Genomic DNA, 57492 nt, shown 5'->3' with positions numbered 1-57492 from the left:
CGCCCTTGCCGATGCCGAGCGACTTGAAGGCGTTGGCGAGCTGACTGACACGCGCGTGGAGCTGCCGGTAGGTGATGACCTCGTGCTGCTCGGGGTCGTCGCCTTCCCAGATGATCGCCGGCTGATCGCCGCGGGTCGCAAGATGGCGATCGAGGCAGTTCTCGGCGACGTTGAGTTCGCCATCCTCGAACCAGCGGATATCGACATCGTGTGACGCGAAGGAAGTGTTCTTGATTCGGCTCGGCTGACGCGACCAGTCGAGACTCTGGGCCTGTTCACGCCAGAAACCCTCGGGGTCCTCGATCGACTGGCGATAGAGCGTTTCGTACCGCTCGCGATCGATCCTGGCATTCGCCGACACCCGCTCGTCGACGGGGTATACGCGCGTCAGTTCGCTCATTGAAGCCTACCCTCGTTCTCGGTTTCGATGTCCGGGTCGGATGAAAGCCCAACCGACTCAATGTGATAGCGGTTCATCAGGTATCTCACCAGCATATAACGCCGGTGTCGGTATGACCCTATTAGACCTTTGTCGCAAACACCGTCATGCGTTCGGCACAGCGGGCGTATCGGCTGCAACGACCCGCTCGAAACGCAGCCGAGAACCGCAGCGTCGGCAGGCGTAGCGCGAGCCACGTCTGGCCATCGCGTGACGCCGGGCGGTGAAGCGATGCGGCGTTTCGCAGTCACATCGGTAGAGATAGGGCTGAGGACTCGCCCGAGAGACGTCGAGACGGTGGGTGACGTGCGGTGTCAGGCCGTAAAGTCCACGCATGACGCCTTTCCACTCGCGGCCGTGGGGACGCGCACGCGCGCCGTTCTCGAGGTGAAAGACCAGCCAGTGCGCCATCTCGTGGGGGACGATCTCATCAAAGAAGACGTGGCGATTGTCGGTGAGCAGTACGGCGTTGAACCGCAATCCGCCCCGGCCGTAATGCGCCTGGCCGGCACTACGCCCCTTGAGATCGAACCAGACGCGGGGCCGCGGCAGCGCGGGATGAATCTCGCATGCCAGCCGCCAGGCGTCGTCGGCTCGCTCGCACAGGCGTGCCCGAAGAGACGTGGCGTCGAGGGCATCGAGCTCGGCGGCGTTGCTCGGGGATAGCGCAGGCGTCAAACCACGTTCAGACATGAAACTCCCGACGAGGTGGCGAAGGCCAGGGACAGGCAGCGATCGCGGGCGCGGCGCCCGCTCGGGGAGTGGTAGAATGCCGCCGAGTGGAACCGACGTCCAGCTCGACGTCGACACTCTCCCGTCCCAGCCAACCGCCATGAACGGAGTTCTTCATGTCCGACAGCCAAGAGTCCGGCACGCCAGACGAAGCCATCGATAGCCGGCCGCCGCTGGATGACGACGCGCTAGCGCGACTCGACGAGTCGCTGTCGCCGGAGACACTGGGCGAAGACGCGCCGGACGTGATCACCGCTCACGGTTTTCTGGTCGCCCTCGCCGTGGCGCCCAACCCGATCCCGGCGAAGCGCTGGGTACCGGAGCTCTTCGACGGTGAACCCGCGTTCGACAGCGACGCCGAGCGCGACGAGATACTGGCGCTGCTGGAAGCGCTCAAGGTCAACGCCGGGGACATTCTCGAGCGCGGCAACTGGGTCGAGCTACCCTTCGACACCGAGCTCGACGAGACAGGCGACACCGCCGCGGCCATCGAGGACTGGTGTGCAGGCTTCATGCTCGGCGTCTTTCTCGACGAATCGGCCTGGTTCGCGCAGGACGAAGCCCACGTCGCCGCGCTGCTGTTGCCGTTCATGGCGCTCTCCGGACTTTTCGACGACGAACCGGAGATGAGCGAGATGGTCGACGATGACGCCCAGTTCACGACTCTCGCCGGGCAACTCCCGGAGCTGACGCTGGATCTTTACCTGCATTTTCGCATTCCCCCGGAACCCCCGAAGCCGGCCACGAAGGGCTCGCCCAAGCGCAATTCGCGTCGCGGTGGGCGCGGCAAACGCTGAGGCTCTGCCTCGACTCGCTACTTGAGTCGCGTGGCCCAGGCGTTGAGCGTTCCGAAGACCCACTCCCGTAACCGCTGATGCCAGGGCCGCTGCGCCCAGGCATGGGCGTCGATACGCTCACTGGTGGCGAAATTGCGTTCGAACAGCGCCGCCACCTCGTCGGCGAAAGCCGGGTCGTCGATCTCCTGATTGGCTTCCAGATTCCACTGCAGGCTCCAGTGATCGAAGTTGCAGGAACCCAGCGACACCCAGTCGTCGGCGACGCTGAACTTGGCATGAATGAAACTGGGCTGAAATTCGTAGATCGCGACACCCGCCCGCAGCAGCCGAGTGTAGAAGCGCTGGCCGGCGTAGCGCACGCCGGGGTGGTCGTGACGACCGCCCGCCAGCAGCAGACGAACATCGACGCCGCGTCGGGCGGCACGAGCGAGCTGGCGTCGCAGGCTCAGCGTCGGTACGAAATAGGGCGTACAGAGCCAGAGCCTCTTGTCGGCACTGCCGATGCGCCCATGCAGCGAATGACGAATCGCTTGATAGCGATGCCCCCGCCCCGAGATGACGCGCCCGCGCACCGTTGCCTCGCGCGTTACCGAACTCTCCGGCAGCGCCGTTCGCAGGCGAGGCGCCAGCCGCTCTCGCGGACGTCCGCCCCGGGTCAGCGATGAGTCCCACACCTGCACGAAAAGCCGCATCCAGTCGGTGACCACCGGTCCATGAATGCGGACGGCGACCTCGTACCACGCCTCGATGAACTCATCGACGATACCGAAACCGCCGGTGAAGGCGACCTCGCCATCGGCGATGACCAGCTTTCGATGATCGCGCATCAGGTTACCGCCGAGACGCGACACGGCCAGCGGGTTGAAAAAGCGGAGCTCGACGCCCCCTGCCACCAGCCGCTGCCGGTCCGACTGCGTAAGCCCCATACTGCCCACGCCGTCGAGCATCAGCTTGACCTCCACGCCGCGCGCAGCAGCACCCGTGAGCGCAGTGATAAAACGCTCGGCGAGTTCGCCGGACTCCATCAGATAGAGCTCGATCCACAAGAACCGGCGCGACTGATCGATCGCCTCGTGCATTGCCGGCCAGAAGCGTTTCCCCTCCGGCAGCAGGTCGAACCGGTTGCCTGTTTTCCACGTCGCGCCCATCGCACCCCCTCGCTCATCGAGGCTGCGATTGACGCACGTTTGCCACCCCAGGGGAAGTGCGCTTCATCGGGGCCTTGCAATGCCGCTATACTCGTGTTTTTACAAGGGATATCCGTTCATGGCGAAAGCGCGTACCCAGCCTCGATTCGGCTATCGGCTTGTCAATCGGGCGCTCCAGGGATGGCTCGAGTTTCGCCTCGTCGAGCCCGAGAGGCCCGATATCGATCACGAGCTGCCGACGATCTACGTCATGCCTCGTGCGGCGTTGAGCGATGAGGCCGCCGTCGCGCAGCTCACCGAGCGACTCGGCCTGCCAAGCGCTTCGAACCCAGTCATGATCGGCGACACGGCGCTACCCGGGTGTATCGCGCTTCCCCGCTCCCGGCGACTGGGTCAGACCCGGGCGACCCGATGCTTCGAGCCGCTACTGGAGGCGCTCTCCCGACACCCGGAACTCGATGTACAGCTGGTCCCCGTGAGCGTCTTCTGGAGCCGCGCACCGGCCAAGGAGTTCGGCTTCTGGAAGATGCTCGCCGCCGATGACTGGGCCTGGAGCGGACGACTGCGCCGGTTGCTATCGGTCGTCGTCAACGGACGACAGCTGGAAGCTCACTGGGGTCAGCCGATCCGGCTTCGCGCGCTGGTCGACGATACGCCGGCAGCGCTGCTGCCACGCAAGATCGCCCGCGTACTGCGGGTGCATTTTCGTCGGATTCGTACGCGCGTACTCGGGCCGGATCTCTCCCATCGCCGGACGCTGGTCCGCGGCGTCGTCAGCAGTCGCGCCGTACAGCGAACGCTTCAGGAAACGGCGCAGGCCAACGCTACCTCTCTGGAGCAGGAGCGACGGCGCGCCGAACGCTACGCGCGCGAGATCGCGTCGAACATGTCCTATCCGGTGCTGCGCTTCTGCTATCAGCTACTCAAGCGGCTCTGGAATCGGCTGTACGACGGCGTCGACGTTCACGGTCTGGAGGCCGTGAAAGCGATCGCCGGCGACAAGACACTCGTCTACGTTCCCTGTCATCGCAGTCACATCGACTATCTACTGCTCTCCTACGTGCTCTATCGCGAGGGACTGATGCCGCCGCACGTGGCGGCCGGGCGCAATCTCGACATGCCGCTGATCGGGCCGCTGCTACGGCGCGGTGGGGCCTTTTTCCTGCGTCGCAGCTTCAAGGAGAACCGACTCTACGCCAGCGTATTCAACGAATATCTGCATCGGCTGGTCGAAGGTGGCCATCCCGTCGAGTACTTCATCGAAGGCGGTCGATCCCGTACGGGTCGGATGATGTCGCCTCGCCCCGGGATGCTGGCGATGACGCTGCGCTCCTACCTGCGAGATCCGGTCCGAGACGTCGCCTTCGTGCCGATTCATATCGGCTACGAGAAGGTGCTCGAGAGTAACGCCTATCTACGTGAACTGCGGGGCGAGGCCAAGAAGAAGGAGTCGCCGCTGGCCTTGCTGCACGCGCTGCGCCATCTGCGAAAGCCTCATGGTCGAGTGACCGTGAGCGTAGGAGAGCCGCTCTCGCTGAGAGCTTTCCTCGATGCTCACGCTCCCGGCTGGGAAGCCCAACGCCAGCAGCACCGACCTCCCTGGCTCAACGACGTGGTCCCGACGCTTGGCGAAACGCTGGCCCAGCGTATCAACGCGGCCGCGAGTCTCAACGCCGTTTCACTGGTGGCGATGGCGCTACTGGCGACGCCGCACCACACCATCGAATGCGATCTGCTCAGCGAGCACATCGAGCTGCTGGTGCGACTACAGCAGGCGGTGCCGGCGAGCGATCGTCTGACGTTGCCAATCGGCGAGCCGAATGCGTGGATCACGCATGCCATCGAGCTTGGCTTCGTGACACGTCAACCACAGGCGCTGGGAGAACTGATTACGGCGTCGCCGGAACAGGCGACGCTACTGACGTGGTATCGCAACGGCGCGCTGCACCTGTTCACGCATTTCGGCCTGGTTGCCTTCGCCTTTCGCAATAACGCGGTCTTCACGCTGGAGACGTTGGAGCCAACGCTTACACCCGCTTGGCCGCTACTCGCCCGCGAACTGCACTTCCCGCCGCCCGAGTGCCCTGCCGACTCCCTACGGCGAACGCTCGCCGCGCTGACAGCGGCCGAACTTCTCGAATCTCACGACGGGGAATGGCATCGCCAGCCGGGGCACTGGCAGTCGAGCGAGCATCTTCGCCTGCTCGGCCAGCTGGTCCAGCCCACGCTCGAGCGCGCCTACCTGCTGGTGGCGATCCTGCTTCGCCATCCCAACGGGACGCTCACCCGGGATTCGCTCGAAGCCCACGGCCGGCACCTCGCCGAACGACTCACCCTGCTGGCAGGACTCGACGCGCCGGAGTTCTTCGACAAGCGTCTGTTCAGCGACATTCTTGACACGCTGATGTCTCGAGGCTGGCTGACGATCGAGCACGAGTGTCTCCACTACGCCGAGGCGCTACCTCGAGCCCAGGCCCGCAGCCGCGCGCTCTTCGACCCCGAGCTTCGCCATCGAATCGTCCGCCTCGCCGAACGTTGATCAGCCCCGTTTTCGGTTCCGGCTCGCTCCCGGTCTCGTAAAGCACACTCTCGCGACCGGGTTTCGGTCATTCACGTTGCGGTAAGCCGATCCGTGCCACCGGTAGGCAAACGCTCTGGCGACGACGGGGCCGTCGACGAGTCCCTTCAATATGCGGTCCCGCGAGCCGACCGCCTCGATTCGTTCAACGTTTCAATGAGTCGCAGGCCCGATGAAATCTTTGCTGGTTTTTCGGGCACCCACGAAAAAGCCGGCCCCGAGGGGCCGGCTTCGTTCGATGGAGCGGTCGAGACCACTCGGATCGTGTCAGCTTAGAAGCTGTAAACGGCACCGACGGCAACGCCGTCGCCCTGGTCATTCTGACGGTCACGCAGCGCACCTTCGATGAAGGTGTACATCGCCGGAGAGATGTTATAAGTCACACCACCAACGATTTCGTTAGCGGAGTCATCACCGTTGAGGAAGTTGGAGCCGTCTTCCACGTCGATGTACTGGTAAGCACCGTAGATGTCGCCAGCGAAGTTGTCGGCGAAGGCGTAGCCGTAACGGGCACCAAGCGCGTAGAAGTCAGCGTCGGAATCACCCTGTTCGCTGTCGTAACGCTCGGCCTTGGCCGCGATACGCAGCGTATCGATGGTGTACTGAGCGGTCAGACCGTACTGGTCGCCGGACTCGTAGTTGTCGCCGTTGGCGAACTCACCGTCGTAGTTATCGAGGTCGTCGTAGACGGCCGCGATGGAGAAGGCGCCAACTGCGTACTTCAGACCGCCGTAGAAAGAGGCATTGCTGTCGTCACGCTGGATATCACCGTCGTCGGCGTCTTCCTTATCACCCTTGTACTGGGTACCCACGGCGAACTGAAGGCCATTCCAGACCGGAGACATGTACTGGAACTTGTCGCCTTCACGGTCGTTGGTACCGTAAAGCGTATCCTGATCTTCGGTGAATGGCTTCAGGGCTGCAGCACTGGAGTCGCTGACGTCGAAGTATTCGTTGTTGGAGATCGGATCCTGGACCCAGTCGTCGATCAGCGGATCCCAGGAACCGAGACGCGCATCACCGAAGTTGCCTTTCAGGCCCAGGTAAGCCTGGTCACCGCTGTTCAGACCACCGTTGGCCTTCTCTTCGTCGGCGTCGTGCTCGAACTCGGCCTTGAAGTAGCCGGTCAGGCCCGGGTTGATGACGTGCAGACCGGAGAACCCGACGGTCGAACCGTTGTCGAAGACGTCGTCTTCGGCATTGCCGTCGTCGTTGTTGATGGAGCGATAAGCGATCTGGATGTTGCCGTAGATGTCGAGCTGCGTGCCGTCCTGGTTATAGACAGTCGCCGCCTGAGCCGCAGCGGAGGCGCCCAGGGCACCAGCAATAGCAGTCGCTAAGAGCGTCTTTTTCATCGCGATAGGTTCCTTTACTAGCTTTCTGTTCGATCGTGTCTGCAGATGCAGTCGGCTTCGGCACCTTCAACCAGCATCGTCACGCGAACGAATGACGGCTGTGGAACTCTGAAGCCTTGTTATTGTCCAATGCTCGCCGGAAAACCATATACCGGGGATTCAGCGAACGCAACAAGAAAAAAACACTGTTTTCGTTGCCTGCGTATCGCCCGCCAATCGTCTTGACACAGACCTTGAAACGGCCCTCAAGGACGATACGTGGATCGCCACGTTACCTCTACTGCGTTTCATTTCAATGACATACGACAGGACGCTCGCGCACACTGCGGAGCTCCCCGGGGACTGGATCTCTTCACGACGCAAGTAAAACGGCGCCGTGAGCGATCAGCATCCCCTGCCAAGGTATGATGTCATTCAGGAGGGCGATTGACCGTGCTTGGCTAGCAGCTCACCGATTTTACGATCCAGGCTGTCCGCTCGCCGCTCGCTCTGACGCGCCTTTTGCTTTTTCTGTAGCGCCTCGAGCTGGCGCTTGGCATGTTTGGCCTCTTCCTGCGTCACGATATCACTATCGGCACCGTCGAGATCGACACGCTTGGTGCCCTCTCGTACCGATTTGAGGTAGCGCGGCAGATGGACGTAGCATGCCAATGCTCGCCGCACGAGCTTTTCCGGCCAAGGTTCTCTTTCGCAAAGATCGAGATGGATGCCGGTCTTCAACGGCCGGGTATGTCCCTTGAAAAAGGTTTGCGGATAGCGCTGATGCCACTGGGCTAAAAGCGCCTGTGGCGAGAGCGAATCCCCTTCGGGTTCGGGCGTGTCAGGCTCGGCGGGGCCCGTCTCGACCCTCTCCGACCTCTCGGCCTCGCCCGGCGCCGCCCCATCGCTCAGCGCCTCCCGGACATCGCCCCGACTCTCCGCGGACGACGTTGCCGCGTGCGCTTCCGGCTGCGGTACACCTTCCGGCTTCACAACGTTTGGCGAGGTGAACCGCTGCAGCGGTGTCGGCCGCGGCACTTCTTCCTCGTGGGTTTCATGCCGGGTTTTGGGCCGCCGAAACGCCAGACTCCCCAAGCCTCTCGCCCGGCTGCCGCCATCCGGGTCTTCGGGATGGGCGTTGCCGCTGATCAAACTCGGGTCGAGCTCGGCGAGCGCCAGTAGACGCTCCTTGAGCGCAAGATTCTCAGCTTCCAGTGCCCGCGCGCGATCACGCTCGGCTGCCAGCGCTGCCTGACTCGCTTCGACCTGATGCTCGATCGCGGCCAGTAGTGCCTGTGTTCGATCCGTCAACACGACCCGCTCCTCTCGAATTTACGGTTCGTCACTCATCTCCGGCGAATGCTGCCCGCGAGGTTGGACGATTGTGCCGGACCCAGCGGCGCGGCGGTACTCAACGAAGGCATAGCCCGGCTGACCGGGCTCGGCGTTACCCGCGATGCGCTCGACCTCTCGCCAGTCGTCGGGATCGATCGCCGGGAAGTGCGCGTCGCCTTCTATCTCCACGTCGACCTCGGTCAAGTAGAGGCGATCGGCAAGGGGCAGCGCCATCGCGTAGATTTCGCCGCCGCCCATGACCATGATCTCATCCGCGCCGTCGATCAAGGCCTGGGCATCGGCGAGTTCGAGCGCGGCCTCGAGTGAATGGCAGACGCGAATGCCGGCGTCTTGGACCCGGGGAGCTTGCGCGTAGGTCTCGTCACGCGTGACGACGATGTTGAGCCGTCCCGGCAGCGCTCGGCCAATGGACTCGAACGTCTTGCGTCCCATCACCAACGACTTGCTCTGCGTCTTGCGCTTGAAATGCTTGAGATCCTCGGGGAGATACCATGGCAGACGATTGCCGACGCCAATGGTGCGATTGCGCGACAGCGCCGCAATCATGGCGATCGGCGTGTCGCAGACGCGTAGGGAAGTCGATGAAGTCATACCGCGATCGGCGCCTTGATACCCGGATGGGATTGGTAGTCCTCGATCTCGATGTCCTCGAAGCGGAAATCGAACAGATCCTCGACCGCCGGATTCAACCGCAGCCGCGGTAGCGGCATCGGCTCACGCGAGAGCTGCAGCTTGGCCTGCTCGAGGTGATTGGCATAGAGATGCGCATCACCCAGCGTATGCACGAAATCCCCCGGCTCGAGCCCGCAGACCTGCGCCACCATATGGGTCAGCAGCGCGTAGCTTGCGATATTGAACGGCACGCCCAGGAAGATATCCGCACTGCGCTGATAGAGCTGGCAGGAGAGTTTGCCGTCGGCGACGTAGAACTGGAACAGCGCGTGGCACGGTGGCAGCGCCATCTCGTCGACCAGCGCCGGGTTCCACGCCGAGACGATATGGCGGCGGGAGTCGGGGTTGCGGCGAATCTGATCGACGACGGCTGCGATCTGATCGATCGACTCGCCATTGGGCGCCGGCCAGCTGCGCCACTGATAGCCGTAGACCGGGCCGAGTTCGCCGTTCTCGTCCGCCCATTCGTCCCAGATGCTGACGCCGTGATCGTGAAGATAGGCGACGTTGGTATCGCCGCGCAGAAACCACAAAAGCTCGTGAATGATCGAGCGCAGGTGCAGCTTCTTGGTGGTGACCAGAGGGAATCCCTGAGCCAGATCGAAACGCATCTGGTGACCGAAGACGCTCAAGGTACCGGTGCCGGTGCGGTCGGCTTTGGCGATGCCGCTGTCCAGCACACGCTGCATCAAGTCGAGATAGGGCCGCATGGGCACACTCCTGAAATGTCTGGGCGCCCTCGTCGGCGACGAGGGACGCATAGTGTCTTGCCGATAGTATCGCGTCTGAAATCAGGCTGCTGGCGCACCGCGAGCATCGTCGACGCCGTTACGCCGCGACCAGACGATGAGCGCCGCGCCGGCGAGGATCATCGGCAGCGACAGGAGCTGACCCATGGTCAACCAGTCGAAGGCGATGAAGCCGAGCTGCGGATCCGGTCGGCGAAAGAATTCCGAAATGAAGCGAAACACGCCGTAGCAGACGAGGAAGAGCCCGGAAATGAAGCCGCGCCGACGCGGCGTGAGGGAGGCCAGCCACAGTATCGTGAACAGCACCACGCCCTCGAGAAAGCACTGATAGAGCGATGACGGGTGTCGCCCCTGCTCGCCCATGCCGGGAAAGACCAGCGCCCAGGGTACGTCGGTCACCCGACCGGGCAGTTCGTGATTGATGAAGTTGCCGATACGACCGGCGCCGAGTCCGATCGGGACCAGCGGCGCGATGAAATCCGTGAGCTGAAAGAACGCCAGCCGATGCTTGCGTGCGAACAGCAGTGCCGCCAGCAGCACACCGAGCAGGCCGCCGTGGAAGCTCATCCCGCCGTCCCAGAGCTCGAATATCCACAGCGGATTGTCGAAGAATCGGTCGAGGCCATAGAACAGCGCGTAGCCGATTCGCCCGCCGAGCACCACGCCGAGCGCGCCGTAGAAGAGCATGTCGCCGATGTCGTCGGGCTTCAGGCCCAAGCGGTCGGCACGCTTGCGTCCCAGCCACCAGGCACCGATGAAACCGACCACGTACATCAGCCCGTACCAGTGAACCTGAAGCGGCCCCAGTGACACCGCGACCGGGTCGATATCGGGGTAGGCCAGCATGCTCTCTCCTTGACGACAGATGATCCGGATCGGGCGGGTCGAAGGTCAGCCGATGACCAGCTTGACGCCTACCACGATCAGCAGGAGGGCAAAGATACGTCGCAGGGTCCTGGCAGGCAATGCGTGGGCGACCTTCACGCCCACCCGCGCCATGGGCACGCTGGCGATGGCGAGCCCGAGAAACGCCGGCCACATCACGTAACCGGTGGCCCCGGGCGGAAGCCCGTCGTGTCCCCACCCTACCGCGACGTTGGTCAGCGTACCGATCAGGGCGATCGGCATGCCGATCGCCGACGACGTCCCCACCGCTTCGGTCATGCGGCTGGTGAAGCGGGAAAGCCACGGTACCGACATGACCCCGCCCCCCACGCCGAAGAGTGTCGAGACACCCCCGATCACGCTGCCCGCGAGCACCATCGGCAGACGTCGCGGCTCTCGGCCCTGAGTCGCCGGCGGACGCGACAGGAGCATCTTCAACGCCATCGCGATCGCGAAGACACCGAACAGCCGCGTCAACGCTGCCCCCGGCAGCAGCGAGGCCAGCACCACGCCGAGGATACCGCCCGTCAACAGCCCCGGGATCATCAGCATCAGCCAGTCGCGGCGCACGCTTCCCCGTTGCCAGTGTCCCCAGACCGACGACGCCCCCGTCGCGACGATGGTCGCAAGCGACGTCCCGACGGCCAGGTGCGCCACGATCGCCGTATCGATCCCCTGCAGCACGAAGGTGAAGACCAGTGCCGGCACGATCACGATGCCGCCGCCGATCCCGAAAATACCGGCGAGCAGTCCGGCCAGCGCGCCCACGAGCAGATAGATGGCCAGCGAGATCAGCATTGCGATCCCCAGTGGACAGAGCGGGAGACATCGGCACCGAAAGCCGATGAGGCAGTAGACATGGTCGTCGGTCCTTGCGAGTCGAGAACGGCGGTAGCCGATAGCGTGCTCATGGTACGCTCAGGGCCCCCCGCTGTCATGGCGCCAGCGCCCCACCCCGCGAGGCCCCCATGTGCCTGATCGTCTTCGACTGGCAGCCCAATGCTGCGGTACCGCTCAAGGTCGCCGCCAACCGCGACGAGGTCTATGCGCGCCCGGCCCTGCCCCTGCATCGCTGGCCCGATGCGATGATCATCGGCGGTCGCGACGGCGAGCGCGGCGGCACCTGGCTTGCCGCCGCCCCTGGAGGCCGCTTCGCCGCGCTGACCAATGTCCGCGAGCCGGCGGGGCTGGCGCCGCTCTCGCCGCCGAGTCGCGGCGAGCTGGTGCGCGCCGCGCTCGAAAGCGATGACCTCGAGACCTGGCTGCAGACGCTCAGGCACGGCGCCGCCGAGGCCTACGCCGGCTTCAACCTGCTCGCGCTGCGCGCCGGCACGCTCTGGCATCTGCATCACGGTCGTCGCGGGACTCGACTCTCGCGCGTCGAGCCGGGCTGCCACGCGCTCTCCAACGCGACGCTCGACACCCCCTGGCCCAAGGTCGCCCAGGCACTGAGCACGGCCAGACGGGCCAGCGGCGAGCGCGTGGCCACGACGAATGGCGTCGATGAAGCGGTGGCCGTCGAGGGTTGGCACGCCGCTATGCGCACCGCCCTGCAGAATCCTCGAATCGCCGCCGACGCAATGCTGCCGGCAACCGGCGTCGACCCTGCGCTCGAGCGGTTCCTCTCTCCCGCCTTCATTCGCGGCAAGCACTACGGTACCCGCGCGCTGACGCTGGCCGCGGTCCGTATCAGCGGTGAGACGACGCTCGAGGAGACGTCGTTCGGTCCCTGGGGCAGGATCGCTCGAGAGAGCGTGACGCTGACGACCGCTGCCGTCTGACGGGAGCCGGTGAGGTCTGGACCGCGCCTGTCGCGAGCCCCGGTCGCGTGGCGCTAGTCCTGCGGTGGCAGCAAGTGGCCAATCTGCCAGTCGGAAAGACGTTGGCGCAGGTGCGCCCGCACTACCGCAGCAGTCGGTAACGTCAGCGTTTCGCCGACGAGTTCGCGCGCTTCCTCGAGCGGCACCCGGCGGATTGCTGCCCGCACCCGGGACAGGCTCGGCGCGTTCATCGACAGCGCATCGAAACCCATGCCCATCAGCAACAGTGCGCCGGCCGGGTCACCGGCCAATTCGCCGCAGACGGAGGTCGGAATCCCCAGCGCCCGGCTCTCCTCGGCGAGACGGGCAAGCGCGCTCAGTACTGCCGGATGACAGGCGTCGTAGAGGCTCGCGACACGCGCGTTGTTGCGATCAACGGCGAGCAGGTACTGCGTCAGGTCGTTGCTGCCGACGGAGAAGAAATCGACCCGCTCGGCCAGCGCCGAGAGCTGATAGAGCGTGGCGGGCACCTCGATCATCACGCCGACCTGCGGCAACGCGACGTCGATGCCATCCTCCGCCAGCTCCTCGCGGGCGCGTGCCAGTAGCCGCAGCGCCGTATCGACCTCGTCGATGCTGGTGATCATCGGCAGCAGCAGGCGCAGATTGTCGAGCCCGCGGGAGGCGAGCAGCATCGCGCGCAGCTGCACCATCAGCACTTCGGGATGGTCGAGCGTGACGCGAATGCCACGCCAGCCGAGAAACGGGTTGGCTTCGTTGATCGGGAAGTACGGCAGATCCTTGTCGCCGCCGATGTCCAGCGTCCGCATGACCACCGGCAGCGGCGCGAAGCTCGCCAGCTGCTCCTGATAGAGCCGGGTCTGCTCCTGCTCGCTGGGGAAGCGCTCGTTCATCATGAACGGCACCTCCGTGCGGTAGAGTCCGACCCCGCTGACCCGCTGCTTGAGCTGCGCCACGGCGTCGACGATCAGGCCAGTATTGACCAGCAGCGGCATGACGTGGCCGTCCGGCGTCTCGCTGGGCAGGTGCTGCTCGTGCTCGAGCACATCGGAGAGCGCTTTTTCTTCACGGATGAGTCGCGCGTAGCGCTTGGTCAGCTGCGGCTCCGGCCGCACGAACAGCGTTCCCCGGTGGCCGTCGAGAATCGCCTTGGCGCCGTTGATCCGCGGCAGCGGCAGATCGACCATGCCGAGCACGGTGGGGATTCCCATCGCCCGGGCGAGGATCGCCACGTGCGAATTGCTCGAGCCACGCACCGAAACCAGCGCCGCCAGACGCTCCTTGGGCAGCTCGCCGAGCATCGCGGCACTGATCTCGTCGCCGACCAGAATCGTGTTCTCGGGGTAGCGCGCCGGCTTGCGCGCGTTGTCCTCCTGCAGGTGCGCGAGAACGCGCCGACCGAGATCGCGTACGTCCGCCGCACGCTCGCGCAGGTAGCCGTCGTCGACGCGTTCGAGATATTGCGTATGGCGGCGTACCACGTCGGCCAGTGCCCCCGGCGCCCACTGCCCCTCGCGAATGCGCTTTTCGACTTCGTTACCCAGCGCTGCATCACCCAACATCTGCTGATAGACGTCGAAGAGCGCCAGCTCCTGCGCCGAGATCCGACTCGCCAGCCGCGCACCGGCGTCGCGGATCTCTTCGCGTACGCGGGCGATGGCGGTGTGGAGATGCGCGACCTCGGCCTCGGTATCGGTAGGAATCAGATCGGGTACGCCGTCGAGATCCGCCGGCGGTGCGATGACCACGACCTCGCCGATGGCCATGCCAGGAGACGCTGCCACGCCGGAGAACATCGCCTGACCGTCGGGCTGGGCCCGGCGATTGAGCGTCCCCGAGACGATCGCGTGCGCGAGCACGCCGGCGAGCTGAGCCGCCATGGTGACGAGAAACGCCTCGTCGCCCTCATCGAAGCGCCGCTTCTCCTGCTGCTGGACGACGAGCACGCCGAGCATCCGGCGCTGATGAATGATGGGCACCCCGAGAAAGCTCGAAAAGCGCTCTTCGCCGGTTTCCTCGAAGTAGCGAAACTGCGGATGCGCCGGCGCATCCTCGAGATTGAGCGGCTCCTCGCGCCGCCCGACCAGCCCGACCAGCCCTTCACCGAGTTCGAGTGCCACGACACCGACCGCCTGGGTCCGCAGGCCGATCGTATCCATCAGCACGAGTCGATCGCGCTCCCGGTCGAACAGGTAGATGGAGCAGACGTCGGTACGCATCGCCTTGCGAATGCGGCGCACCATGGTCGCAAGCGCCGCGTCCAGACTGCGCGCGCCGTTGACTTCCTGAACGATGCGACGAAGGGTATCGAGCATGGGCGTTGTTCTTTTGGCGGGTTTTTGTGAGCGGGCCCGAAGGTTGTCCCGCGTGACTCTCCCGAACCGCTGGCCGGACGCCGGGTTCCATGGGCGCACTGGTCGAAGCGCGAGTGGATCGATCGCATCTCGCGGAGTGGGCCGGCCGGCGATCCTCACCGGCCGGTTGAACCACCGGTCTGTCGCACCGTCGGAAGGGTCGGGTCGCCGACCTAGCGCCTCACCGACTTATCGCGTCATCTCCTCGAGCGACAGGCGGTGGAAATCCGGCGCCAGCTCGCGTAGCGCGCGCCGATAGACCTCGCGCTTGAACGAGACCACCTGACCCAGAGGATACCAGTAACTCACCCACCGCCAGCCGTCGAATTCCGGCTTCGGCGTACTGTCGACGCAGACACGACTGTCGTGGCAGCGAATTTTCAAGAGAAACCATTTCTGCTTCTGGCCGATGCAGACCGGTTTCGAATGCGTTCGTACCATGCGTCTGGGGAGACGGTAACGCAGCCATCCTCGCGTGCAGGCCACGACATCGACATCACCGGATGTCAGCCCGATCTCTTCCTCGAGTTCCCGGAAGAGAGCCTGCTGCGGTGATTCGCAGGCCTTGATCCCTCCTTGCGGAAATTGCCACGCTTGTTGTCCCGCCCGACGCGCCCAGAGCAGTTGGCCGTCACAGTTGGCAATGATGATGCCAACGTTCGGCCGAAAGCCGTCGCCGTCTATCACGGAGTTCACCTTAACTCAATCATCGTTGGGAGCATTCTTCCACAAAGCGCGAAAGGGCATCAATAAGCCCTCTAACGCTTCGCGAATCAGTCCACTATCGATGCTTGCACCAACGTGGGCAAGGTAGCGCGAGTTTGCGATACTCACCGACCGCTCGACGACGGCGTCGATTGCCGATCAAAAACGCGCGCCGCACCTTGGCAACGAACCGTCGATGACGACCCATCGACAACGATACACCGACAGCAGGGAGCCCACCTTGAGCCTGGCGATCTTCGATCTCGACAACACCCTCTTGAGCTGCGACAGCGATCACGCCTGGGGCGAGTTTCTCGTCGAGCAGGGCGCCGTCGACGCCGAAGCCTATCGGCGCGCCAACGACGCGTTCCTTAGCGACTACCGTGAAGGCAGGCTCGATCTCGAAGCCTATCTGGCAATGGCGCTGAAACCGCTGACCGAGCACGGCGACGAGCAGTTGAAGGCCTGGCATCAGCAGTTCATGGCGAGCCGCATCGAGCCGCATATCCTCGCGCGAGGCGAAGAGCTGCTGGCCTGGCACCGTCGACGCGGCGATTTCCTGCTCATTGTGACCGCGACCAACCGCTTCATTACCGGGCCGATCGCCGAGCGACTGGGGGTCGACGATCTCATCGCCGTCGAGATCGAGCGCAAGAATGGGCGCTACACCGGCAAACTCGAGGGCGTGCCGAGCTACCGCGAGGGCAAGGTCACCCGGATCAACGCTTGGCTGGAGGCGCAGCCGCGGCTCACGCTGGACGACGCCTGGTTCTACAGCGACTCCATCAACGACCGCTTCTTGCTCGAAGAAGTCCCCAACCCGGTGGCCGTGGATCCCGACGACCAACTCCGCGCGCTCGCCGTCGAACGGGAGTGGCGAGTCGTCTCACTGCGAGACTGAGCGCAGGGGAGCTTGGCCTCTCTAGCGACGAAGACCGCTAGCGGCAGGGAAACCGGTGAATCAGTGGCGAGGACGCCGGCGTGATGACGACGGATCGGCAAAGGCGCGGCAACCATCGGCTCCGCCACGGCGCTTCGACCCTCACACTAGCGCCCGGGCAGCCGCATCGCGCCGGTATCAGGGAACGTCGCGATCGACGACGGTTGGCGTTTCCATAGGGGCATGAATGGCGTGAACGCGCTCGATCAGTTGCTCTTCGAGCACGAAACGCTCACTCAGTGCGTCGCTCAGGCGACCGAGCCAGGTCGGCAGCCGCTCCCGATGACGCTGGCAGTCGGCGGACGTGGCGTAGTCCGCCTCGAAATCCAGCGCCATGCGCGTGGAGGTCTCGACCCGCGCGAGCAAGCGGTCGGCGACCTCGAGCGCCTTGGCATCCTCGAACGCTTTCGCTTCTTCGCGAAGCTGCGGGTAGATCTCGAAATGGCCGGCGCTGACGTAGTCCATCAGCGCCTCGCTCAACGCGTCGATCCGCCGCTTGGAGACCGTGTCGATGTCCGCCTCGCAGGCATCGGTGAGGGTGACGAACCGCACCAGCAGGTCGTGACGCTGTTCGAGCCAGCGATCGATCAGCGTATGCACCCCGCCCCATCGCTCCTGCGCCGTTCGGCAGTGTTCGAGCATCGTTCTCTTCCTCTCTTCGGGGGCGACAGCGCCCGGGTCGAATGCGGTGACTCAGCCGGCAGGGCGAGTCGACGCCCGGTCTCGGCGAAGTCGCGTTACCAGCATCGTCAATGGAATCAGCGCCAGTATCGCAAAGCCGGCGAGCGTCCACTGCGGCAGCGTCACGCCGAGAAAGATGCCGTGAACCTCGGCGCACTCGCCGGATCCCGAAAGGACTCGCGAGAACACATCCCACAGCGGCATCACATCGACCATGTAGTCTAATCCCGGACCGCAGCTCGGGACACTATCCGGAGGCAGGGTCTGCAACCAGACGTGGCGACCGGCCACGCCGATGCCGGCAAACACCGCCATCAGCGCCAGTACGGCGTAGACGATGCCGCCCCAGCGCTTGGGGCCGTGCAACATGGCGATCAAGAAGATCAATCCTGCTGCCATGACCGCCACTCGCTGGAAGATGCACAGCGGGCAGGGTTCGAGCCCCAGTCCGTACTGAAGAAAGAGCGCCACCGCCATCATGGCGACGCAGAACGCCAGCCCGAGAAGACTCCACTGACGCACGCTCGCCTGCGCCACACACTGCTTGATTTGCATCGCTTGTCACCGTTGGACCGGACGCGCGCCGGCATGCATGAACGACGCCCCCGCCAGCGACGGGCGCGCCGCACTTGAGAGTCACGCGGCCGGCCGCGGTTCCCGAGCCCGGGCAAAATAGTCGCGCAGGAACTGGGCGAAATCCGTCTGGTCTTCGGCCTCGATGTCGCGCTGCTGGCGATGCGAGGTCTCCACCAGCTCGTCGAACAGCGTCTCGCGGGCGCTATCCATGGCGGTCTCTCGCCACTGCACCGCCTGCGCCTTCGCCAGGTCCGTGATCCAGTCCGTCCACTCCCCCCCGTGCGCCTCGAGCGCGCGCAGCACCTGCGCCGAGGGCGTGGTTTCGGGATCGTCGAGGCGCTTGGCGAGAGAGTCGATCGCGGCAACGTGCAGGGTATCGCCCTCGATCGCGTCGAGCAGCTCCGCGACACCGCGCATCCCCTCGACGATCTCGTGGCCACGTTCGGCCAGCGGCACCTGACGCTCGCCGACCTGGAGCTTCAGCGACGGGTCGCGGCCGCGTTCGACCACCAGCCGGCGGTTGTCGTCGAGACGGTCGCACTCCTCGTCGGGAATCCACGGGCTTTCGGAGAGCAGACACCAGAGCAGGAAGGTATCGATGAAACGCATCTGCGGCTCGTCGATGCCCAGCGGCAGGAAGGGATTGAGGTCGAGACAGCGCACCTCGATGTACTCGACGCCCCGCGCTTCCAACGCCTGGGTCGGCGTCTCGTCATGCCGCGCCACGCGCTTGGGACGGATATCGCTGTAGTACTCGTTCTCGATCTGCAGAATGTTGGCGCTGAGCTGCTGCCAGCCACCGTCGGTCTCGACACCGATACGCCGATAGTCCGGCCACTCGGTGGAGATGGCGTGACGCAGCGTGCCGACGTAGTTGGAGAGCGAGTTGAAGCAGATCTTGAGCTGCGACTGCACCTTGTTCTGGTAGCCGAGATCCGACATCCGCAGGCTGGTGGCGTAGGGCGCGTAGAGCGTGTCGCCGCTCTCTCCCCAGCGCTCGAGCTTGTCGCTGCGCTCGTCCGGCCCTTTCTCGCCGAAGAAGCTGCGATCCACCGTCGGCGAAGCGCCGAAGAGATACAGCAGCAGCCAGCTGTTGCGGCGGAAGTTGCGGATCAGGTCGAAGTAGCGTGCCGAGCGGTAGGACTTGAGCGACTCTCCTTCGCGCCCTTCCAGCGACTGCAGCAGCGGCCAGATATCCTCCGGCAGGGAGACGTTGTAATGGATACCGGCAATGGACTGCATGATGCGCCCGTAACGCACGTCCAGCCCATGACGGTAGACCCGCTTCATCGTGCCCACGTTGGAATCGCCGTAGTCGGCGATGGGAATGCTGTCGTTGCCCGCGAGACGCGACGGCATGCTCGCCGGCCAGATCCATTCGCCATCGAGATGGCGATAGCTGAACCGCATCAGGTCGTCGAGAAAGCCGAGCGCGTCGGCAGGGCGACAATAGACCGGCGTGATGTACTCGAGCAGCGCTTCGGAGTAGTCGGTCGTGATGTGGGGGTGCGTCAGCTTGGCGCCGAGAGTGTGCGGATGCGGCGTCGAGACGATACGCCCGCCGTCGTCGACCCGTAGACCTTCCTTCTCGATGCCCCGCCGCAGACGACCCAGCAATCCGTTGCGGGCCGGCGTCATCAGCCGACCGACGTTCGTGGCGAGTTGATCAGACACGCTCAACACCTTATTCCATGGGGAGAGGCGACGCTCTCCCGTTGTCCGTGCAGCGACGCCGCGCGAATGCCAGTAAGCGTCGCGCTGCCCCGTTGTGAGCAAAGCTTCATTATGGAGTCAGCGATGGCGCTTTCAAGGCTAACGATCATCGCCCGTCGCTCGCCGCGCCTCGATGCGGGCCTCGAAGTCCCGACGCGACGCTTCACGACCCTTTGCGCGCCTTGAGAAGCGCCGCGCCCAGCGCGCCGACCGGCTGGCTGTCGCTCTTGGCATTGCCTCGGCTGCGTTCGCGCTTGGGTTGCCCGCGCCCTCCCTTGCGATCCTGCTCGGCGGGGCGTCGCGACGCCTTCTCACCCGGCTCGTCGCTCAGGCGCATCGACAGTCCGATACGCTGGCGGGCGACGTCGACCTCCATCACTTTCACCTTGACGATATCCCCCGCTTTCACCACCTGCCGCGGGTCTTCGACGAACGTCTCCGCCAGCGCCGAGATGTGCACCAGACCGTCCTGATGGACGCCGACGTCGACGAAGGCGCCGAAGTGGGTCACGTTGGTGACCGCCCCTTCGAGCACCATGCCGGGCTCGAGGTCGGCGATCTTCTCCACGCCGTCGCGGAATTCGGCGGCCTTGAACGCCGGACGCGGATCGCGCCCGGGCTTGTCCAGCTCCCCCAGGATGTCGATCACCGTCGGCGCACCGAAGTGCTCGTCGACGTAGTCTGTGGGCTTCAGCGACTTGAGCGTTTGGCTATCGCCGATCAGCTCGCCCAGCGCACGGCCGTTGCGCTCGGCGATACGGGCGACCAGCGGGTACGCCTCCGGATGGACGGCGCTGGCATCGAGCGGGTTGGTGCCGCCCATGATGCGCAGGAAACCGGCGCACTGCTCGAACGTCTTCGGTCCCAGCCGGGCGACCTCGAGCAGCTCGCGTCGGCTGGTGAAGGCGCCGTCGCGGTCGCGCCGTGCCACGATGTTCTCGGCGATCATCGAACTCAGCCCGGAGACGCGAGAGAGCAGCGCGCTGGAGGCGGTGTTGAGATCGACGCCCACGGCGTTGACGCAGTCCTCGATCACTGCCTCCAGGCTACGCGAGAGCTTGAGCTGGGAGACGTCGTGCTGATACTGGCCGACGCCGATCGACTTGGGATCGATCTTGACCAGCTCCGCCAGCGGGTCCTGCAGCCGTCGCGCGATCGAGACGGCGCCGCGAATGGAGACGTCCAGATCCGGAAACTCCTTCGCTGCAAGCTCCGAGGCAGAATAGACCGAGGCGCCCGCCTCGCTGACCATCACTTTGGCGACGCGATGCGACTCGACCCCGGCGATCAGTTCGGCGGCGAGGCGATCCGTCTCGCGACTGGCAGTACCGTTGCCCACCGCCACGAGCGTTACCTGGTGGCGCTCGACGAGGGCGCTCAGCGTCTCGAGCGAGTCCTTCCAGCGATTCTGCGGTGCGTGAGGATAGATGGTGGCGTGATCGAGCAGCCGACCGGTCGCATCGACCACCGCTACCTTGCAGCCGGTGCGCAGCCCCGGATCGAGCCCCAGCGTCGCCTGCGGTCCGGCGGGCGCGGCGAGCAGCAGATCCTTCAGGTTGGCGGCGAAGACGTCGATCGCCTCCTGCTCGGCGCGCTCGCGCAGCCGCCCCATCAGCTCGGTCTCCAGATGCGTGTAGAGCTTGACCCGCCAGGTCCAGCGCACCACCTCTTTCAACCAGCGCGAGGCCGGCGCCTCGCTATCCAGCGCGATACCCGCATGACGCGCGATTGCGACCTCCGCGGGATGGATCGGCGCGTCATCCTCGCCGGCCATCGCCAGCGTTAAGGACAGAACGCCCTCGTTGCGCCCGCGGAACATCGCCAGCGCCCGGTGCGACGGCGTCCTGGCGAGGCGTTCGTCGTGCTCGAAGTAGTCCGAGAACTTCGCGCCCTCCTGCGCCTTGCCCTTGACCAGACGCGCCCGAAGTTCGCCCTCTTCCCAGAGCCGCTCGCGCAGGCGACCGACCAGCTCGGCGGACTCGCTCAAACGCTCCATGAGGATCTGCTTGGCGCCGTCGAGCGCGGCCTTGGCGTCCTCGAGGCCGTTCGCGTGCCCCGTCGCGGCGTCGGTGAACGCTGACGCCTCGGCCTCGGGGTCGCGCGTCGGGTCGTCGAGCAGCCGCGTCGCCAGCGGTTCGAGACCGGCTTCGCGAGCGATCTGCGCCTTGGTGCGGCGCTTCTTGCGGTAGGGGAGGTAGAGATCCTCGAGACGCTGCTTGGTCGCCGCGGCGACGAGCTCGCCGCGTAGCGCCTCGGTGAGCTGACCCTGCTCGGCGATCGTCTCGAGAATCGTGCTCCGCCGCTCCTCCATTTCCCGCAGGTAGCGTAGACGCTCTTCGAGGGTGCGCAGCTGGCCATCGTCGAGGCCGCCGGTCGCCTCCTTGCGGTAGCGCGCCACGAACGGCACGGTGGCACCGCCGTCCAGCAATTCGACGGCAGCGGCGACCTGGGCGGTCCGAGCGCCGAGTTCGTCGGCAATCAGCGAGATGATGGTGTGTTGCGCCGCGGTGACGGCATCAGAAGCAGAGGATGACATAGAGGGCATGGCGACCATCGTGAGAGACAAGATCGCGCCACGTTAGCACAGCCCCCGCCCTGCTCCCATGCCGGCCGTTGCGCGACCGCCGGCCCGACGATCGCCCCTCACAACGCAGCGCGGGGAGAGCCGAAGCCCTCCCCGCGTCGATATATGCCATTCGCCCGGCACGAGCCACTCGCCGAACACGAGACGACATCAGCGTCGGCCGGCGAACCTCACTGCCGCTGCGGGCCGGCGGCGATGATCGCGTCGTCCACGCCGTCGAACTTGGCGAAGTTGTCGGTGAACTGCTGAATCAGCGCGTTTCGCTGCGTCTGGTACGCCTCGCCGTCGTCCCAGGCCTCGCGCGGGTCGAGCAGTTTGCCATCGACGCCTTCCACCGCCACCGGCACGTCGAGGTTGAGCCCCTCGATGCGGCGTGTCTCGATGTCGGCGAGATCGCCCTCCTGGATCGCGCGGATGATCGCCCGCGTGGTGGGAATGCTGAAACGACTGCCGCCTTTACCGTAGGCTCCGCCGCTCCAGCCGGTATTGACGAGATAGACGCGCGAGCCGAAGGCTTCGATGCGCTTGATCAGAAGCTCGGCGTACTCGTGCGCCGGGCGCGGGAAGAACGGCGCCCCGAAGCAGGTCGAGAAGGTCGCGGAGAGCGTGCTGGTCGAGCCCATCTCGGTAGAGCCGACCTTCGCGGTGTAGCCGGAGAGAAAGTGATATGCCGCGGCCTCCTTGGAGAGCACCGAGACCGGCGGCAGCACGCCGCTCATGTCGCAGGTCAGGAAGATGATCGCGTTGGGCTCGCCGGCCCGGTTCTCCTCGACGCGTTTCTCGACGAACTCCAGCGGATAGCCCGCACGGCCGTTCTGGGTGAGGCTGTCGTCGCCGTAATCCGGCTGGCGCTCGGCGTCGAGCACCACGTTCTCCAGCACCGTACCGAAGCGAATCGCGTCCCAGATGATCGGCTCGTTCTTGCGCGAGAGATCGATGGTCTTGGCGTAGCAGCCGCCCTCGAAGTTGAATACCGTGCCCTCGCCCCAGCCGTGCTCGTCGTCACCGATCAGGTAGCGATCCGGGTCGGCGGAGAGCGTGGTCTTGCCGGTGCCGGAGAGCCCGAAGAAGAGCGTGGTTTCGCCGTCTTCGCCGACGTTGGCGCTGCAGTGCATCGGCAGCACGTCTTTCTCGGGCAGCAGGAAGTTCTGTACCGAGAACATCGCCTTTTTCATCTCGCCGGCATAGCGCATGCCCGCCACCAGCACCTTGCGCCGGGCGAAGTTGATCATGACGGTGCATTCGGAGCGCGTCCCGTCGCGCTCCGGCTCGCAGACGAAACCCGGAGCGCTCAGAACGCTCCATTCGCTCTTGCCCTTGGGGTTGTAGCCTTCCGGGCGCACGAACAGATTGCGCCCGTAGAGGTTGTGCCAGGCAAGCTCGGTGACCAGACGCGTCGGCAGGTAGTGCTCCGGGTCCGCGCCCACGTGCAGATCGGACACGAAGGTCTCGCCACCGGCGAGGTAGTCTTCGACGCGTTCCCAGAGCGCGTCGAAGACGTCCGGGGAGATCGGGCGGTTGACCTGTCCCCAGTCGATGAGATCCGACGTCGATGGCTCGTCGACGATGAAACGATCCAGCGTCGAGCGACCGGTGCGCGCGCCGGTCTCCACCGCCAGCGCACCGTTGGCGGCCAGTACGCCTTCGTTGCGTGCCAAGGCATACTCGACCAGTTCGGCCGTGGTCAGGTCGGTGTGCGCTTTCGCCGAGCGGGCATCAACGGCAGCCGAAGCGGTGGCTTGCGTGGTCATCATCTCGTCCTGGGCTCGAAGGCCTCTGTTCGTGTCGTTTCACAGCGTCGCTGCCCGCCGCGAACACGACGCCGTGCGCTGGGACCGGCAACTTCGACGTGTGGCGGGCAAAAAGGATCGCCATTATGGCAAAAAGCGTCCGGGGCGCAAACGCCGGCCGCCCCGCGCGGCGGTGGCCGACATCGAAGTATTAAACGCCGCTCAGTGCACGGTAGGAGACGGTGCCTGGGGAGATTCGATGATCGCTTCGATGTCGGTGGCGCTGAAGTGATAACGGGTATGACAAAAATGGCACTGCGTATCCACGGCCTGCTGCTGTTCGAGAATGCTGCGCAGCTCCTCGGCACCCAGCGTATGGAGCGCATCGGCGAAGCGTTCTCGCGAGCAGTTGCAGCCGAATGCGAGCGCCTTGGGTTCGAAGACCCGGGTCGTCTCCTCGTGGAACAGCCGATAGAGCATGTCCTCGGCGGCGACCGTGCAGAGCTCTTCGTCGGTGATCGTCGAGGCCAGCTGGGTCAGCCGGTTCCAGGCGTCGGGGTCGAGGTTGGCGGCATCGTCGGGAAGCTGCTGGAGCAGTAGTCCCGCACTCCGCTCGCTGTCCGCGCTCAGCCAAAGGCGTGTCGCCAGCTGCTCGGACTGGGCGAAATACGCCTCCAGACAGCCGGCGAGGCTTTCGTGTTCGACCGCCACGATCCCCTGATAGCGCTTGCCCTCCTTGGGATCGAGGGTGATCACGATCTGGCCGTCGCCGATGAGCTGACGCAGGTTGGCGTTGTCGGCGAACACCTGGGACTCGTCGAAGCGCGCGATCGCGCGTAGTTCGCCGCCGGGGTTCGATTCCGCCATGAGCACGTCGACGCCCTGCTTGCCGCGCACTTCGAGGCTCACGGTGCCGTCGAGCTTCACCGTTTCGGTCAGCAGCGCCACGGCGCTGAGCAGCTCGCCGAGCTGCAGGCGAATCGGTTCCGGATAGTCGTGGCGTGCGAGCACCTCGGCGTAGGCCTGCTCCAGCTGGACGATCTCGCCGCGCACGTTGGTATCGTCGAAGAGAAAACGTTGAATCTGGTCGTTCATGGATCGGTCTCGTCGACCGACGGCACGTGGTATCGCCGCCGATCTTCTGGAAAAGGGAAATTGGTCGCGTCGCCTGGACGCTGGACCTAAGTCAATCGTCGCTCGGGTTACGCTGAAACCGCTGGATATCGCGGCGCTGGCGCTTGTCGGGTCGCTTGATCGGCGGGCGCATCGCCTCGTTGGCCAGCTTGCGATTGTGAGCTTCGCGCTCGCGTCGGGCGATGCTGTCGGGAGTTTCGGCGTAGAGCCTCTGCGCTTCGGGGGCGCCGCGGCGCTGATCGGATAGCTCGAGCACTTCGACCACCGCATTGTCCCAGCCCTGCGGCACCTCGATCAGCGCGCCGACCTCGACGTTTCGGCTCACCTTCACACGATTGCCGTTGTAGCGGACCTTGCCGCCTTCGATCGCTTTCTTGGCCAGCTGGCGCGTCTTGAAAAAGCGTGCCGCCCAGAGCCATTTGTCGATACGTACGGTTTCACTCATGGTCTGTCACCTCGACCGCCAACAATGGGGGCGGCGGCGCGCCGCTTCAACCCGAATCGGTCGGCCCGTCGCCCCCCGAGCATCGCCTTTTGCGCGCCGGCGTGGCTGAATTGGGAGTATCGAATCCCTTCTCCCCGTACCCGGAGTTCATCATGGCCCCGACCGACCGTTCCGACCCGCTCGCAAGACCCAGCGTGCTCGCCCGACGCGACGTCGCCGAGAGCCGCCTGTTCGCCATCGAGGAGATCGAACTGCGCTTCGCCAACGGCGCCGAGCGCACCTTCGAGCGATTGAAAGGCAAGGGACACGGCGCCGTGATGCTCGTCGCCATGCCGGACCCGGACCACGTGCTGCTGATCCGCGAATACGCCGCCGGCCTCGACGACTACGCCCTGACGCTGCCCAAGGGACTGGTCGACCCCGGGGAGGACATCGTCACCGCCGCCAATCGCGAGCTGATGGAAGAGTGCGGTTTCGGAGCACGCCGCCTCGAGCCGCTGGTGGAGCTGACCCTCTCGCCCAACACCATGGATCATCGGATGCAGGTGATGCTCGCAAGCGATCTCTACCCGCAGCGCCTGACGGGCGACGAACCGGAGCCGCTGATCGTGGAGACGCACGCCATCGACGATATCGTCGGCCTGCTGGGGCGCGACGACTTTCACGAGGCCAGAACGATCGCCGCCCTATTCATCGCTCGGGAGACGCTGCGCCGTGAGCGCGACGGCGAAAGTTGGTGGTGACCCCAAGCGCGACGCCCTGGCTACCACGGCGCGGCGAATGCCCGTAGCGGCGCGGCGAATGCCCGTAACGGCGCGGCGAATGTCGGTAACGGCGCGGCGAATGTCGGTAACGGGCTCGTTGAAGCGACCAAAAAAATCGCCCCGCAAAGCGGGACGATTGAAGAGAACACGATAGAAAGCGCTAGCAAGGGTCGTGGGCAGCGAGCCATAGGCTCCGTCCGTGACGGATAACGCGCGCTGCCCCGACCGTTGAGCCACTGCGGCGACTGGCGAAGCGTGTCGCAAGCCACCGCCGATTGACGCGAGGGTGATACGGCGCACCGGATCACCCCGGCCAATCCGCTACGGAAAAACTAGACGGCAACCCCCGATTTCGCAACTCGCTGCACCCGTTACGAATTCCTCTCCTCGGCGCCCAGGGAGAGACGCCGATATTTAGCGACGAAACGCTGAGCGGCGGCGGAGAGTTCGCGGTCGCGTCGCCAGAGCAGCTCGAAAGGCGGATTGTCGGTGGTGAGGCGGTAAGGGATTCGCCGGATCTGCCCCCGACTCACCGGCAGGCTGGCGATACGCTCGGGCAGCAGCGCCAACGCCGTCTCGTCACGCTCGATCATCGCCAGAATCCCGTAGGTAGAGGAGATCTCCAGCGTCCTCAGCGGCTGCGGCAGCCCCGCCGCCACGAACTCCTGCTCGAGCATCCGCGGCATGCTGACGGGATAGACGATCCAAGTGCGCTCGGCCAGGTCGACAAGACGCGGTGAAGCGACGTCACCCAGCGGGTGGCGAGGATGGCCGACGACCCAGAGCGGTTCCGGGAAGCTGCCCTGTCGCTGATAGTCGCTCGGGCGCTGGCCGAAACTCGAGCGACACAGCGCCACGTCGAGGCGGCCCTGATCGAGCATCCGCAGCAGCCCCTCGCTGGTGTCCTCGACGATCTCCAGCGACAGCGACGGCTGCTCTGCCCGCAGCATCGCTACCGCATCGATCAGCGTGCCGATCGCCCCCATCGTCCCCCCCACCGCGAGATGACCGCCGACCCCCTGGCGAATGCCGATCATCTCCTCGCGCAGATGCGCGACGTCCGCCTGGATCAGCCGCGCGTAGCGCAGCACGCAGCGCCCCAGCTCGGTGGACGTGAGCCCCCGAGTGCCGCGGACGAAGAGCGTCGCGCCCAGGGTCGACTCGATCTCGTTGAGGGCGCGTGTCGCCCCGGGTTGAGAGATCGCCACCCTGGCCGCGGCCTTGTGGATCGACCCACACTCCTCCAGTGCCATCAGCAGGCGCAGCTGGCGCAGCCGCAGCCGTGACATCAGCGCCTCGAGTGTCGGCGTCGACTCCGTCTCGCCAGGCGATGTCCCCGCGTCGGCTTCCTCTTCCCAGGGGTCCCCGGCGCCCGCGCGCTCTTCCGTCGTCTCGCTCGTCATCGTTTCCACCTCATGCGCTTGCCGCGCGACGTCTCGTCCGTCGCTATTCGGCACTTCGTCACCGTCGGCCCGCGGCGTCGCCGCGACGGCCTTCGACCTTCGGCCGATACGCCATGGTTATCGCTGCATCAGCAACTCTCAGTATCGCGCCATACCCGGCGCAGTCTACCGTCACGACTGGACCTTTCGCTTTCAACTTACTGATAACACTGAATTTCTCGCCGAAAGTCGAATCGATGAAAGTCTAATCGACCTAAGTCGCATAAACGTTTCGACGGGGTTGCGACGGCAGGGAAATCGAGGAGAGACCATGACCTTGATCGAACATACCCGCGAAGCGCCCGCCTCGGTCGTGCGTCTGCACGAACGCGACGACGTCGCCATCGCTCGCCGCCCCCTGCCCGCCAATACCGAGGTCGCCCCCGGGGTCACGCTCACCGGCCCGGTGCCCGGCGCGCACAAGATCGCGCTGCGCGACATCGCCGCCGGCGAGACGATCCGCCGCTACGGACAGATCATCGGCAAGGCGAGTGCCGCCATCGCCGCCGGGGATCACGTCCACGTCCATAACCTCGACATCGCCGACCTCGAGGGCGAGGCCCACGAACAGGACTACGCCATCGGCCGCGAAGTGCATCCGGTGACGCCGGCCGCCGAGCCGGCCACCTTCATGGGCATCCGGCGTCCGGACGGTCGCGTTGCCACACGCAACTACATCGGCATCCTCACCTCGGTGAACTGCTCGGCCACCGTCGCTCACGCCATCGCCGATCATTTCCGTCGCGACGTCCACCCGGAGGCGCTGCTGCCCTATTCCAACGTCGACGGCGTGGTCGCACTCACCCACGGGGTGGGCTGCGCCGTCGCCTCCGAGGGTGAAGCCCTGGCAATGCTGAGGCGCACCCTCGCGGGCTACGCCCGCCACGTCAATTTCGCCGCCGTGCTAGTGATCGGACTGGGCTGCGAGACCAATCAGATCGATGCGCTGATCGACGCCGAAGGGCTCGAAGTCGGGCCCAAGCTCCACCCCTTCACCATTCAGCAGATCGGCGGCACCACCCGAGCCATTGCCGAAGGGATCCGCCATATCCACACGCTGCTGGAGGAGGCCAATCGGGTCGAACGCACCCCCTGCGGCGCCGAGCACCTGCGCGTGGCACTGCAGTGCGGGGGTTCCGACGGCTACTCCGGCATCACTGCCAATCCGGCGCTGGGTGCCGCGGTCGACCGGCTCGTGGCCCACGGCGGCAGCGCCGTTCTCGCCGAGACTCCGGAGGTCTACGGCGCCGAACACCTGCTGACCCGACGTGCGGTGAGCCCGGCAGTCGCCGAGAAACTGATCGAGCGAATCCACTGGTGGGAGACGTTCTGCCGGGTGCGGGGAGCCTCGCTGGACAACAACCCTTCCGCCGGCAACAAGGCGGGCGGGCTGACCACGATCCTCGAGAAATCCCTCGGTGCCATCGCCAAGGCCGGCACCAGCCCGCTTCAGGAGGTGCTCGAGTATGCCGAACCGATGCGCACCCGCGGGCTCGCCTTCATGGACTCCCCCGGTTTCGATCCGGTCTCGGTCACCGGCCAGGTGGCCAGCGGCTGCAACCTGATCGCCTTCACCACCGGTCGCGGCAGCGCCTTCGGCTGCGCGCCGGTGCCCTCGCTCAAGCTTGCCACCAACACCGCGCTCTGGACGCATCAGGGCGACGACATGGACATCAACTGCGGCGCGCTGATCGACGGTGAAGTGGATATCGACACCCTCGGTGAGCAGATCTTCCAGCGCCTGCTGACCCTGGCCTCCGGCGAGCGCAGCAAGAGCGAGCGCCACGGCTACGGCCAGCAGGAGTTCGTGCCGTGGCAGATCGGTGTCATCACCTGATCGAAAGCCACGCCTCGACGTCATCGCCTAGGAGAGAACCATGACCCCCGTTCGTTCCCGCTTCCCCATCTATGACACGCTCAACCGCATTCCCGGCGGGCTGATGATCGTGCCGCTGATTCTCGGCTCGATCGTCGGCACGTTGGCGCCCGAGGCGCTGGAGATCGGCAGTTTCACCACCGCGCTGTTCAAGGATGGCGCCATGGCCTTCATGGCACTGGTGATCTTCGCCACCGGCATGCAGATCACGCCGCGCAACGCCGGGCCCATCGTGGGTACGGCGAGCGTGATTCTGCTGATGAAGAGTCTGGTGCCGGGTGTGCTGATCGCCGGGATCGGGCTGGCGACCGGTATGGAAGGGCTTTTCGGTATTTCGATACTGGCGATGCTGGCGTCGATGGATAACAGCAATGGCGGCATCTGGCTCGCTTTCACCGGCCGCTACGGGGATCAGCGCGACCGCGGCGCCTACATCGCCAGCGCGATCAACGACGGGCCGTTCTTCACGCTGATTCTCATCGGCGCCTCGGGGCTTGCCGACATTCCGCTCGAGGTGTTCCTGGCGGCGATCATCCCGCTGCTGCTGGGCATTCTGGTGGGCAACCTCGACCCCAAATGGACGGAGGTGATGCGTCCGGTACCCGAAATGGTGATCCCGTTCTTCTCGTTCGGGCTGGGCACCGGGATCAACCTGACCGACGTGGTCCAGGGCGGGATCACGGGGATCGGACTCGGCCTGCTGGTCGCCCCGCTGACCGGCGGCCTCGTCTACCTCGGCTATCGCTATCTGCTCAAGCGGGGTCCGCGTAGTGGTATCGGCTTCGCCGCCGGGACCACCGCCGGCAACTCCATCGCGACGCCGGCGATCGCCGCGGCGGCAGATTCTTCGCTGCAGGCTTACGTGGGTGTCGCCACGACCCAGGTCGCGGCCTGCGTGCTGGTGTCGGCGCTGATGGCCCCCGCTATCGCATCCTGGCTACTCAAGCGCAACGGCGAGCTGAAATCTCCGGATCCGGAGGTCGAGGCCCCGCTCGCCACTTCCACGGCCCACACGACCGATCAGGCAATCTTCAAGTAGCGCGGATCGTACCGTCGGCGTGTCCGCAAGGGCGCCATGTCGACGGTACGCTCTCGCGGGATCTAGCCGAATTCGACCCGCGTACCGGTCTCGGCGCTTTTGACGCCGGCTTCCAGCAGCCGCATGACATCGAGGGCGGATTCGGCCGTCACCGGCAGCGGCCCACGCCCGAGAATCGCATCGCGTACGCCCGTATAGAACGCGAGATAGTCCCCCGGCAGCGTGGGAATTTCGTGGAGCTCGGGCTGGCCGCCCTCGCGCACCTGGCCGATGGTCAGCATGCCGTGGCGCCAGTCTTCGCCCCAGTGCGGCGACGGCAGTCGGTCGCCACGCTGCAGCATCGCCTCCTGGGGGTCGAAGCCGTGCTTGACGTAGCTCCCTCGCGTGCCGTGAACGGTAAATCGTGCGGTGGGGGCGGCGACGAGCGAGCCGCCGTGAAGTACCACGCGCTTGTCGCCATAGCGCAGCACCGCATGGAAGTAATCGTCGACGCGAGCGCCGGTGCGCTGGTTGGCGAGATCGAGCGTGATCGCATCGGGCCGTCCGAACAGCACCAGGCTCTGATCGAGCAGATGCGCACCGAGATCGAACCAGATGCCCGAGCCGGGCGTCGGCTCTTCGCGCCAGCGCTGGGATATCTCGGGTCGGAAGCGATCGAAGTGCGATTCGAAATGTACGACGTCGCCGAGCGTTCGACCGTCGATGAGATTGCGCACGGTGAGAAAGTCCGCATCCCAGCGACGGTTGTGAAAGACCGCCAGCCAGCGCTTCTGCTTGGCCGCCAGCAGGCAGAGCTCTTCCGCTTCCGCGACCGTGACGGTGAACGGTTTGTCCACCACCACGTGCTTGCCCGCCTCCAGCGCCGCCTTCACCAGCGCGTAGTGGGTGGTGTTCGGCGTGGGAATCACCACCAGATCGATATCCTCGCGGGCAAACAGCGCCTCCGGCGATGACTCGACCGGAATCTCCGGCCAGTCCGCCCGGACCTTGGTAGCGTCACGGCTCGAAACGCTCACGAGATTCAGCCCTTCCTGGGCCATGATTAACGGAGCATGGAATCGTTTACTGGCCATGCCGTAACCGACCAGCCCTACGCGTATGGCGCCTTTCATGCCGAGTCCTTTGAGAAAATCCTTTGAGAAAATCGTTCGAGACGGATCGATACGCCCCGCGGCGCGTCGAAGCCGGCCCTGCTCGCCTGCGACCTGCATCGCGATCTGTCGACCTGCGACGGCGCCGACGATGTCTCGTCACGGCCGGTGACAAGATGGCTAGGCGGAGAGGATATCGCAAATGCCCCGCCAACGAACGCGCTGCCGATCATCCCGCGCATCCGCCGTTGGTCTCCCCGTGCCAGCTCAGGTGCGGATCGCCGCAAGCGCGGGACGCTGGCGCCAGGCGGAGGGCAGCCGTGCTTCGAGCCAGTGGCGCATCGGCGCGACCACGAACCGCTGCATCAGCAGGGCCAGCGCCACGATCAACGCAAGGTGCAGGGCCATCGTCCACATCGGTACCGCCAGGCGACCGGCGATCCAGGTGCCCTCGATGCCCCAAACGGTATTCCACTGCTCGATCAGCCAGCGTGTGAGCCGCGCCAGCGGACCGATCAACGGCGTGTGCAGCGCGAAGATACACAGTGCCGACTCTCCCAGCCGCTGCGCCCAGGCACGCACGGCGCCATGAGACGGCGCGCCGAAGGCGGTAGCACTGAGCAGGACCAGCGCCTGGAACGGCATCAAGAGCCCGTTGTGGGTGAGGTAATAAAGATGCAGTCCGTCGAGCTGGAGCAGCCACACGCCGATCGGCACGCCGCAGAGGCCGAGTGCCAGCAGGGAGTGGCGAAACTTGCGCAGCGCCTGCGCCACGCCCTCGACCTGCATGGCGCGATAAAGCAGAACGCCCGCCAGAAATTCCGGCAAGCGAAACAGCGGATTGCGGTGCAGCATGCCGACCGTCACGTAGTCGAACGACCCCAGGAGCGTGGCGATCAGCGGCCCCGCCGCATAGAGCCCCCAGAGGCCGAGCAGCGACAGCCCCACCCGCTGAACCCGCATCAACCGCGGCGCGAACCACGGAAAGCAGACGTAGAAGAACAGCAGCGCAGAGATCGACCACGATGCGCCGTTGAGCCATAGAAAGCGTGGCTCCCATGCCTGGAGCAGTGTGAGCTGCAGCGCGATGTGCTTGAGCGCCCCGGGCCACGACAGGCGCTCGTGGAACGCCGCCTGCGCCGCATCACTCAACGGGTAATAGGGGTGGGAGTTGAAGTAGACGTAAACGCCCTCGGGGCGAATCGGGTACTGCACGAGCAGCAGGACGACCGCCAGCAGCATGGTGATGACGTGAATGGGGTAGAGATTGCACAGCCGCTTGGCGACGAACGCCGGCCCGCGCATTGTCATCTCGCCTGCGTCGTTCAGCACCACGTGCGCCAGCAAGAAACCGGAGAGCATGAAGAACGTGCTGGTAGCGAAGAATCCCATGCCGACGAAGTCGTGCACCAGCGCTGGCATGTCGGCGTACACGCCGCCGAAGTGATAGGTGACCATCCACAATGCCATCAGGAATCGCAGCCACTCGAGACCGTAGTAACGCGTTTTGCGGGAATTTGCCATGGTCTCCTCCTGGCCCGACGAAGCGAAAAGCACGTCATGTCGACGGCGCGATTGGCCTGGCGCGACGTCAGGCGAAATCGCCATGGGTGACGGCAGCGACGGCAGTCGATGGTAGTGACGGGCCCGCGAAACGCGGGATAGCAGGACAGTCGAGGCGCTCGGGCCGGAGGGCGTGCGCGCAGCCTTGGGGCGCGATCCCGTCGATCGAGTGTAACTGAATCGAAACGTCTGTTAAGTGGGCTTTCAGGAAATCACTCGCTTTTACACACAGCGGCGGAGCCCGTCGGTGGTTGGCGACGCCGATGCGCCGACGCCGCGTGTCGGGGCTTGTCGCAACGCGCTATCTTGCTAGGACGAGCGGCGTCGCCGGTCGAAGGAGATGATCGCCGAACGCCGTGCTCGATGCGGCTTTCGCCCCGTCCCCTGGCCGGCATGCTCGATCATGCCGCCCGCCTGACACGCTCAATCCAGCTGTCGACCGGCCTTTCAGCCGGTGTGCTCAACGTCCCAAGGAGGTTTCATGTCTCACTCGTCCGTTGTTTTCATCACCGGTGCCACGTCCGGGTTCGGTCGCGCCTGCGCCGAGCGCTTCGCCGACGCCGGCTGGGCGCTGGTGCTCACCGGCCGGCGCGAGGAGCGTCTGGCGTCGCTGAAAGCGTCGCTCGAGAGCCGCGTACCCGTTCACACCGCCACGCTCGACGTGCGTGAGCGCGACAGCGTCGCCGAAGTGGTCGCGTCGCTGCCGGAGGCATTCCGTGCCGTCAAGGTGCTCGTCAACAACGCCGGGCTCGCCCTCGGCGCCGGGCCCGCCCAGGAAGCCGATCTCGACGATTGGCAGACGGTGATCGACACCAACATCACCGGCCTGGTCAATGTCACCCGCACTCTGCTGCCCACCCTGATCGAGGTCGGCCGCGGCGCGGCGATCATCAACGTGAGCTCCACCGCCGCGCTCTGGCCCTACCCCGGCAGCCACGTCTACGGCGCCTCCAAGGCGTTCGTCAATCAGTTCTCCTACAACCTGCGCTGCGATCTCAAGGGCACCGGCGTGCGTGTCACCGACGTCGCCCCCGGGATGTCGGAGACCGAGTTCACGCTAGTGCGCATGAAGGGCGACCAGAGCGCCCACGACAAGCTCTACGGCGGCGTCGAGCCGATTCAGCCCGAAGACGTCGCCGAGCAGGTGTTCCACGCCGCTACCCTGCCCGCGCATCTCAACATCAACCGACTCGAGATCATGCCGGTGTGCCAGTCCTGGGGCGGACTGACCGTCGACCGCGACTGAGCGGGTCGCAGAGTGGAAGTCCGGTTAGTGTCAGGTTCAACTCTTGGCAATCAGCCAGGCGCCGGCGCCGATCATCAGCGAGCCGGCGCCACGGTTGAGCCGACGCTGGGCGCGCGACGAGCGGAACAAGCGCCGGGCGCGTGACGCCCCCGCCGAGACCAGCGAGAGCCCCGCCATCAGACCGATCATCGTCAACCCCACGACCAGCGAGAGGGACTCGCCGTCGAGCCGGCCGAGATCGATGAAGGTCGGCAGAAACGCGATGTAGAAGAGAATGACCTTGGGGTTGGACGCCGAGATCAGAAAGCCCCGAAGCAGTCCACGCCAGCGCCCTCTCCGCGCCGCCGGGGCGGTCTCTTCGACGGCGATCGGCGCCGTCCAGAGCTTGTAGCCGAGATAGCCCAGGTAGAGCGCCCCGAACACGCGGATGATGCCGAAGAGCTCGCCCCACTGCTCGGCAATGGCGGCCAGACCGAAGCTCGCCAGAATCAAGTAGAGAACGTCGCTGATCGTCATGCCCAGCGCCATCGGCAGACAGTGACGAAACCCATGGCTCATGCCACGGGCCAGCAGGGCGAAGACGCCAGGGCCCGGCGTCACCGCGAAGACGAAGATCGCCAACAGATAGGTCGCTGCACTTTCTGGACTCATGAGATACCTCACTCGACATCGAGCGGCGATTGTCGGGCAAAAAAAAGCGGCGGCGCAACTGCGCCACCGCTTTCCTGCCCGTCTTGTGACGCGAGCCGTTCAGCGCCCGAAGACGACCTTGGACACGTCGCGGTAGACCTTGGCGAAGTGCACCGTCATGCCGTCCTTGAGGTAGTCCGGCAGCTCGTCGTAGTCGCGCTTGTTGGCCTCCGGGAGGACCAGCTCGAAGATCTCGCTGCGCCGGGCGGCGATCACCTTCTCGCGGATGCCGCCGACCGGCAGCACCTGCCCGGTCAGCGTCAGCTCGCCGGTCATCGCCAGCGGCCGATCGATGCTCTGGTTCTTGGCCAGCGACATCAACGCGGTGGTCATGGTGACGCCGGCCGACGGGCCGTCCTTGGGCGTCGCCCCTTCCGGGACGTGCAGGTGAACGAACGCCTCGTTGAAGAAGTCCGGGTCCGCCCCGTACTCGCCCAGATGACCCAGCGTGTAGCTGTAGGCGATGTTGGCGGACTCCTGCATCACGTCGCCGAGCTTGCCGGTCAGCTTGAAGCCACGGGTGAGCGCGTGCACCTTGCCCGCCTCGATGGGCAGCGTCGCCCCGCCCATCGAGGTCCAGGCAAGCCCGGTGACCACGCCGATACCCTTGAGCACTTTCTCCTTGCGAAACAGTGGCGCCCCCAGGAACTCCTCGAGGTTGTTGACCGAGACCTTGACGGTCTCCTTCTCCTCCTCGAGCAGCTTCACCGCCGCCTTGCGCACGATCCGATGCAGCTGTTTCTCCAGCTGGCGCACGCCGGCTTCCCGGGCGTAACCCTCGATCACCTGCTTGAGCGCCGTATCCGTCAGATTGATGCGTTTTTTCGGGATGTTGTCGCGCTTGAGCAGCTTCGGCCACAGGTGATGCTTGGCGATCGCGATCTTCTCCTCGGCGATATAGCCGGAGAGACGGATCTGCTCCATGCGGTCGAGCAGCGGTCCGGGGATGCTGTCGAGCGTGTTGGCGGTGCAGACGAACAGCACCTTCGACAGATCGAGACGCACGTCGAGGTAGTGATCGAGATAGTCGACGTTCTGTTCCGGATCGAGCACCTCGAGCAGTGCCGACGCCGGATCGCCCTGGAACGACTGCCCCATCTTGTCGATCTCGTCGAGCATGATCACGGGATTCTCGACCTCGACCTCCTTGAGCGCCTGGGCGAGCTTGCCCGGCATCGCGCCCACGTAGGTGCGTCGATGGCCCTTGATCTCCGCCTCGTCGCGCATGCCGCCGACCGAGAAGCGATAGAACTTGCGCCCCAGCGCCTCGGCGATGGAGCGGCCCACCGAGGTCTTGCCCACGCCCGGCGGGCCGACCAGCAGCACGATGGAGCCGCCGACGTCGCCTTTGAACGAGCCCTCGGCGAGGAACTCGACGATGCGCTCCTTCACGTCGCTCAAGCCGTCGTGATCGCGATCGAGCACCCCGCGAGCATGCTTGAGATCGAGCTGATCGTCGGAGGTGATGCCCCACGGCATCGACGTCAGCCAGTCGAGATAGTTGCGTGTGGTGCCGTACTCCGGCGAGCCGGTCTCGAGTACCGAAAGCTTGCCGAGCTCGTCGTCGATGCGCCCCTGGACCCGCTCCGGCACGTTGAGGTGCTCGAGCCGGGCGCGGAAGGTATCCACGTCGGATTCGCGGTCGTCCTTGGAGATGCCCAGCTCTTTTTGAATCACCTTGAGCTGCTCGCGCAGGAAGAACTCCCGCTGATGCTGCTGCATCTGCGAGTTCACCTGTTCGCTGATCTGGTTCTGCAGCTGGGCGACTTCGATCTCCTTGCGCAGCAGCGGCAGGACCCGCTGCATGCGATCCATGATCGGCAGCGTCTCGAGCACGGCCTGCAGCTCGTCGCCCTTGGCCGAGGTGATCGCTGCGGCGAAGTCGGTCAGCGGGCCCGGCTCATGCGGGCTGAAGCGGTTGAGATAGCTCTTGAGCTCTTCGCCGTAGAGCGGGTTGATCGGCAGCAGCTCCTTGATGCCGTTGATCAACGACATGGCATAGGCGCGCGCCTCTTCGGCTTCGGCATCGACCGGCTCCCGCGGGTAGGAGACCTCGACCAGGTAAGGCGGTGTCTTGGAGAGCCAGCGCTGGATGCGAAAACGGCGTCGCCCCTGGGCGATGAACTGGATCTGCTGATCCTCGTTCTGGGTGCGATGCACCTTCACGGCCGTACCGATCTCGGGGAAGCTGTCCGGGCTCAGCTCGTCCATGCTCACGTCGCCAATGAAAGCGACACCGACCATGTGATGCGGCGTATTGGCGACGCGCTGGAGCGTCTCTTCCCAGCGCTGACGCTGGATGATCAGCGGCTGTACCTGGGCCGGAAAGAACGGGCGGTTGTGGATGGGGAGCAGATAGATCCGCTCCGGCAGATATTCACTGGAGGGGACCACGGCACTGCCGGCGCCATCCTGCGGCTGCGCCTCGCCGTCCTGGGTGCCCTGGACGTCGTTGAAAGCTTCCGTGGAATCCCGTTCGTGTTGGCTCATCGTTCACCTTGCGTTCGTGGCCGTCGTGGCCGAATGCACAGGTGATGCGGGCACCGAGCGTCGAGTTCAAGTCGGGACCGTTCCGAGGCGCGCTTTCCTTGCCGACACGAGCGACGATACGGCTAGGGTGTCGCCGCGTCCGGCACGTCATCGATGGGGGCCTCGCCACGCGCGGGAATCAGCACCATCGAGTTGCCGTCGAGGGTCAGCACCCCGTCGTCGAGCGTGAGTAGCAGCGGGTCGCTCTCCATGCCCACGCCCAGGTAGAGCTTGAGAAACGCCGGGGCATTCTCGAGTTCGAGCTCGCCCTCGAAACGGCGGCCCAGATTGCCGCCCAGCGCCTGCTGACCGTCGGCGTCGAACTGCCGAGCGAGGCCATCGCCATCGAGAGTGAGCTCGCCTCGACCGGTCGTCTGCATGCCCAGAAGCTCACTCTGCAGCGACAGCGTCTCCAGCGCGAGGTGCGGCGAGCCGGCGAGCATGGCGATCAGCGCGCTCCAGATCGCCTCCCCGGGCTCGCTCATCGCGATGATCTCCTCGCTCGGTGCGCCACGCTGGACCGCCTGGTCGATGCGCCCGAGATGGCGCTGCCAGGCCGCGATGAACGCGCGGTAGGCATCACCATCGATGCGATCGAGTGTCAGCGTCGTATTGCCGGCCAGCAGCGCCTGGTCGCGCATTCGCGCATCGCCCAGAGAGAACGTGACCGTCGCTGCCAACGTCTCATCCAGCGTCGCCTGGGTCTCCACTTCGAGACGCTCGATCTCGACGGGGGCGAGGCCGCTGCGCGCAAGCGTCGCCCGAGGCACCACGAGCGCGGCGCGCTGGGAGAAGGCGTCCGCGTCGCCGGAGATCTCCCCGGAGAGCTGCGTCCGCTCGAGCGCCAGCGAGGAGAGACCGTCGTCGAACTCGAGCGATGGCAGCTCGCCGGTATAGTCGAGCGTGCCGTTCGCCTGGCCGAGCGTCAGCGTCAGGCCGCCGAAGTCGACGTCGACCTCGCCCTGCGGCTCGGATAGCGCGCCGGAGAGCGGGCCGGCGGCCTGGGCGGGAAAGGCGTGGTGGAAAGCGGGCACCTCGAGGGCCATCTCCACTCGCTGCGCGAGCGTCTCGAACTGTCCCTGCCAGGTGAGCGGCGCCTCGGCGTCGAGCCAGTCGCCAAAAAGCGTCTCGTCGTCACCGCGGATCTCGCTTCGCCCTTCGAGCGAGGTGCGCAGAACGCCGTGACCGGCGGTGTAGTCGGTAGCGACGACGAGTCCGGTCGGCCGCCCGAGCGCCATCTGCTGCGCGACGAGGCGTCCCTGCGAGTGGAACCAGCCGCGCTCGACGGCCTCGCGTTCGACCCGCCAGTCGCGGCTCGCATCGAGGCGCGCGGTGAGCGTTGCCGCCTCCTGCTCGAAGCGGTGGCTGGCGTAGATCAGACCACCGAGATAGCTTGCGCCCAGCACGGCAGCAACGATGGGGATCGCAACGACACCTCGATGCATGATGGCCTCCAGCGAGAGAAGAGAGATCGAGCGGTTCCGCGGCGACGCAGGCTGGATCACCCGGTGCCGAGACGACGCCGGGGCGGGTCACCGCGCTTCCGCCCGGCCGGCCCGCAACGATCGGCCTCGATAAGCGCCTAGTGCAGCCAGAACCAGAGATGCATGGTGCACCAGGCGTACACGCCGGCGAGGATGTCATCGAACATGATGCCGATCCCGCCGGCGACGCGGCGATCGACCCAGCGGATCGGCCAGGGCTTGATGATGTCGAAGACCCGGAAGACCACGAATCCCCATAGCGCCGCCTCCCACGAGAACGGCACTGCGGCCATGGTCAGCCAGTAGCCGACGAACTCGTCCCAGACGATGCCGGAATGGTCGTGCACGCCGAGATCCCGCGAGGTGGTCTCGCAGAGCCAGATCCCCACGACCGTGGCGATCCCCATCAGCGCAAAATAGACCGACAGCGACAGCCCCGAGAGCATCCAGTAGAAAGGGATCGCCGCGAGCGTGCCGAAGGTGCCGGGAGCGAACGGTACGGCGCCGCTGCCGAGCCCGAAGGCCAGAAAGTGGGTCGGCCGACGCCAGACGCTACGCGGGGCGCGGTTCATGTCGCGCTCCTCGAGACGCCGGCCGAACCGTTGGCCGAGAAATGATCCCAGCCGCCCCGCTCGAGCAGCGCCGCTGGCAGGCCGTGAATGCCGGGCGTGTCGACGACGCGACCGATGACGGTCAGCGGCAGATGCAGGCCGGCCAGACGACGCTGCGCCTCGGCGAGATCGGCATCATCGAGCGTCACCAGCAGCTCGTAATCGTCGCCACCGTGAAGCGCCAGCTCGTGGACCACTGTCAGATCGAGCGTGGCACGCAGCGGTGTTGCCAGCGGCAGCGCCTCGAGTTCCAGCCGCGCGCCGACGCCGGAGGCGTTGAGCACGTGACCGAGATCGGCGAGCAGGCCGTCGGAGAGATCGATGGCGCTGGTCGCGATGCCGCGAAGCGCCTCCCCTGCCGCCAGCCGCGGCTCGGGGCGCAGATAGGCTTCGAGCAGCGGATGGCCGAGTTCGCGCTCACCGCGCTGCCAGCGATCGAGACCGGCCGCCGCGCGGCCCGGATAACCGGTGACCGCGACGAGCTGCCCGGGTCGCGCCCCGCCGCGCACGATCGCGCCGCCGACCGGCAGCTCGCCCTGGACCGTCACCGTGATGGAGAGCGCGCCGCGGGTGACGTCGCCGCCGACCCAGGCGCAGCCGACCCGGTCGGCGAGCGCGGCGAGGCCGTCGGCGAACGCCGCTGTCCATTCGGGGTCGGCGCCGGGCAGCGTCAACGCAACGGTGCACCAGCGTGCCCGGGCACCCATGGCGGCAAGATCGCTCAGCGCCACGGCCAGCGCCCGGTGGCCGATCGCCGCCGCCGGCGCATCGCCCGGAAAGTGGACGTCGGCAAGGGAGGTATCGACGCTGACCGCGAGCTGATGATTCGGCGTTGGGGTCACCACGGCGCAGTCGTCGCCGTTGCCGACGACGATGTCGTCACGCCCGCTGGCCACCGGGCGGGCCAGGTAGCGGGCGATCAGCTCGAATTCGCTCATCGAGGCGGACGTCATGTCAACGGCGGCGTGCAGCGACCTCGGCACCCCGCAGGCGCGAGGCCAGCTTGTCGAGGATGCCGTTGACGTACTTGTGCCCGTCGGTCGCGCCGAAGATTTTGGCGAGCTCCACGCCTTCGTTGATCACGGCGCGGTAGGGCACTTCCGGTCGATGCGCGAGTTCGTAGGCCCCCAGGCGCAGGATCGCCAGTTCGATGCGATCGAGATCCTCCAGGCGCCGGTCGAGCAGCGGCGCGATGGCGCGATCGACGTCGGCGCGCTGATTGGCGGTATTGGACAGCAACTCGTGAAACAGCGCCTGATCGGCGATCTGCATCACCTTGTGCCAGTTCTCGTGATCCTCGAGCTCTTCATCGGCGACCTGGGCACGGAACTCCGCCTCGACGGCACTGATCGACTTGCCCGTCATCTGCCACTGGTAGAGACCCTGTACGGCCAGTTCGCGCGCCGCGCGGCGCGATTCCTGAGCCGGCGTGGCCGGACGACTCGGCTTGCCCGCATTCTCGGGCGACTCGGACGCGCTCATTCGCCACCTCCGAAGCGCTTGAGCAGCGACACCATTTCCATCGCCGCCATCGCCGCCTCGGTACCCTTGTTGCCGGCCTTGGTGCCGGCACGCTCGACCGCCTGCTCGATGGAGTTGACGGTCAGTACGCCGTTGGCGATGGGCGTGTCGAACTCGAGCTGCAGTGACGAGAGTGCCGAGTTGCAATTGCCGGCGACGTATTCGAAATGCGGCGTGCCGCCGCGGATGACCGCCCCCAGGGCGATGACCGCATCCGGACGCGACACCTGGAGTGCCCGCTTGACCGCCAGCGGCAGCTCCCAGGCGCCGGGCACGTGGATCAGCTCGATGTTCTCCTCGCTCACGCCGTGGCGCATCAGGCTGTCCACAGCGCCCTCGACGAGGCTATCGACCACGTGATGATTGAAGCGACCGACGACGATGGCGTAGCGCCCTTCGACGTCGGTGAATTGACCTTCCAGTTGAGCGATCGGTTGCATTGTCGAGTTCCGGAGTCACTGCGCCAGCGATCGCAATCTTGAGCGCTGACGCACGGTAAAACAGTCTGTGAGGCCGACGCCCTCGCAGGGCGTCCGGCGCGAAGCCGGCCATCTTACCATGCGGCCACGGGGTCGAGGGCACCCCCGAACAGCGTGACGCGGCGGGCCGGCGGGTATCGTTCAGGCGTCGCCGCTGACGAGCTCGACGACCTCCAGGTCGAAGCCGGAGAGCGCCGAGAAGCGCCACGGCGAGCTGAGAAGACGCATCTTGCCGACGCCGAGCTGGCGCAGGATCTGCGAACCGGTACCGATGGAGAGGAAATTGCCGGCGCCGTCGGATGCGCTGGTACGCGGCGGCGGACGCCGGCCGAGGGCGACGTCGAGCTGCATCTTGAGATCGCCCTTGGGGCTTGTGTCATCGAGCAGCACGAAAACGCCGGCGTCGGCGGCGGCGATCGTCTCGAGCGCGGTATAGGCCGTCCAGTGGCTATCGCCCTTGCACAACGTCAGGATGTCTCTGAGCGTATCGCCGCCGTGAACGCGAACGGTGGTCGGGGCGTCGCGCTGCGGCGTGCCCTTGACCAGCGCCAGATGGTGCGCGTTCTGGATTCGGTCTTCGAAGACGTGCAGCGTCATCTCGCCGAAGGCGGTGACGACCGTCTGCGATTCCACGGCGTCGACGGTACGCTCGTTGAGCATGCGGTAGTGGATCAGATCGGCGATGGTGCCGATCTTGATGTCGTGCTCGGCGGCGAAGCGCTCCAGCTCGGGCCGACGCGCCATGCTGCCGTCGTCGTTCATGATCTCGCAGATCACCCCGGTCGCCTCGAAGCCGGCCATGGCCGCGAGATCGCAGGCCGCCTCGGTGTGGCCGGCGCGTCGCAGCACCCCGCCCGGCTCCGCCATCAGCGGAAAGATGTGTCCGGGCTGGACGACGTCATCGGGCCTGGCGTCCCGCGCCGCAGCGGCACGCACGGTGAGCGCACGGTCGGCCGCCGAGATCCCGGTGGAGACGCCGCGCGCCGCTTCGATGGACACCGTGAACTTGGTGCCGTAGCCGGAACCGTTGTCGCTGACCATCAGCGGCAGGTTGAGCTGCTCGCAGCGCTCGCGGGTCATCGGCTGACAGATCAGACCGCGCGCATGACGCGCCATGAAATTGATGTGGCTCGCCTCGACGCATTCGGCCGCGACGATGATATCGCCTTCGTTCTCGCGATCTTCGTCATCCATGAGGATGACCATCCTGCCCTGGCGAATGTCTTCGACAAGGGCGTCGATGCTGGCCAGCTGGCCCGATTGCGCTGTCGTCATTGCTGATTCGTCCACACAGACCGCGGGGGTTGGATGACGGCACAGACTACCTGTCGGGAGAAGCGGACGCCACTGTCGGCGCCCGGCAACGTCTCAGGTATCGCGCGAGCCATCGCTTGGCCGCGCGCTGATCCACCAGTCGTCGCCCACCGCGCGGGTCCGGTCGATGACGAGCCGGCGCTGCTCGCTCATCCGGTCGAGCCCCGGCAGCGCGAACAGCGGCCGAGCCTCGCCGCCCAGCAGCGTCGGTGCGACGAAGAGTTCGAGCGTATCGACACAGCCCGCTTCCAGCAGCGCCCCGGCGAGCGTGGCCCCGGTCTCGACCAGCACGTCGTTGCAGGACTCGACCGTGGCCAGGTGGGAGAGCACCGCGGCGAAGGGAATGCGGCCATCCTCGCCCACCGGCATCACCACCAGCTCGGCGCCGGCGGCTTCGAGCGCCGCACGCCGACCGCCGACGGCGTCACGGGCGGTGAACACCAGTGTCCGCCCCGGCTCGCTCAGACAGGCCGCCGCCAGCGGCAGACGCAGCTGCGTGTCGATGATGGCGCGCAGCGGCTGGCGCGAGGCGGCAAGCGCGTTCAGTGGCTCGTCGTCGAGCGCCAGCTGTTCGGCGCGTACCGTCAGCCGGGAGTCGTCGAAGATCACCGACTCCACGCTGGTGAGTACGGCACTGGACGCTGCCCGCAGCCGCTGTACCTGGGTTCGCGCGGCCGGCCCGGTGATCCACTGGGATTCCCCGCTGGCCATCGCGGTGCGCCCGTCGAGACTCATCGCCATCTTCAGGCTGACCTGCGGCCGCCCCTCGCGCATGCGCCGGATGAAACCGGCGTTGAGCGCGCGCGCCTCGGCCTCGCACGTGCCTGTCTCGACGGAGATGCCGGCGTCGCGCAGCCGTTGGAGACCGCGCCCGGCAACCTCGGGGTTGGGGTCTTCCATCGCGGCGACCACTCGCGACACCCCCGCCTCGATCAGCGCATCGCTGCAGGGGCCGGTGCGCCCGATATGCGAGCAGGGTTCGAGGGTGACGTAGGCGGTCGCGCCACGGGCCGCGGCGCCGGCCGCCCGCAGCGCATTGACCTCGGCGTGGCCTTCGCCGGCGCGGGCGTGAAACCCCTCGCCGACGATCACGCCATCGGCGACCAGCACGCAGCCCACGCGTGGATTGGGGTCGCAGGTGTAGCGGCCCTTTTCGGCAAGCCTGAGCGCCCGATGCATCCATTCGATATCGCGGACTTCGGCGGGCGGCTGGGTGGGCGACGTCATGGCGGAGTCTCCAAGGGCGTGGGCGTCCGATCTAGCAGGGCTTCGATCCAGCAAACCCTCAACGGTCTTCGCCGGTGCGCTCGTCCGGCTCCTGAGAGAGCCGGTCGATTTCGGCGCGGAACTCGTCGAGATCCTGAAAGCGACGATAGACGGAAGCGAAGCGAATGTAGGCGACGTGATCCAGACGCTTGAGCATCTCCATCACCTCCTGGCCGATCACGTGGGCTTCGACCTCGCGGTCGCCGCGGGCGCGCAGACGCTGGCGGATGCGTTCGACGCCGGCTTCGAAGGATTCCACGCTGACCGGACGCTTCTCCAGCGCCAGCGACATGCCGGCGCGCATCTTCTGCTCGTCGAAGCTCTCACGCGAGCCGTCGCCCTTGATCACGCGGGGCATCACCAGTTCGGCGGTCTCGTAGGTCGTGAAGCGCTCGCCGCAGGCGGCACATTGACGACGCCTTCGCACCTGATCCCCCTCCGCGACCAGGCGTGAATCGGTCACCTTGGTATCGTGGGTACCGCAGAAAGGACAGTGCATCGTCGTTCACCCGGTAACGCGAACGGCCGTGCAAGGGCGCCGCGTAGTGAATGGATCGGCTCGTCGAGTTCAATCTGACAAGCGTGGTCGAAATCAAGCGTGGTCGAAATCAAGCGTGGTCGAAATCGAGCATGGTCAAAATAGTGTAACGGCTCGCGCAAGATACCGGAAACACGCCGAAAATTGCCGTCGGTTTCCAACTTGGCCCGGGTTCTGCAAGGATAAGAATGATGAGAGGTCGGCCGTCGCCTGCGCGACGGTATCGATCACCGCTCCCCGCGTTCGCCCACGATCAGGTACTGCACATGTCCAGCCGCATCACGCACTACCCCGCGCTTTCCGAAGAGGCCTTCATCGAGCGAGCGACCGCTCGACTCGAAGAGATATACGGGCCCCGACGAGACGAGGTGATGCGTCGGCTGATGACGCTGCTGCTGCACCAGGGCAGTGCACTGGGCGATCACGCCCGCCCGGCATGGAGCGAGCGCGATCAGATCCTGATCACCTATGGCGATACGCTAATCGACGGCGAGCGCGCGCCGCTCGCGGTGCTCGACGACTTTCTCGCCAACCGTCTGGACGGCACCTTCAGCGGCCTTCACATCCTGCCCTTCTTCCCCTGGAGCAGCGACGACGGTTTCTCGGTGATCCACTACCGTGAGGTCAATCCCAACCTCGGCGACTGGCAGGACGTCCGTCGGCTCGCCTCGCGGGTGGATCTGATGGTCGATCTGGTGATCAACCACGTCTCCCGAGATTCACTCTGGTTCATCGATTACCTCGCCGGCACGCAGCCGGGGCGCGACTACTTCATCGAGATGGACCCGGCCACGGATCTCTCCGAGGTCACCCGGCCGCGCAACTCGCCGCTGCTGGTCCCGGTCTCGACACGTCGTGGCACCCGCCATCTGTGGGCGACCTTCTCCGAGGATCAGATCGATCTCAACTTCGCCAACCCCGACGTGCTGCTCGAATTCGTCGGCATCCTGCTCTTCTACGTGCAGCAGGGCGCGCGCATCATCCGGCTCGACGCCATCACCTATCTCTGGAAACGGGTCGGCACCCGCTGCACCCATCTGCCGGAGACCCATGCAGTGGTGCGTCTGCTGCGGGCAATTCTCGACTTCGTCGCCCCCGGGACGCTGCTGATCACCGAGACCAACGTGCCCCACCGGGAGAACATGAGCTACTTCGGCCTCGAGCGCGTCGACGAGAAGCACGCGCCGGACGAGGCCCACATGATCTATCAGTTCACGCTACCGCCGCTGCTGGTGCACACCCTCACCAGCGGGGATGCCTCGCAGCTCGCCGAGTGGGCGAGCACGCTGCCGCCGCTGCCGCCGAACTGCACCTACTTCAACTTCACCGCCAGCCACGACGGCATCGGCGTGCGGGCGCTCGAAGGGCTGCTGCCCGCGCACGACGTCCAGGCGCTGCTCGAACTGATGCACCGCTTCGGCGGCTACGTGAGCATGAAGACCAACGCCGACGGCAGCGACTCCCCCTACGAGATCAACATCACCTACTTCGACGCCATGAAGGGCACGCGCCGCGGCGCGGACGCCTGGCAGGTCGAACGCTTTCTCTGCAGCCAGAACCTGATGCTCGCGCTGCAGGGTATTCCCGGCGTCTATTTCCACTCGCTCACCGCCACGCTCAACGATCACGAAGGCGTCGAGCGCAGCGGCCGGCTGCGCTCGATCAATCGCCGCCGCTGGCCCAAGGAGGAGCTCGACGAGCTGATCGATAGCCGCAGCACGCCGACGCGGGAAGCCTTCACCTCGCTCAAGCGCCGTCTCAACCTGCGCGCCAACGAACCCTGCTTTCATCCCGAGGCGCCGCAGCGGGTTCTCGACACGGTGCCGGGCATCTTCGCCATCGAGCGCGGGCCGCTCGCCGACGGCCGCCGCTTGCTGGCGATCTACAACATCAGCGAGCGGCGCCAGCCGCTGGAGATCGCCGAACTCGACCGGGGCGACTGGTACGATGTCCTCGACGACGGCCGCCCCTGGCGCCCGAGCGACGAGGCGCGTAAGGTTCTGCGCCCCTATCGCAGCCTGTGGCTGGTCCAGCCTTGAGCGACTCGGGTCACGGCGCTGCGCGGTTGATGCGACGGCGCTGAGCGGGTTGCGGGTCGCGGGTCGCGGGTCGCGGGTCGCGGGTCGCGGGCCGGCTTCGAGCGTATCGTCGGCTCGGCGCCGCCGGTCAATGTCGTCAGTCGACGTCTTCGGTCAAAGAGACAGGTTTCTATGTGGATTTCCATCGTTGCCATCAGCCTGGGCGCGGCCATTGGCGCCAATCTGCGCTGGTGGCTCGGCGCGCAGTACAACGGCGCTTTCCTTCACATCCCGCCCGGCACGCTGATCGCCAACCTCGTCGGCGCGTGGCTGATCGGCCTGGCGCTGAGCTTCTTCCAGGATTCGACGCTCAGCGTCGAGTGGAAGCTCTTCGCCGTCACCGGCCTGCTCGGCGCGCTGACCACCTTCTCGACGTTTTCCGCCGAGATGGTCGGGGCGATCCAGAGCGGACGCTGGGCATGGGCGCTAACCGGCACGCTGGTTCACGTGCTCGGCTCGTTCGCCATGACGGCCTTGGGGATCGCCTGCTACGGCTGGCTGCGCCACTGACCGCGACGTCACGCGGAAGGACGCGCGTCCGTCACCCCGCCATCGGAATCAGATAGAGCTGACCGGTGTGCGTGGGGACGAACAGATGCGCCCCCACGCGTACCGGACCCGACGAGGCCAGCGACGTCGCTCCCAGCGATACGCTGAAGCGCGCCTCTCCAGTCGCGAGATCGGCACCCAGCAGCTCGCCGGCGGCCGTGGTCACGTAGACCCGGTGGCCATCGATGACCGGCGCGCCGCGAATCGGGCCGCAGTCGAGCTGCCACAGCGCTCGGCCACTGCGCAGATCGAAGGCGTGCAGGGTATCGCCGGCGGCGTCGATCGCCACCACGCGTTCCTCGGCGACACTGGGCGCCCCCAGAATGGCGGCGTCGGAGGAGCGAGTCTCGCCGAGCGAGGCCGACCAGCGGCGCTCGCCGCTCTGAGCGTCCAGCGCGAATAGACGATGGGCAAAGCGCTGCGGGTCGGATGTCGCCACCACCGCCGTGGTCAGCACCAGGTCCCCCTCGATCGCCGGCGGTATGCCCTCGAGTCCGGCAACGGCCTCGCCGAACTCCGCCATCCAGACCACGGCCCGGGTCGTCGGATCGACCCGAAACAGGCGATAGGGCGCAGCCGCGCCGACGAAGAGCCGGCCGTCGTCGTCCAGCGTCGGCGATGACAGCTCGACACGCGATCCCAGCGTGATCAGCCCGGTCCGGCGGCCGTCCTCGAGGGAGAGGACGTGAAGCGCGCGATCGTTGCCAGCGGCGAAGACCTCGCCGGCGTGCAGCAGCGGCGTCAGCATGACGTCACCGGTGCCGTGGTAGTGCCAGACCGGTTCGCCGGTCTCCAGATCGACCGCCAGGAGCCCGCTTTTCCCGCTACCGAAGGGTTCGGCATTTCCACCCCCGAGCGCGCGCCGCGACGGGAAGCGATTGCCATAGCCGAGCACGCCGACTCCCCGCTCCCAGGCGATGTCGGAGTGGATCCAGTTGGGCGCTTGCAGCTGCCAGCGTATTTCGCCGCTGACCGGGTCCAACCGCTTGAGCGCGCCGCTATCCTGATTGCCGACCAGCAGGTCGCCCGCGAACGCCGTGGGAACGGTGCGCACGTCTTCCGGCGCCGTCGGCCGGCCGATGCGTTCCAGGTGTGGATCGACGGGCGTGTCGATTGACGCATCGCCACCGACACGGTGACGGGTGCTGTCGGCGCCAACGGGGTCGAGGGTCATCAGCGAGAGGACCACCAGTTCGCCGAAGCGGCTGTAGAAGGGATGTCGGTGTGAGGAAGACGCGAACGGCATGAAGCACCTCGTTAAGCATTGAGCTTGCGCGAGCCTGGCGAGCGATCTTCCCTGCGAGGAGTGGTGTCGTTATCGGTCTCTGTCTCGAGACGCTTTGAGTGGGCGCCGTCACGGCGTCATCCGAGTGTATCCCGAGCGCCCTGTCGATGGCTAACCACCGGCCAGGGCGAGCCGGCGGCGATGACTGGCCGCCGGCGAAGCGAATCCAGCGTCAGACGTCGCCGCTATTGTCCAGTTCCACCGCCTCGTAAAGTCGATCCTGCAGATCGGGGATGGCGGCCTGGACGCGATTCCAGCTGGGGATGAAGGGTTTGTCGCGGGGGGATTCGAAGAAGGCGGCCCCGGCCTGCATGATGTTGTCGGCGAAGAGCTCCACCGCTGCCTCCTCGCTGTGGCGGTCGAGCTTGAGCCCGTTCATCGCCGCATCGTGGTCATAGGCCTCGATCAGGTCGAGCGCGATCCGGTAGTAGGTCGCCTTCACGGTGCGGAAACTCTCCACGCTCATCTCGACGCCGAGCGTGGCGAGCTTGCGGTACATCGCCTTGGCGATGTCCATGCTCATGCGGTTGAGACCGCCGCTGGGGTCCTCCTCGGACACCGGCTGATGCTTGTGGTCGTAGGCGTCGGCGATGTCGACCTGGCACAGCCGCTTGGTCGAGAAATTGCGGTGCACCTCGGACAGCACCCCGATCTCGAGCCCCCAGTCGCTGGGAATACGGATGCCGTCGAGCACGTCGGCGCGCATCGAGAACTCCCCGGAGAGCGGATAGCGAAAGCTGTCGAGATAGTCCAGGTATGGCAGCGGGCCGTAGATCATCTTGAACGCCCGGATCAGCGGCGTGACCATCAGCCGCGCGACGCGACCGTTCAACTTGCCGGAGGCGATGCGCGAGTAGTAACCCTTGCAGAACTCGTAGTGAAAGCGCGGGTTGGCCACGGGATAGATCAGCCGCGCCAGCAGGCCGCGGTCGTAGGTGACGATATCGCAGTCGTGGAGTGCGACGGCTTCTGCCTTGTTGGAGGCGCGCACGTAGCCGGAGCAGTACCAGACGTTGCAGCCCTTGCCCGGTTCCTGCGGCGCCAGCCCCTCGGCGGCAAGCTCCTGATGCAGCGCCTGCAGTCGTGGGCCGTCGTTCCAGAGAATGCGGTGGTGCTGCGGTAGGCGCGAGAAGAACGCCTTGGCTTTGAGAAACTGCTCGCGATCGGCGCGATCGAGACCGATGACGATCTCGCTGAGGTACGGCACCCGGCATAGCTCGTCGACGATGTGCGAAAGCGCCGGTCCTTCGAGTTCGGAGTAGAGCGAGGGCAGAATCAGCCCCATGGGCCGGTCGCGGGAGAAGCGCTTGAGATCGCTCTCCAGCGCCTCGACGGAGCGCCGCGTGAGGTTATGAAAATTGGTGACAATGCCGTTCTGGTAGAAGTCGCTCATGGACTGCCCTCACTGATAGTCATCGCAGCGCCGATCCTTGGCGCCCCCGTACGCTTCGCCGACACTCGGCGAGCGCAATCTGCCACATCGAATTACCCCGCGCCTTGCGGCGTTCACTCGAGCCAGTGGGCGTCACCCTCGAGCCAGTGCGCCACGCCTTCCGACCAGCCCGTCGGGCCACGCATCTCGGTACGATAGACCCCCTCACCGGGAAGGGGCATCGGTTGACCGTGATCGGCGGCGATCACTACCGCGCGCTCGGTCGCCGCGAGCAGCGCCAGATCGTTGGGGCCGTCGCCGAGGCTCAGCGTGTGCGGGCGATGTCCGCGCAGCGCCTCGAATCGCGCGACCAGCCAGTTGGCGGCCTGCCCTTTGTCCACCGCGCCCATCACATGCCAGAAACGCCCGCCGCGGGTCAGCGTCAGCCCGTCGGTGCGTAGCGTCTCATCGAAGGTCGCAAGCTTGTTCGGGTCGTCTTCCCAGATCAGCGGCTCGCTGCCTTCCCGCGCCATTGCCTGCCGAGCGGCGTCCGGCGAAAGCCCCGTCGCCTCACGTACCGTGTCGACCTCCATCTCGCCCATGCGTCGAAATCGCAGCCCGTGACGCTCGCGAATCACGTCGAGGCGGCGGCGAATGAAGTCGACATCGAGACTCGGCGTCTTGACCACCAGCCCGTCCGGCGAGGCCGGGTCGCGATCCAACCGCGCGTGCTGCCACGAGGGCGGCAGTCCGATCACCGCGCCGTTCTCGGCGATGAACGGCGTCTCGGTCAGCCCGAGTTCCTGACGCAGCGACAGCAGCTCGGTGCGCGTCTTGCTGGTCGTGGGAATGACCGGCACGTTCGCGGCGGCAAGGTGCGAAAGCCACGCCGCCGCCGGCTGCCAGTCGTAGGTGTCGTGGTCGAGCAGCGATCCGTCGAGATCGGTGAAGATCAGCAAAGACGCCTGGCTCAGCTCCGTCTGTGTCATTGCATCGCTCGCTTGCCTTGAAGGGTGAGAGTCACGCGCCGGCCCGCTGAGCGTTGCCCCGACTGCCACGCCGGAGGACATCGACGTCGACGTCGTCCCGCGGGCGAGCGCCTGCCAGATGAAGGTAGCACGGATCGTGCCAACCACGACGGCCCCGAAAGCCCGGGGCCCTGCCCCCTCGAGAGGCCAGCGGCGTGCACTTTCTTGGTGCTTCGATCTCGATACGCCGATCCTGGTGCGTCGATCGCGCGCTGACAGCGCCGAGTCGGGAGGCGGGCGTTGCGTTAGGCTCTTTGGGCGACGTGGCGGGCGGCGATGGCGGTCACTCCGGCAAGCGTCGCGGCGTCACTGCCCAGGGCCTCGACGTCGAGACCGGCATTCTCGAGCGCCAGGGTGTAGCTCTGGCGCAGACTGTCGGCCCCGACCAGATAGACCTTCTCGATACCCGGACGCGCGGCGTGCATCGCGCGGACCTCTTCCCCGATCAGTACGCCGGAGAGAAAGCTTGCGACCTGGCCGGCTTCGAGTCCGGCGTAGAGATGCCGCGAGCGCCCCTCGAACAGGGCGTGCATCACCCCGCCGGGGGCGTCGACGCGGGAGAGCCCCAGCCGGAAGGCGCCCTCATCGAAGGCCGCGTCTCCCCGGGCGGGTTCGCCGGGCAGCGTATGGAAGCGCACGGCATGGAAGAGCTCGCCGGTCATCACGGTGGTGAAGTCGACCAGCCGGCCCGCCTCGAGATGCGCCCACTTGCTGTGTGTCCCGGGCAGGCAGCAGTGAGCGTCCTCGACGCCTGCGAGCGTTAGCGCGCCGAAGGCCTGAACCTCCTCCCCGCGCATGACGTCGACGTGGCTCGGCGTGACCTGTTTGACCCCCGGCACGATCCAGGCGTTGTCGAGCCCCGGGGCGGCGACCACGCTGTCGGCGAGATCGGCAACCGACGCTGGCAGCTCGAGCTGGGGCGCTTCGGCCCAGCCGCGGGCCGAACCGACCATGCCGGCGAGATAGATCGGCACGCTGGCCGCGGCCGCGCCGTCACCCTGGCGCCAGTCGTCCGTCTGCGAGGCGCAGTAGTGCGGAAATTCCGGCTGACTGAGCGCCCGCAGCCCGGACGCGGAGCGACGGCTGTCGAGCACCTCGCCGCTGCCCGCGTCGACCAGGAACGCCCGGAAGTTGCTGGTCCCCCAGTCGACGACGATCAGGCGCTCGCCGGGGGCGGAAGTCGCTGCCTCGCTCATGCATCCGCCTCGCGCTCGAGCTGCTCGGCGTGACTCGCGACCTCGCGGATGCGCTGCCACTCGGCGATCAGGCCACGGGCGACGGCCCCCACTTCATCGGCACTGCGCCCCGGCTTGTAGAGGTTGCTGCCGAAACCGAAGCCCGCGATGCCGTGGGCGTGCCACTCGCTCATGTTGCTCTCGTCGATGCCACCTACCGCCAGCACCGGCAGCCCCTTGGGCAGAATCGCGCTGATGTCCTTGAAGTAGCCGGTCCCGAGCCGCGCCGCCGGGAAGAGCTTTAGCGCCGTGGCACCGGCCTTGGCCGCGGCGAGCGCCTCGCTCGGCGTCATGCAGCCGATCATCGGCGCCAGGCCGTGCTCGACGCCTGCACGGATCACCTCAGTGTCGGTGTTGGGCGTGATCAGAAGCGGGGCGTCCAGCTCGGCCAGCCGCTCGGCGTGCACCGGGTCGAGCACCGTGCCCGCACCGATCACCACGTCCGCCGGGCAGCGCTTGCCGATCAGGGCGATGCTCTCCCAGGCGCGGGGCGAGTTGAGCGGAATCTCGATCAGCTTGAATCCCGCTTCCACCAGGGCGTCGAACACCCCGTCGATCTCTTCCGGCGTGATGCCGCGCAGAATCGCCACCAGCGGGCGCTCGCGCAGCGCGGTTTCCAGCGCGAATCGTCGTGTCTCGTTCATGGGTTTCTCCTCGATGTCGGGCCGTCTCGACAGAAAGCGGCCAGCTCCGCGCCAGGCATCACCACTCCGCGACGGAGCCGTCCTCGTGGGTCCATACCGGATTGCGCCAGCGGTGCCCCACCTTGGCTCGCTCCTCGACGAAGGCCTCGTCGATCTCCACGCCGAGCCCCGGCCCGTCGGGAATCTTGCAGTAGCCGTCCTCGATGGAGAGCGCATTCTTGTCGACCAGGTAGTCGAGCACGTCGTTGTCGCGATTGTAGTGGATGCCCATGCTCTGCTCCTGGATGAAGGCGTTGTGATTCACCGCATCCACGTGGAGCGAAGCCGCCAGCGTCAGCGGGCCCAGCGGGCAGTGCGGTGCCAGCGCCACGTCGAAGCACGACGCCAGCGTTGCGATCTTCATGCCTTCGCTGATGCCGCCACAGTGGGAAAGATCGGGCTGAACGATGTCGACCATCCCGTCGGCGAGCAGATCGCGGAACTGATAGCGAGTGTGCAGCCGCTCGCCGGTGGCGATGGGGTAACCGAGACCGCCGGCGATGTGCTTGAGGCTCGGCAGATGCTCCGGCAGCACCGGCTCCTCGACGAACATCGGATGATACGGCTCCAGCTCGCGCAGCAGCGCCTTGGCCATCGGCCGGTGGACGCGACCGTGGAAGTCGATGCCGATGCCGACGTCGGGGCCGACCGCGTCGCGGGCCTCGGCGACGCGCGCGACCGCTTCATCCACCTTGGCGTGGGAATCGACGATCGCCATCTCCGCGGTGCCGTTCATCTTGAAGGCGGTGAAGCCCTTCTCCACCAGCGCCTTGGCGCCGGCGCCCACGTCCGCCGGCTTGTCGCCGCCGGTCCAGGCGTACATGCGCATGCGATCGCGACAGGCCCCACCCAGCAGCTGGTGGACGGGCACGCCGAGATCGCGCCCCTTGAGATCCCACAGCGCCTGGTCGATACCGGCGATGGCGCTCATCAGGATCGGCCCGCCGCGGTAGAAACCGGCGCGATACATGATGTTCCACAGGTGCTCGATGCGGTGCGGATCCTGGCCGATCAGATAGTCGGAAAGTTCGTGCACCGCCGCCTCGACCGTCGCCGCGCGCCCTTCTACCACCGGCTCGCCCCAGCCGTAGCAGCCTTCATCGGTTTCGATCTTCAGGAACAGCCAGCGCGGCGGTACCTGCCAGGTTTTCAAACGCGTGATTTTCAAGAGTCTCTCCCGAGTTCAGGGGATGAAGAAGAAGTGTCGCCGGCGAACGCGAGCGCTCGCCGATGCTGCATCAGTTCCTGCAGGCCGAGATCGGTGGCGGTGCGCTCGAGCACCGCCAGCGCGGCTGCCGACGCCGCCGCCGGCTGGCGCAGGCGGATCGCCTCCAGCATGCGCCGGTGCCGCGTCATGCTGTCGTTCAGCACGCCGGCGCTGCGGTTGGAGCGGGTCACCAGCATGGAGATCGCGGGCTTGAGCACGTGGCTGATCTGCGCCCAGATGAGGTTGTGGGAGGCCGCGAAGATCGCCTCGTGAAAAGCGACGTCGTAGTCGTCGTGACTCATGCCCTGCCAGACGAGATCCGGGCTCTCGAGCGTGGCCAGCATGCCGTCGAACGCGCTCTCGATGCTCGCCAGGTCCGCGGCCGTCGCCTGCTCGGCGGCGAGCCCGGCGACGTAAGGTTCGGCCGCGAGCCGGAAGGCGAAAACCTCGCGCGTGAGCGCCGGGTTGGGCTGGGCGTAGCGCGCCATCCAGGCACTCACCTGCGGGTCGAGCAGATGCCACGCCGCAAGCTCGCGCACCCGCGTGCCCTGCCCCGAGATGCGCACCACCAGCCCGGCGTTGACCAGCCGCTGCAGGGCACTGCGCACGGTGCTGCGGCTCACGCCGAAACGCGCGCAGAGATCCACCTCTCGCGGAATGGTGTCGCCACTCGCATAGGCACCGCTGAAGATCGCTTCGGCGAGCGTATCGGCGATATCCAGGCGCGGTTCGCGGGGGGTGGAGAGAGCAGACGGCATGGTGTCTCGGGGCATGAAGGTAACGACCATTATCGACTATGTCGGACATAGCTTCCAGCAACGGGCTCTCAGTTGCCTTTAGACAATGGTCACAGCCCTGCCGCCGCGGCGGTTTCCGCCCTCTTTTCAAGCCTGGCCCTCTTTTCAAACCTGACCCTCTTCGAGACGGCCCCTGGTTGACACCCTCGCAACGAAAAACGCCCCTCCGAGGAGGGGCGCTGCCAGGCGGTAAGCGGTTGGAAATCAGCGATAGACCGGCAGGCGCTCGCAGACGGCCTCGACCTGGCGTTTGACGCTTTGCTCGATCTCGCTGGAGTCACCCTGCTGCATGGCGTCCAGTATGTCGCAGATCCAGCCGGCGAGGTCGCGGCACTCGCTCTCGCCGAAGCCGCGAGTGGTGACCGCCGGGGTGCCGATACGCAGGCCGGAGGTGACGAACGGGCTCTGCGGGTCGCCCGGCACCGCGTTCTTGTTGACGGTGATGTGGGCGCGGCCGAGCGCGGCGTCCGCGTCCTTGCCGGTCAGCCCCTGCTTGACCAGCGAAAGCAGGAAGAGATGGTCTTCGGTGCCGCCGGAGACGACCTCGAACCCGCGCTCGATGAATACGCCCGCCATCGCCTGGGCGTTCTTGATCACCTGCCCTTGGTAGGTCTTGAACTCGGGGTCCATCGCCTCCTTGAAGCAGATCGCCTTGGCCGCGATCACGTGCATCAAGGGGCCGCCCTGACCGCCGGGGAAGACCGCGGACTGCAGCTTCTTCTCGATGTCGGCGTCGTTCTCGGCGGAGAGGATCAGACCGCCGCGCGGACCGCGCAACGTCTTGTGCGTGGTCGTGGTGACCACGTGAGCGTGAAGCAGCGGGCTCGGGTAGTGCCCGGTGGCGACCAGCCCGGCGACGTGCGCCATGTCCACCAGCAGGTAGGCACCCACCTCGTCGGCGATCTCGCGGAACTTCGCCCAGTCGATGATCTGCGAGTAGGCGGAGAAGCCGGCGATGATCATCTTCGGCTTGTGCTCGCGCGCCAGATTGGCGACCTCGGCGTAGTCGATGCGGCCGCTGTCGTCGATGCCGTACTGCACGGCGTTGTAGTGCTTGCCGGAGAAGTTCGGCTTGGCGCCGTGGGTCAGGTGCCCACCGGCGTCGAGGCTCATGCCGAGGATCGTGTCGCCCGGCTTGACCAGCGCCTGGAAGGCTGCACCGTTGGCCTGCGAACCGGAGTGCGGCTGGACGTTGGCGTAGCTCGCGCCGAAGAGCTCCTTGGCGTAGTCGATCGCCATCTGCTCGACCACGTCGACGTACTCGCAGCCACCGTAGTAGCGCTTGCCCGGATAGCCTTCAGCGTACTTGTTGGTCAGCTGGGAGCCCTGGGCTTCCATCACGCGCGGGCTGGCGTAGTTCTCGGAAGCGATCAGCTCGACGTGGGCTTCCTGGCGCGTGACTTCCTTTTGCATCGCGTCCCAGAGGGCGTCATCGAATCCGGCGACTTGCATGTCTCGAGTGAACATCTTGGGGTACCTCGGCTCTCGGGGAGGAGTCGACGGACGCAGGTCTAGCCTCGCCCGTTCTGAAATCGTGGGGAGCAAGTTTACCCCAGCGCCAACGGCCTTTCCTATGAAAGCGGGTCTCGCACGACGGCATAATTTCTCACGCCGACTTTAGCGTGAGTAAAAATGCCGCCAGAAACGACATCGGTCTCGCCGAGGGCGACACGGCCCCCGCCCTCGACGTGTCGAAGCGCCGACATCAGGTCTCGCCCAGCAGCCGCAGGCTCGCCATCGGCGAGTGCCGGCGGGTGGAGCGCGACAGCAGGAAACCGATGCCGCCGACGACGACGGCGCCGGCCAGCGGCATGATCAGCCACATCGTCGGATGCGCGCGCGGCGTCAGGCCGAGCCAGGTGAAGATACCCACGGAAGCGACTTCGGCCAGCGCCGCGCCAAGCAGGCCACTGGCCAGCCCCAGCAGCGCGAACTCCGTCCACTGCATGGTCGCAAGGGTGCGGTTGCTCGCCCCGAATACCCGCAGCAACGCCCCTTCGTGGGCACGGGCGGGGCGGCTCGCGGTCAGCGCCGCGTAGAGCACGCTGATCCCCGCGAGCAGTACGAAGCCGAGCACGAATTCCACCGCGCGAGTCACCTGCGTGAGAATGCCGCGCACCTGCTCGAGCAGCGCCTCGACGTTGAGCAGCGAGACGCCGGGATACTCGCGCACCATCTCGCCCAGCAGCGCATCGTTCTCTTGGGCCAGATAGAAAGAGGTGATGAAGCTGTGGCCGAAGGTGTCGAGAACCCCCGGAGGAAAGATGATGAAGAAGTTGGGCTGGAAGCTCTCCCAGTCGAGATGCCGCAGGCTCGTCACCTCGCCGGTCACGCTGTCGCTGCCGATGGTGAAGGTGAGCGTGTCGCCGAGCGAAAGCCCCAGCCGACCGGCGAGCTCCTCCTCGACCGAAATCGGCACGTCGCCCCCGGCGCTCATCGCGGCATCGTCATCGAACCACTCCCCGGCGGTCA

The 57492-nt window shown here is 66.0% G+C and carries 50 protein-coding genes (2 of these 50 cut by a window edge); 10 read left to right on the top strand and 40 right to left on the bottom strand.

All coding sequences use genetic code 11. From position 1 onward, the window contains the following. Together acs and DOM33_RS08265 are read right to left on the bottom strand one after the other, a co-directional pair. Positions 1–400, bottom strand: the 5' end (the start) of a protein-coding gene (gene acs / locus DOM33_RS08270) for an acetate--CoA ligase (protein WP_110667808.1). It extends 1553 nt beyond the left edge of the window; 400 of the gene's 1953 nt are visible here — the first part of the coding sequence; it begins with the start codon at positions 398–400; the stop codon falls past the left edge of the window. 144 nt (positions 401–544) lie between these two features. Next, the gene (locus tag DOM33_RS08265) at positions 545–1132 is read right to left on the bottom strand and encodes a SprT family zinc-dependent metalloprotease (RefSeq protein ID WP_110667806.1); all 588 of its coding nucleotides are present in this window, start codon (positions 1130–1132) and stop codon (positions 545–547) included. Between the two features lie 155 nt (positions 1133–1287). On the opposite strand from DOM33_RS08265, the gene DOM33_RS08260 reads away from it, so the two are divergent. Continuing rightward, positions 1288–1968 carry a YecA/YgfB family protein gene (locus DOM33_RS08260; protein WP_110667804.1) on the top strand — a complete coding sequence of 227 codons (681 nt, stop codon included), beginning with the start codon at positions 1288–1290 and terminating at the stop codon, positions 1966–1968. A 17-nt stretch (positions 1969–1985) separates the two neighbouring features. Here the strand turns inward: DOM33_RS08260 and DOM33_RS08255 are convergent, their stop codons facing one another. After that, entirely contained in the window at positions 1986–3116 is a 1131-nt protein-coding gene (locus DOM33_RS08255) for a phospholipase D-like domain-containing protein (RefSeq protein ID WP_110667802.1), read from the bottom strand. Positions 3117–3234: 118 nt separating this feature from the next. Between DOM33_RS08255 and plsB the strand changes: the two genes are divergently transcribed. Continuing rightward, positions 3235–5655 carry a glycerol-3-phosphate 1-O-acyltransferase PlsB gene (gene plsB, locus DOM33_RS08250; protein WP_204352648.1) on the top strand — a complete coding sequence of 807 codons (2421 nt, stop codon included), beginning with the start codon at positions 3235–3237 and terminating at the stop codon, positions 5653–5655. A 311-nt stretch (positions 5656–5966) separates the two neighbouring features. On the opposite strand, the gene DOM33_RS08245 is transcribed toward plsB, so the two are convergent. The 6 genes from DOM33_RS08245 to DOM33_RS08220 form a co-directional block, all read right to left on the bottom strand. Then, positions 5967–7049: a porin gene (locus DOM33_RS08245; RefSeq protein WP_110667799.1), complete on the bottom strand. Its 1083-nt coding sequence runs from the start codon at positions 7047–7049 to the stop codon at positions 5967–5969. Positions 7050–7463: 414 nt separating this feature from the next. Beyond that, positions 7464–8342 (bottom strand): ProQ/FINO family protein, encoded by an 879-nt coding sequence (locus tag DOM33_RS08240; RefSeq protein ID WP_239495305.1) that lies wholly within the window; start codon positions 8340–8342, stop codon positions 7464–7466. Between the two features lie 18 nt (positions 8343–8360). Then, a complete protein-coding gene (locus DOM33_RS08235) occupies positions 8361–8975 on the bottom strand; it encodes a dihydrofolate reductase (RefSeq protein WP_110667797.1) in 615 nt (204 codons plus the stop codon). After that, a complete protein-coding gene (locus DOM33_RS08230) occupies positions 8972–9766 on the bottom strand; it encodes a thymidylate synthase (protein ID WP_110667795.1) in 795 nt (264 codons plus the stop codon). The genes DOM33_RS08235 and DOM33_RS08230 overlap by 4 nt, the downstream gene beginning before the upstream one ends. Before the next feature lie 81 nt (positions 9767–9847). After that, positions 9848–10651, bottom strand: a complete 804-nt coding sequence (gene lgt / locus DOM33_RS08225) for a prolipoprotein diacylglyceryl transferase (RefSeq protein WP_110667793.1) — start codon at positions 10649–10651, stop codon at positions 9848–9850. Positions 10652–10696: 45 nt separating this feature from the next. Continuing rightward, a complete protein-coding gene (locus tag DOM33_RS08220) occupies positions 10697–11488 on the bottom strand; it encodes a sulfite exporter TauE/SafE family protein (RefSeq protein WP_338053839.1) in 792 nt (263 codons plus the stop codon). 170 nt (positions 11489–11658) lie between these two features. Here DOM33_RS08220 and DOM33_RS08215 point away from each other — a divergent pair, with 170 nt between their 5' ends. Continuing rightward, the gene (locus DOM33_RS08215; protein WP_110667789.1) at positions 11659–12471 is read left to right on the top strand and encodes an NRDE family protein; all 813 of its coding nucleotides are present in this window, start codon (positions 11659–11661) and stop codon (positions 12469–12471) included. Positions 12472–12524: 53 nt separating this feature from the next. Here DOM33_RS08215 and ptsP read toward each other — a convergent pair whose 3' ends face one another. Then, positions 12525–14786: a phosphoenolpyruvate--protein phosphotransferase gene (gene ptsP / locus DOM33_RS08210; protein ID WP_110667786.1), complete on the bottom strand. Its 2262-nt coding sequence runs from the start codon at positions 14784–14786 to the stop codon at positions 12525–12527. A 228-nt stretch (positions 14787–15014) separates the two neighbouring features. Beyond that, positions 15015–15512, bottom strand: a complete 498-nt coding sequence (locus DOM33_RS08205; protein WP_110668610.1) for an RNA pyrophosphohydrolase — start codon at positions 15510–15512, stop codon at positions 15015–15017. A 259-nt stretch (positions 15513–15771) separates the two neighbouring features. Between DOM33_RS08205 and DOM33_RS08200 the strand changes: the two genes are divergently transcribed. Beyond that, the gene (locus DOM33_RS08200) at positions 15772–16431 is read left to right on the top strand and encodes a histidinol-phosphatase (RefSeq protein WP_110667784.1); all 660 of its coding nucleotides are present in this window, start codon (positions 15772–15774) and stop codon (positions 16429–16431) included. A gap of 177 nt (positions 16432–16608) precedes the next feature. Here the strand turns inward: DOM33_RS08200 and rsd are convergent, their stop codons facing one another. The 7 genes from rsd to DOM33_RS08165 form a co-directional block, all read right to left on the bottom strand. Then, positions 16609–17112: a sigma D regulator gene (rsd, locus tag DOM33_RS08195; protein WP_110667782.1), complete on the bottom strand. Its 504-nt coding sequence runs from the start codon at positions 17110–17112 to the stop codon at positions 16609–16611. A gap of 51 nt (positions 17113–17163) precedes the next feature. Continuing rightward, the gene (locus DOM33_RS08190) at positions 17164–17706 is read right to left on the bottom strand and encodes a disulfide bond formation protein B (protein ID WP_110667780.1); all 543 of its coding nucleotides are present in this window, start codon (positions 17704–17706) and stop codon (positions 17164–17166) included. Between the two features lie 81 nt (positions 17707–17787). Next, positions 17788–19365, bottom strand: a complete 1578-nt coding sequence (gshA, locus tag DOM33_RS08185; RefSeq protein WP_110668608.1) for a glutamate--cysteine ligase — start codon at positions 19363–19365, stop codon at positions 17788–17790. A 238-nt stretch (positions 19366–19603) separates the two neighbouring features. Continuing rightward, positions 19604–21976 carry a Tex family protein gene (locus tag DOM33_RS08180; RefSeq protein WP_110667778.1) on the bottom strand — a complete coding sequence of 791 codons (2373 nt, stop codon included), beginning with the start codon at positions 21974–21976 and terminating at the stop codon, positions 19604–19606. A 218-nt stretch (positions 21977–22194) separates the two neighbouring features. After that, complete coding sequence (locus DOM33_RS08175; RefSeq protein ID WP_110667775.1) at positions 22195–23778, bottom strand: phosphoenolpyruvate carboxykinase; 1584 nt, start codon at positions 23776–23778, stop codon at positions 22195–22197. Positions 23779–23976: 198 nt separating this feature from the next. Continuing rightward, entirely contained in the window at positions 23977–24849 is an 873-nt protein-coding gene (gene hslO / locus DOM33_RS08170) for an Hsp33 family molecular chaperone HslO (protein ID WP_110667773.1), read from the bottom strand. A gap of 91 nt (positions 24850–24940) precedes the next feature. After that, a complete protein-coding gene (locus tag DOM33_RS08165) occupies positions 24941–25333 on the bottom strand; it encodes an RNA-binding S4 domain-containing protein (RefSeq protein WP_110667771.1) in 393 nt (130 codons plus the stop codon). A gap of 152 nt (positions 25334–25485) precedes the next feature. Here DOM33_RS08165 and nudE point away from each other — a divergent pair, with 152 nt between their 5' ends. Next, positions 25486–26076, top strand: a complete 591-nt coding sequence (nudE, locus tag DOM33_RS08160; protein WP_110667769.1) for an ADP compounds hydrolase NudE — start codon at positions 25486–25488, stop codon at positions 26074–26076. A gap of 392 nt (positions 26077–26468) precedes the next feature. Here nudE and DOM33_RS08155 read toward each other — a convergent pair whose 3' ends face one another. Continuing rightward, positions 26469–27500 (bottom strand): LysR family transcriptional regulator, encoded by a 1032-nt coding sequence (locus tag DOM33_RS08155; RefSeq protein ID WP_110667767.1) that lies wholly within the window; start codon positions 27498–27500, stop codon positions 26469–26471. A gap of 310 nt (positions 27501–27810) precedes the next feature. Between DOM33_RS08155 and DOM33_RS08150 the strand changes: the two genes are divergently transcribed. Together DOM33_RS08150 and DOM33_RS08145 are read left to right on the top strand one after the other, a co-directional pair. After that, complete coding sequence (locus DOM33_RS08150) at positions 27811–29376, top strand: UxaA family hydrolase (protein WP_110667766.1); 1566 nt, start codon at positions 27811–27813, stop codon at positions 29374–29376. A gap of 40 nt (positions 29377–29416) precedes the next feature. Then, positions 29417–30454: a 2-keto-3-deoxygluconate permease gene (locus DOM33_RS08145; RefSeq protein ID WP_110667764.1), complete on the top strand. Its 1038-nt coding sequence runs from the start codon at positions 29417–29419 to the stop codon at positions 30452–30454. Positions 30455–30516: 62 nt separating this feature from the next. On the opposite strand, the gene DOM33_RS08140 is transcribed toward DOM33_RS08145, so the two are convergent. Together DOM33_RS08140 and DOM33_RS08135 are read right to left on the bottom strand one after the other, a co-directional pair. Next, positions 30517–31566 (bottom strand): oxidoreductase, encoded by a 1050-nt coding sequence (locus DOM33_RS08140; protein ID WP_110668606.1) that lies wholly within the window; start codon positions 31564–31566, stop codon positions 30517–30519. A gap of 246 nt (positions 31567–31812) precedes the next feature. Next, positions 31813–33069, bottom strand: a complete 1257-nt coding sequence (locus DOM33_RS08135; RefSeq protein ID WP_110667762.1) for an acyltransferase family protein — start codon at positions 33067–33069, stop codon at positions 31813–31815. Between the two features lie 520 nt (positions 33070–33589). On the opposite strand from DOM33_RS08135, the gene DOM33_RS08130 reads away from it, so the two are divergent. After that, the gene (locus DOM33_RS08130; protein WP_110667760.1) at positions 33590–34354 is read left to right on the top strand and encodes an SDR family NAD(P)-dependent oxidoreductase; all 765 of its coding nucleotides are present in this window, start codon (positions 33590–33592) and stop codon (positions 34352–34354) included. A gap of 36 nt (positions 34355–34390) precedes the next feature. Here DOM33_RS08130 and DOM33_RS08125 read toward each other — a convergent pair whose 3' ends face one another. The 10 genes from DOM33_RS08125 to nrdR form a co-directional block, all read right to left on the bottom strand. After that, positions 34391–35005, bottom strand: a complete 615-nt coding sequence (locus DOM33_RS08125; protein ID WP_110667759.1) for a LysE family translocator — start codon at positions 35003–35005, stop codon at positions 34391–34393. A gap of 99 nt (positions 35006–35104) precedes the next feature. Further along, complete coding sequence (gene lon / locus DOM33_RS08120; RefSeq protein WP_110667757.1) at positions 35105–37534, bottom strand: endopeptidase La; 2430 nt, start codon at positions 37532–37534, stop codon at positions 35105–35107. Between the two features lie 122 nt (positions 37535–37656). Then, positions 37657–39018 carry a DUF945 family protein gene (locus DOM33_RS08115; RefSeq protein WP_110667755.1) on the bottom strand — a complete coding sequence of 454 codons (1362 nt, stop codon included), beginning with the start codon at positions 39016–39018 and terminating at the stop codon, positions 37657–37659. Positions 39019–39155: 137 nt separating this feature from the next. Beyond that, entirely contained in the window at positions 39156–39629 is a 474-nt protein-coding gene (locus DOM33_RS08110) for a phosphatidylglycerophosphatase A family protein (protein ID WP_110667753.1), read from the bottom strand. Further along, complete coding sequence (gene thiL, locus DOM33_RS08105; RefSeq protein WP_239495304.1) at positions 39626–40606, bottom strand: thiamine-phosphate kinase; 981 nt, start codon at positions 40604–40606, stop codon at positions 39626–39628. Before thiL ends, DOM33_RS08110 begins: the two co-directional genes overlap by 4 nt. A gap of 16 nt (positions 40607–40622) precedes the next feature. Continuing rightward, complete coding sequence (gene nusB / locus DOM33_RS08100) at positions 40623–41150, bottom strand: transcription antitermination factor NusB (protein ID WP_110667750.1); 528 nt, start codon at positions 41148–41150, stop codon at positions 40623–40625. Beyond that, positions 41147–41629, bottom strand: coding sequence for a 6,7-dimethyl-8-ribityllumazine synthase (gene ribH, locus DOM33_RS08095; RefSeq protein ID WP_110667748.1), 483 nt, complete (start codon positions 41627–41629; stop codon positions 41147–41149). Before ribH ends, nusB begins: the two co-directional genes overlap by 4 nt. A 180-nt stretch (positions 41630–41809) precedes the next feature. Beyond that, entirely contained in the window at positions 41810–42943 is a 1134-nt protein-coding gene (ribBA, locus tag DOM33_RS08090) for a bifunctional 3,4-dihydroxy-2-butanone-4-phosphate synthase/GTP cyclohydrolase II (protein ID WP_110667746.1), read from the bottom strand. A gap of 93 nt (positions 42944–43036) precedes the next feature. Continuing rightward, complete coding sequence (gene ribD / locus DOM33_RS08085; RefSeq protein WP_110667744.1) at positions 43037–44209, bottom strand: bifunctional diaminohydroxyphosphoribosylaminopyrimidine deaminase/5-amino-6-(5-phosphoribosylamino)uracil reductase RibD; 1173 nt, start codon at positions 44207–44209, stop codon at positions 43037–43039. A gap of 58 nt (positions 44210–44267) precedes the next feature. Further along, positions 44268–44747: a transcriptional regulator NrdR gene (nrdR, locus tag DOM33_RS08080; RefSeq protein WP_110667742.1), complete on the bottom strand. Its 480-nt coding sequence runs from the start codon at positions 44745–44747 to the stop codon at positions 44268–44270. Between the two features lie 305 nt (positions 44748–45052). Here nrdR and DOM33_RS08075 point away from each other — a divergent pair, with 305 nt between their 5' ends. Both DOM33_RS08075 and crcB read left to right on the top strand, forming a co-directional pair. After that, the gene (locus DOM33_RS08075; protein ID WP_110667740.1) at positions 45053–46825 is read left to right on the top strand and encodes a sugar phosphorylase; all 1773 of its coding nucleotides are present in this window, start codon (positions 45053–45055) and stop codon (positions 46823–46825) included. A gap of 171 nt (positions 46826–46996) precedes the next feature. After that, positions 46997–47374 (top strand): fluoride efflux transporter CrcB, encoded by a 378-nt coding sequence (gene crcB, locus DOM33_RS08070; protein ID WP_110667738.1) that lies wholly within the window; start codon positions 46997–46999, stop codon positions 47372–47374. 31 nt (positions 47375–47405) lie between these two features. Here crcB and DOM33_RS08065 read toward each other — a convergent pair whose 3' ends face one another. From DOM33_RS08065 to DOM33_RS08025, 9 genes are all read right to left on the bottom strand, one after another. Beyond that, positions 47406–48659: a PQQ-binding-like beta-propeller repeat protein gene (locus DOM33_RS08065; RefSeq protein WP_110667736.1), complete on the bottom strand. Its 1254-nt coding sequence runs from the start codon at positions 48657–48659 to the stop codon at positions 47406–47408. 211 nt (positions 48660–48870) lie between these two features. After that, on the bottom strand, positions 48871–50091 hold the full coding sequence (locus tag DOM33_RS08060; RefSeq protein ID WP_110667734.1) for a glycosyltransferase family protein: 1221 nt from the start codon (positions 50089–50091) through the stop codon (positions 48871–48873). 113 nt (positions 50092–50204) lie between these two features. Further along, entirely contained in the window at positions 50205–51059 is an 855-nt protein-coding gene (locus tag DOM33_RS08055; RefSeq protein WP_110667732.1) for an HAD-IIB family hydrolase, read from the bottom strand. Positions 51060–51343: 284 nt separating this feature from the next. Beyond that, positions 51344–52294, bottom strand: coding sequence for a 2-dehydro-3-deoxygalactonokinase (locus DOM33_RS08050; protein WP_110667730.1), 951 nt, complete (start codon positions 52292–52294; stop codon positions 51344–51346). After that, positions 52291–52977 (bottom strand): 2-dehydro-3-deoxy-6-phosphogalactonate aldolase, encoded by a 687-nt coding sequence (locus tag DOM33_RS08045; protein ID WP_110667728.1) that lies wholly within the window; start codon positions 52975–52977, stop codon positions 52291–52293. Before DOM33_RS08045 ends, DOM33_RS08050 begins: the two co-directional genes overlap by 4 nt. Positions 52978–53035: 58 nt before the next feature. Beyond that, positions 53036–54184, bottom strand: a complete 1149-nt coding sequence (dgoD, locus tag DOM33_RS08040; RefSeq protein WP_110667726.1) for a galactonate dehydratase — start codon at positions 54182–54184, stop codon at positions 53036–53038. Continuing rightward, positions 54181–54981 (bottom strand): FadR/GntR family transcriptional regulator, encoded by an 801-nt coding sequence (locus DOM33_RS08035; RefSeq protein ID WP_110668604.1) that lies wholly within the window; start codon positions 54979–54981, stop codon positions 54181–54183. Before DOM33_RS08035 ends, dgoD begins: the two co-directional genes overlap by 4 nt. 243 nt (positions 54982–55224) lie before the next feature. Further along, complete coding sequence (gene glyA, locus DOM33_RS08030; RefSeq protein ID WP_110667725.1) at positions 55225–56487, bottom strand: serine hydroxymethyltransferase; 1263 nt, start codon at positions 56485–56487, stop codon at positions 55225–55227. Positions 56488–56725: 238 nt separating this feature from the next. Continuing rightward, on the bottom strand, positions 56726–57492 hold the end of the coding sequence (locus DOM33_RS08025; protein ID WP_110667723.1) for an ABC transporter permease. The gene runs 1753 nt beyond the window's last position; the window shows 767 of its 2520 coding nt (coding positions 1754–2520); the start codon falls outside the window, past its right edge; the stop codon is at positions 56726–56728.

This window comes from Salinicola halophilus (assembly GCF_003206155.1).
GTDB lineage: Bacteria > Pseudomonadota > Gammaproteobacteria > Pseudomonadales > Halomonadaceae > Salinicola > Salinicola halophilus.
The sequence above is the reverse complement of the archived record's forward strand: the minus strand, read 5'-3'. Positions and strand labels throughout refer to the sequence as shown.

What these genes read in the sequence shown, in the direction of transcription:
- DOM33_RS08035 (WP_110668604.1), bottom strand. Translation starts at nt 54,981, where the DNA reads ATGCCGTCTGCTCTCTCCACCCCCCGCGAACCGCGCCTGGATATCGCC.
- DOM33_RS08245 (WP_110667799.1), bottom strand. Translation starts at nt 7,049, where the DNA reads ATGAAAAAGACGCTCTTAGCGACTGCTATTGCTGGTGCCCTGGGCGCC.
- hslO (WP_110667773.1), bottom strand. Translation starts at nt 24,849, where the DNA reads ATGAACGACCAGATTCAACGTTTTCTCTTCGACGATACCAACGTGCGC.
- DOM33_RS08190 (WP_110667780.1), bottom strand. Translation starts at nt 17,706, where the DNA reads ATGCAAATCAAGCAGTGTGTGGCGCAGGCGAGCGTGCGTCAGTGGAGT.
- ptsP (WP_110667786.1), bottom strand. Translation starts at nt 14,786, where the DNA reads ATGCTCGATACCCTTCGTCGCATCGTTCAGGAAGTCAACGGCGCGCGC.
- plsB (WP_204352648.1), top strand. Translation starts at nt 3,235, where the DNA reads ATGGCGAAAGCGCGTACCCAGCCTCGATTCGGCTATCGGCTTGTCAAT.
- DOM33_RS08045 (WP_110667728.1), bottom strand. Translation starts at nt 52,977, where the DNA reads ATGAACGAGACACGACGATTCGCGCTGGAAACCGCGCTGCGCGAGCGC.
- DOM33_RS08265 (WP_110667806.1), bottom strand. Translation starts at nt 1,132, where the DNA reads ATGTCTGAACGTGGTTTGACGCCTGCGCTATCCCCGAGCAACGCCGCC.
- DOM33_RS08140 (WP_110668606.1), bottom strand. Translation starts at nt 31,566, where the DNA reads ATGAAAGGCGCCATACGCGTAGGGCTGGTCGGTTACGGCATGGCCAGT.
- DOM33_RS08255 (WP_110667802.1), bottom strand. Translation starts at nt 3,116, where the DNA reads ATGGGCGCGACGTGGAAAACAGGCAACCGGTTCGACCTGCTGCCGGAG.
- rsd (WP_110667782.1), bottom strand. Translation starts at nt 17,112, where the DNA reads ATGCTCGAACACTGCCGAACGGCGCAGGAGCGATGGGGCGGGGTGCAT.
- nudE (WP_110667769.1), top strand. Translation starts at nt 25,486, where the DNA reads ATGGCCCCGACCGACCGTTCCGACCCGCTCGCAAGACCCAGCGTGCTC.
- thiL (WP_239495304.1), bottom strand. Translation starts at nt 40,606, where the DNA reads ATGAGCGAATTCGAGCTGATCGCCCGCTACCTGGCCCGCCCGGTGGCC.
- DOM33_RS08150 (WP_110667766.1), top strand. Translation starts at nt 27,811, where the DNA reads ATGACCTTGATCGAACATACCCGCGAAGCGCCCGCCTCGGTCGTGCGT.
- DOM33_RS08065 (WP_110667736.1), bottom strand. Translation starts at nt 48,659, where the DNA reads ATGCCGTTCGCGTCTTCCTCACACCGACATCCCTTCTACAGCCGCTTC.
- DOM33_RS08060 (WP_110667734.1), bottom strand. Translation starts at nt 50,091, where the DNA reads ATGAGCGACTTCTACCAGAACGGCATTGTCACCAATTTTCATAACCTC.
- lgt (WP_110667793.1), bottom strand. Translation starts at nt 10,651, where the DNA reads ATGCTGGCCTACCCCGATATCGACCCGGTCGCGGTGTCACTGGGGCCG.
- DOM33_RS08220 (WP_338053839.1), bottom strand. Translation starts at nt 11,488, where the DNA reads ATGCTGATCTCGCTGGCCATCTATCTGCTCGTGGGCGCGCTGGCCGGA.
- DOM33_RS08125 (WP_110667759.1), bottom strand. Translation starts at nt 35,005, where the DNA reads ATGAGTCCAGAAAGTGCAGCGACCTATCTGTTGGCGATCTTCGTCTTC.
- DOM33_RS08135 (WP_110667762.1), bottom strand. Translation starts at nt 33,069, where the DNA reads ATGGCAAATTCCCGCAAAACGCGTTACTACGGTCTCGAGTGGCTGCGA.
- ribBA (WP_110667746.1), bottom strand. Translation starts at nt 42,943, where the DNA reads ATGACGACAGCGCAATCGGGCCAGCTGGCCAGCATCGACGCCCTTGTC.
- DOM33_RS08155 (WP_110667767.1), bottom strand. Translation starts at nt 27,500, where the DNA reads ATGACGAGCGAGACGACGGAAGAGCGCGCGGGCGCCGGGGACCCCTGG.
- DOM33_RS08235 (WP_110667797.1), bottom strand. Translation starts at nt 8,975, where the DNA reads ATGACTTCATCGACTTCCCTACGCGTCTGCGACACGCCGATCGCCATG.
- glyA (WP_110667725.1), bottom strand. Translation starts at nt 56,487, where the DNA reads ATGTTCACTCGAGACATGCAAGTCGCCGGATTCGATGACGCCCTCTGG.
- ribH (WP_110667748.1), bottom strand. Translation starts at nt 41,629, where the DNA reads ATGCAACCGATCGCTCAACTGGAAGGTCAATTCACCGACGTCGAAGGG.
- lon (WP_110667757.1), bottom strand. Translation starts at nt 37,534, where the DNA reads ATGAGCCAACACGAACGGGATTCCACGGAAGCTTTCAACGACGTCCAG.
- DOM33_RS08260 (WP_110667804.1), top strand. Translation starts at nt 1,288, where the DNA reads ATGTCCGACAGCCAAGAGTCCGGCACGCCAGACGAAGCCATCGATAGC.
- DOM33_RS08110 (WP_110667753.1), bottom strand. Translation starts at nt 39,629, where the DNA reads ATGAACCGCGCCCCGCGTAGCGTCTGGCGTCGGCCGACCCACTTTCTG.
- DOM33_RS08215 (WP_110667789.1), top strand. Translation starts at nt 11,659, where the DNA reads ATGTGCCTGATCGTCTTCGACTGGCAGCCCAATGCTGCGGTACCGCTC.
- DOM33_RS08165 (WP_110667771.1), bottom strand. Translation starts at nt 25,333, where the DNA reads ATGAGTGAAACCGTACGTATCGACAAATGGCTCTGGGCGGCACGCTTT.
- DOM33_RS08055 (WP_110667732.1), bottom strand. Translation starts at nt 51,059, where the DNA reads ATGACACAGACGGAGCTGAGCCAGGCGTCTTTGCTGATCTTCACCGAT.
- DOM33_RS08075 (WP_110667740.1), top strand. Translation starts at nt 45,053, where the DNA reads ATGTCCAGCCGCATCACGCACTACCCCGCGCTTTCCGAAGAGGCCTTC.
- nusB (WP_110667750.1), bottom strand. Translation starts at nt 41,150, where the DNA reads ATGAGCGCGTCCGAGTCGCCCGAGAATGCGGGCAAGCCGAGTCGTCCG.
- nrdR (WP_110667742.1), bottom strand. Translation starts at nt 44,747, where the DNA reads ATGCACTGTCCTTTCTGCGGTACCCACGATACCAAGGTGACCGATTCA.
- DOM33_RS08050 (WP_110667730.1), bottom strand. Translation starts at nt 52,294, where the DNA reads ATGAGCGAGGCAGCGACTTCCGCCCCCGGCGAGCGCCTGATCGTCGTC.
- ribD (WP_110667744.1), bottom strand. Translation starts at nt 44,209, where the DNA reads ATGACGTCGCCCACCCAGCCGCCCGCCGAAGTCCGCGATATCGAATGG.
- DOM33_RS08145 (WP_110667764.1), top strand. Translation starts at nt 29,417, where the DNA reads ATGACCCCCGTTCGTTCCCGCTTCCCCATCTATGACACGCTCAACCGC.
- DOM33_RS08130 (WP_110667760.1), top strand. Translation starts at nt 33,590, where the DNA reads ATGTCTCACTCGTCCGTTGTTTTCATCACCGGTGCCACGTCCGGGTTC.
- gshA (WP_110668608.1), bottom strand. Translation starts at nt 19,365, where the DNA reads ATGACGCCGGCCCGCAACGGATTGCTGGGTCGTCTGCGGCGGGGCATC.
- DOM33_RS08180 (WP_110667778.1), bottom strand. Translation starts at nt 21,976, where the DNA reads ATGTCATCCTCTGCTTCTGATGCCGTCACCGCGGCGCAACACACCATC.
- DOM33_RS08115 (WP_110667755.1), bottom strand. Translation starts at nt 39,018, where the DNA reads ATGCATCGAGGTGTCGTTGCGATCCCCATCGTTGCTGCCGTGCTGGGC.
- DOM33_RS08230 (WP_110667795.1), bottom strand. Translation starts at nt 9,766, where the DNA reads ATGCGGCCCTATCTCGACTTGATGCAGCGTGTGCTGGACAGCGGCATC.
- DOM33_RS08175 (WP_110667775.1), bottom strand. Translation starts at nt 23,778, where the DNA reads ATGATGACCACGCAAGCCACCGCTTCGGCTGCCGTTGATGCCCGCTCG.
- crcB (WP_110667738.1), top strand. Translation starts at nt 46,997, where the DNA reads ATGTGGATTTCCATCGTTGCCATCAGCCTGGGCGCGGCCATTGGCGCC.